This window comes from Micromonospora sp. NPDC049359 (genome assembly GCF_044466585.1).
Classification (GTDB): Bacteria; Actinomycetota; Actinomycetes; order Mycobacteriales; family Micromonosporaceae; genus Micromonospora.
The window spans coordinates 1-57,671 of sequence record NZ_JBITMW010000010.1 but is presented as its reverse complement, the minus strand read 5'-3'; the positions used below and the strand labels follow the sequence as shown (position 1 = coordinate 57,671).

Below are 57,671 nucleotides of genomic sequence, written 5' to 3'. Positions count from 1 at the left end.
ATTCCGTGTCGAGGTGGGACCGCCCGCCGGTCAGCCACGGCGAGCGGTCAGCCGGCGGCGCGGCTCACCGGCTCGTGGCGGCGTCCAACGGTTTGGAGCAGAGCACGTCCGGCTGGGGCAGGTAGCCCAGCGCCTGCCAGAACCGCAGCGCCGCCGTGTCCTGCGGAAGGACCAGCAGGTTCACCCGTGGACACCCCAACGCCGCGAACCGCTCCTCCAGCTCCACGACCAGCGTGGTGGCGATACCCCGGCGGCGACACGCCGGGTCCACGGCCAGTCGCAGGATCATGCCCCGTCGGCCGTCGTACGTGCCGAGCACGACTCCGGCGACGGCGCGGTCCACCTCGGCGACCAGGAACAGCTCCGGGTCCCGGGCCAGTTTGGCGGTCAGTTCGGCACGCGGCAGCACGTCCCGGCCCGCCGCTCTCCAGAGCGCCGCGACGCGGTCCTAGTCGGGCCAGTCGAACTCGCGGATGCGCACCACGCGACAGTAGTGAGCGCCGCCACCGTGCCGGGCGGCAGGCAACGGTCGTAGCGTGGGGTCATGCGAACCACCACGCTGGGCAGTGCGGGGCCCGAGGTCGGCGTCATCGGTCTCGGGTGCATGGGCATGAGCCACGGATACGACATCACCGGCCCTCGCGACGACGACACCTCGATCTCCGTGATCCGGCAGGCGCTGGATCTGGGCGCCACGCTGATCGACACGTCCGATGTGTACGGGCCGTACACCAACGAGGAGCTGGTCGGGCGGGCACTGGCCGACGGCCACCGGGAGCGGGCAGTCCTGGCGACGAAGGTCGGACTGGTCGCGACGCCGCCGGCCGACGGCTCCAGCAAACTACCCACGATCGGTAGGAACGGCCGGCCGGAGCACATCCGCGCGGCGATCGACGACAGCCTGCGTCGCCTCGGCACCGACCACGTCGACCTCTACCAACTGCACCGCGTCGACCCCGAGGTGCCCATCGAGGAGTCCTGGGGCGCGATGGCGGAGGTCGTCGCGGCGGGCAAGGCGCGACAGATCGGCCTGTCGGAGGTGACGGCGACCGAGATCGCGCGGGCCCAGGCGGTGCATCCGGTGGCGTCGGTGCAGTCCGAGCTGTCGTTGTGGACCCGGGATCCGCTGGCCGAGGTGCTGCCGTACTGCGTCGAGCAGGGCATCGCCTTCCTGCCGTTCTCTCCGCTGGGCAGGGGTTTCCTCGCCGGACGATTCGCCTCGTTCGACGACCTGCCGGCGGACGACTTCCGACGAGGCCTGCCGCGCTTCCAGCAGGAGGCGCTGCGCGCCAACCTCGCCATCGTCGCCCGGGTCCGGGAGGTCGCCGAACGGGCCGGCGTCAGCCCCGCGCAGGTCGCGCTCGCGTGGGTCGTCGCCCAGGGCGACCGGGTCATCCCGATCCCCGGCACCAAGACCCCGACCTACCTGGTGGACAACTGCGCGGCCGGCGACGTGCGGCTCGGCGCGGAGGAACTCGCCGACCTGGACGCCCTGCCCGCCCCCGAGGGCGGGCGGTACTGACCAACCGGCGGCCCGGTGTCACTCAGCCGGGCCGCCGGAGCCCGACGGGCGGCCCGAATCGCACGCCGACGCCGGGCGAGTAGAGCACGCTGACCGGCGGCCCGACCGGCGCCGGCAGGCCCGCCGCGGCGACCAGCTCGTCATCCAGGCGCAGCAGCTCCGCCCGGTACAACGGCCAGCGGGGATGCCAGTTCGGCAGGTGCCGCGTGCGACCGTACGCCCGGGTGTGCAGCCCCCAGCGGGCGGTGAGGAAGTGTTCGACTCCGGTCGGATCGGCGATGCGCTCCCCCACCCGGACCTCCATCCGGCTCGCCGTGCCCGCCGGACCGGGCCAGCGTCGCCGGCACCGGGAGGTGAGTCGGTCGCCGTCGCGGTCCAGCCGCATCGAGGACCAGAGGTACGGCAGACGCAGCGTCGCCCGCGCGACGAGCACCGGCACCAGGCGGGACGCGTCGAGCGACCGGAACACGACGGCACGCCGGCCGGTGTCGTCCACCGAGTAGAGCCGGACGTTCGTCTCGGCGAAGGTGCCGAGGTACGGCACGCCCGGCCCACGACCGAAGCCCAGCCCGACCATCCGGAAGCCGATCAGCCCGACGTAGCTGACCCCGCCGATGGTGTCCGGCGCGGTGCCCGCGGGCAGCAGGGGCGCGACGACCTCCGGCGCGACGGCCCAGTGCAGGAAGGTGAGGTCCTCCCAGCGCTGACGCAGGAGCGCCCAGCGGAACGCCTGCCGGGGCGCGCCGTCGACCGGTTCGATGTCCACGCTCCCATCCTGGCCCAGGCGTGCGCACCGCCACACGGCGTGCCGGCCGCAGATCGGCGACCCCGGAACACCCGTGGCCGCCGGCCGCCGACAACGGCCGCACCGTCCTCGCGCCGGTCCGCCGTACGCTTGAAGAGCAGACGTGTTCAGAACAGGTGTTTCGGGGAGGAACCGGGCATGACGCTGGGTGACGCCGAACTGGTGACGCTCGCGCAGGCGGGCGACGCGGGCGCGCTCGGCGTGCTGCTGACCCGCCACGAGGCGGGCATGCGGGCGGTCGCGATGAGCCTGCTCGGCTACGGACCGGATGCCGAGGACGCCGTGCAGGACGCGATGGTGACGGCGCTGCGGCGCGTCGGCGAGATCCGTGACTCGGCAGCCGTCGGGCCGTGGCTGCGCACGGTCGTCCGCAACAACGCCCGGATGACACTGCGCGCGCCGCGTCCGACGCCGGTCGCCGATCCGGAGTGGTTCGCCCACCCCGCCACCGATCCCACCCCGGAGGAGTCCCTGGACTCCGGCGCGCTGCGCGACTGGGTGTGGCACGCCATCGGCGAGTTGTCCGAGCCCGACCGCCTGGTCACCATGCTGCGCTACTTCAGCGACGCCTCCTCGTACGACCAGATCGCGGCCGTGTGCGGTGTGCCGGTCGGCACCGTCCGCAGCCGCCTCAGCCACGCCCGGCGGGCCCTCGCCGGCGGCCTGCGCGCGGCGGCGACCTCGGCCCACGCCGACGTCCGCGCGGCCGGCGACGCGCGGTGGCGCGAGGGCGTCGACATGATCGCCACGGCGATGCGGGGCGACTTCGACCAGGTGGTCCACGACACCTGGTGGCCGGAGGCTCAGATGATCGTTCCCGGTGGGCCACGCGGCGGGCCCGAGCTGGCGCTGCGTGGCATGACCAGCGACCTGAACGCCGGGGTACGACAACGGCTGCGCAGCGTCGTGGCCAGCGGCGACGTGCTCATCTGGGAGACCGACCTGATCAGCCCGACGGACAACCCGGACCACTGCCCGCCGGCGGCGCTGTGGTTGCAGGTGCTGCGCGAGGGGCGGGTACGTCAGCTCACGCTGTTCCACCCCGTTCCGGCGCGGCTCTGAGAAAACGTTTCCCGCCGAGCGAACTTTCCCGACGACCCGCGCATCTGGTCGGTGTCCAGCCACCAGTTGCCGTCGCGGCACACGCCGCACGGGTCACGAATCGGGAGACAGTTCATGGGTTCCACCCACCACGACACCGGCGCGCTCGCGCCCGGCGCCCACTCGTTCACCGTCGACGGGGTGCGGCAGGTCTACCACGTCGCCGGCACCGGCCCGGTCTGTGTGGCGCACTCGGGCGGCCCCGGCATCGAGTGGTCCTACCTGCGGACGCCGAGCCTCGAAGAGCACTACACGATGGTGTACGTCGAGCCGGTCGGCACCGGCGCGTCGGGACGACTCGACAGTGCCGACGACTACCGGATGGACACCTATGTCCGTTTCCTGGACGCGGTCGTCGCGCACCTCGGGGAGCCCCGGGTGTACCTGCTCGGGCACTCGTACGGCGGTTTCGTCATCCAGCGCTACGCCCTGGAGCACCCGGACCGGGTGGCCGGGCTCATCCTGTACGACACCTCACCGCTCACCGGCGCCGACTTCTGGGCCGAGGCGATGACCAACCTCGCCGCCTACCCGCAGCGGCACCCGGACCGGCCGGAGGCGGCGGAGATCCCGGCCGCTCTCCAACGGGCCCTCAGCGCCACCGACGACGAGACGCTGAGCGCCGGTCTGGGCGCCGCGCTACCGGTCTACTTCGCGGACTTCTGGGCTCGGCAGGCCGAGTTCGCCCCGTTGCAGGCGGGTCTGCGGGCCTGGGCGGCGCCGGCCGGCGCGCAGGACCCGGTTCCCTTCGACGTACGCGACCGGCTCGGTGAGATCACCGCTCCGGCCGTGGTGGTCGTCGGGGCGCACGACTTCATCTGCGGCCCGCGCTACGCCGAGGAACTGCACGCCGGCCTGAAGGACTCGCGGCTGATCGTCCTGGAGCAAAGTGGGCATTTCGGTCACATCGAGCAGCCGGAGGAGTTCACCGCGGCCGTGGTGGAGCTGCTGAAGCGGTGATTGCCGCCGCCTCCCGAGGCCGGTTCGTCACAGCGGGCAGGCCTCGGGGGCCGGCCGTGTTGCACGGTCATAGGCTTGGCACTTCGCTGCGCCGTGACGAAGGAGAGATGCCGTGAGCCAGACGGATTCCGTCGACGAGTGGAACGTGGCCGAGGACGACGGGGTGCTGGACGCCTCCGACACCCTCGACGACGACCGGGTCGGCGACCCCCTCGACACCGGCATCGTCGCCGCGGACCACTGGACGGCGGCGAACCGGTTCGGCACCACCCCCGCCGAGGAGCGGGCGGGCGAGTCGTTGGATCAGTACCTCGCCCAGGAGGAGCCGGACGTCGACCCGTACGCCGAGGGTGGCGACGACGAGGACGAGCTGACCCGCCGGGGGTACGAGACCGAGGCGCGCGCGGGCCGTCTCGTCGAGTACGACGAGGGCGTCCGCGAGGACGACGAGGCCGACTCGGTGGCGTGGGACGCCGGGATCGACGCGGGTGGCGCGAGCGCCGAGGAGGCTGCGGTGCACGTGGTCGACGACCCGAACGGGCCGGGCGACGGTCCGCTGCGCTGACACCCCGCACACACCGCCGCGCTCGACACCGCAACGGGCGTCGAGCGCGGCGGGCGCGTCGGTCAGTGGATGACGACCGGCGTCTTCGGCAGGTCGGTCTGCTCGTCACCGAGCGGCTGCGCGGGCGTACGTCGGCGCGGCAGCAGGGCGGCCGGGATGAAGGTGGCCAGCACGAGCGCGAACCCCACCCAGAACGTGTGGGCGAACGACTTCGCGGCGAAGTCGAGACCGCGCTCGATGATCGAGGCGAGGGTCGAGGGGTCCACCGGCACCTGCGCGAGCACCTCCGGTCGTTGCTGGGAGGCGATGGCCAGCCCGGCCTCGGTGACCGGCTTGCCGCTGCTCTCGTCGACCAGGCCGGGGATCGGCCGGGAGCCGTTCAGCTCGTTGGTGAGGATCACCGACATCACGGCGGCGCCGACCGAGCCGCCGATCTGCTGCAGGATGTTGACGAGCGTCGAGCCGCGCGCGACCTCCTGCGCCTGCAACGTGCGCAGCGCCGACGTCATGATGGGCATCATCGTGCCGCCCATGCCCAGGCCCATCACGAACAGCGACCCACCGAGCAGCCAGTACGACGTCTGCGGGTCGACCTGGGTGAAGCCGAAGAACCCGACGACGATCAGGGCGAGCGCGAACGGGACGGTACGGCCGATGGGTACCCGGTCGGCGAGCGTTCCGGCGATCGGCATGGTGATCATCGCGCCGATGCCCTGCGGGGCCATCAGCAGGCCGGCGGCCAGCGTGGACTCACCGCGCACCTGCAGGAAGTAGCTCGGGAAGAGCAGGCCGGCGCCCATGAACGCGATGATGAACACGAACAGCGTGCCCGCCGCGATGGTGAGGTTGCGGTTGCGGAACAGCCGCAGGTCGAGCAGCGGGTGCCGGGGCTTGAAGGAGTAGAGCACGAAGGCCACCACCAGCGCGCCGCCGACCAGCATCGGGGCCCACACCTTGGTCGCGCTGAACGTGCCCGCCTCCGGCAGCGACGAGACGCCGTACAGGAAGAGCGCGAGACCCGGGGAGAGCATCAGCATGCCGAGGAAGTCGAAGGACTCCGACGGCTCGGGGGCGTCCTTCGGGAGCGCCATCTGCGCGTAGATCAGGGCGATGACACCGATCGGCAGGTTGATCAGGAAGATCCAGTGCCAGCTCGCCGTGTCGATCAGCCAGCCACCGAGGATCGGGCCACCGATCGGGCCGAGGAGCATCGGGATGCCGAGGACGGCCATCAACCGGCCGATCCGGTGCGGCCCGGCCGCCCGCGTCATGATCGTCATGCCGAGCGGCATGAGCATGCCGCCGCCGAGGCCCTGCAGGACGCGGAAGCCGATCAACTGGCCGATCGAGTCGGCGGTGGCGCAGAGCCCCGACCCGATCGTGAACAGGGCGAGCGCCACCATGTAGAGCCGCTTCGTACCGAACCGGTCGGCCGCCCACCCGCTGAGCGGGATCACCGTGGCCAGGGCCAGCGTGTAGCCCGTCATCGTCCAGGCCACCCGGGCGTAGGAGGCGTCGAACTCGGTCTGGAACGTGGGCAGCGCGACGCTGACCACCGTCACGTCGAGGATCGACATGATCGCGCCAAGGACGACGACACCCGCCACCTTGAGCACCGCGGCGTCGAGCTTGTCCGATGTCGCGACGGATTGCTGTGTCACTAACTCTCCTGAGGTCGGTTGATCCGGACCGATGGTGGGCGGTGGCGGCGATCGCCGCGCCGACCAGGCGCGGGACGCGACGTGCCGGGGCGACGACGCGCGGAGGCAGACTAACCGGGGACTGTGACGCTCTGCCGCCGGATTTCGTGACGGTCGTGTGGCGTAAACCGATCAGCCGTCCGATTGCAGCCAATCGGCGGAGTGGCCCGCAGCGTCGAGCAGCAAGCGCACGGCGCGGAACATCCCGCGCCGGCCCGTCTGTTGCACCCACCGTGCCGGTCCACCAGCCGGCGCCCACCCCGATCGGAGTCACCGTGAACCGCGCCCACCTCGCCAGCTTCCTGCGCAGCCGACGCGAGGCGCTGCGCCCCGAGGACGTGGGGTTGCCGCGCGGCCCGCGCCGACGCACCGGTGGGCTGCGGCGCGAGGAAGTCGCCGCGTTGAGCGGTATGTCCACTGACTACTACACGCGGTTGGAGCAGCAGCGCGGGCCGCACCCCTCCGAGCAGATGCTCGCCGCCCTGGCCCGCGGCCTACGCCTGTCCCTGGCCGAACGGGACCACCTGTTCCAGCTCGCCGGGCACGCCGTGCCCCACCGCGCGGTACGCGCCGACCACGTCAACCCCGGGATGACACGCATCCTCGATCGGCTGCACGACACCCCGGCCCTGGTGGTGAACCACCTCGGCGAGACCCTGGCGCAGACCGCGCCGGCCGTCGCCCTACTCGGCGACGAGACCCGGCACACCGGTCTGGCGCGTAGCGCGCACCACCGCTGGTTCACCGACCCAACGGCGCGGGAGCGGCATCCGGCGCAGGATCACCCGGTGCTGAGCCGACTGTTCGTGGCGCACCTGCACGCGGCGTACACCCGTGATGGCGGTGGCTCTCGAGCCGCGGCGATCGTCGACGATCTGCTGGCCACGAGCGGGGAATTCGCGCAGCTGTGGCGGGAGCATCCGGTGCCGGGCGGTCCCTGCCCACCGAAGCGCCTCCTGCACCCGGAGGTCGGCGCGTTGGAGTTGCACTGCCAGACGCTGGTGGATCCGGACCAGTCCCAGACCCTGCTGGTCCTCACGGCCGCGCCCGGCTCGGAGAGCGACGACAGGTTGCGCCTCCTCTCCGTCGTCGGCGGTCCGCTCGGCTGAGGGTCGACGCCGGTGGCGGCGGGCAATTGTGGTGAAGGCATTGATATCGATGCCTGCGACTGTAATGATTAACACACTTTACAGTTGTTTCCGCCGCCCCGGAAGGACCCCGCCATGGCGCGACGAACGGTTGGGCACCCGCCCCGCCGCACCAGGTTGGCCGCCGCGTTCGCCGCGGCCCTGCTCGCCGTACCGACCGGCCTGATCGTCGGCGTCTCCCCGGCGGCCGCCGCCGCCACGGGCGCCATCACCGGGTACGGCGGCAAATGCGTCGACGTGGCGGCCGCCAACCCGGCCAACTCCACCCCGGTGCAGCTCTACGCCTGTAACGGCTCGACGGCGCAGCAGTGGACCGTGGCCGACGACGGCACGATCAGAGCCCTGGGCAAGTGCCTCGACATCGCGGCCGCCAGCACCGCCAACGGTGCTCGCGTGCAGATCTACGACTGCAACGGCACCGGGGCGCAGCAGTGGTCGTCCAGCGCGGGGCAGCTGGTCAACCCGGCCTCGGGCAAGTGCCTCGACGCCACCGGCACCAGCTCCGCCGACGGCACGCCGCTACAGATCTGGAGCTGCACCGGCACCGCCAACCAACTCTGGACGCTGCCCACCGGCGGCACCACCCCACCGCCGTCGAGCGGCTTCACCCACCCCGGAGTGCTGGTCAGCAGGGGTCAGCTCGACTTCGTACGGGGGCGGGTGCAGGCGGGCGCACAGCCCTGGGCGGCGGCCTACAACCAGATGATGTCCAGCCGGTACGCCTCGCTGTCCCGCACCCCGGCGCCCCGCGCGGTCGTCGAGTGCGGCTCCTACTCCAACCCCAACAACGGCTGCACCGAAGAGCGCGAGGACGCGATCGCCGCGTACACCGACGCACTCGCCTGGTACCTCACCGGCGACTCCCGGTACGCCCAGAAGGCGATCCAGATCATGGACGCCTGGTCGGCGACGATCACCTCCCACACCGGCAGCAACGCGCCCCTGCAGACCGGTTGGGCGGCCTCGACCTGGCCCCGGGCCGCCGAGATCATCAAGTACACGTACAGCAGCTGGCCCAACGCCAACCGGTTCGCCACCATGCTGCGCACCGTCTACCTGCCGGTGGTCCGCAACGGCTCGAACAGCAACGGCAACTGGGAACTGACCATGATGGAGGCCGCCATCGGGATCGCCGTGCACCTGGACGACCGGACGGCCTACGACGCGGCGGTGACCCGCTTCCTCAACCGTGCCCGCGCGTTCATCTACCTGCCCAGTGACGGCGCGCTCCCGTACACCGTGCCCGGCAGCGGCCTGGACACCAGCGGCGAGATCATCGGCTACTGGCAGGGCCAGTCCACCTTCGTCGCCGGCCTCGCGCAGGAGACCTGCCGGGACTTCGTCCACACCGGATACGGCATCTCCGCCATCTCGCACGTCGCGGAGACCTCCCGCATCCAGCAGCGTGACCTGTATCCGCAGGTCGGTGAGCGGCTGCGGCAGGCCCTCGGCTTCCACTCGCGCTACCAACTCGGCGAGGCGGCGCCCTCCTGGCTGTGCGGCGGCACCCTCACCCGGGGCCTCGGCCCGATCACCGAGGTCGGTTTCAACGCGATGAGCAACCGGCTGGGCAACGTCATGACCAACACGCAGACCCTCACGCTGCAACAGCGTCCCGCCGGCAGCAACAACCTCTTCGTCGCCTGGGAGACGCTGACCCACGCCAGCAACCCCAATTGACCGCGCGGCGGGCCGGCGCCCACCGTAGGGCGTGTGTCAAAGCCCCTGGCCAAGGACTTTGACACACGCCCTGACGCCGGCCCGCCCCCGCACCTATCCCTCGACGCCCAGCGCCGCCACCGGGCTCACCCGCGAGGCCCGCCGCGCCGGCAGCACCCCGGCCAACGCGGTCAGCGCGACGAGCGCCACGAAGAGCCCGACCAGGGGCAACACCGGCAACGTCAGCGGCGCGTTGAGCCCCAGCGCCCGCACCGCCAACCAGGCGTACGGGACGCCGAGCAGCAGACCGAAGGTCGCCCCGATCACCCCGTAGAGGCCGGACTCGACGGTCAGCATCGTGCGCAACCCGGCCCGGGACAGGCCGACGGCGCGCAGCAGCCCGGACTCGCGTACCCGCTCCACGACCGACAGGGCGGTCGTCGACCCCACCCCGACCACGGCGATCAGCACGGTGAGACTCACCAGGCCGGCGGTGATCCAGACCAGGGCGCTCAGCACCGCGTCGTTGCGGTCCCGATCGTCGGCGAGCACGCCGATGTGCAGCCCGGGGGCGTCCCCGACCGCCTGCCGCAGCGCCCGCACCCCGGCGGTACGGCCGTCCTCGCCCGCGCGGGCGGCGTCGGCCAGCAGACCGCTGTACGCCGTCGGCCCGCCGATCCGGTCCAGGTCGGCACGGTCGGCGAGGATGCCCGCGTACAGGGGGCCACGGTCGGGCAGGACCGCCGCCACGCGCACGTCGACCGTCGACGCGGCGCGGCCGAGGGTGACCGTGTCGCCGGCCCGCAGCCCGGTGACGCTGGCGACCGCCTGGCCGAGCACGATCCGGCCGGGTCCCCGGTCGGCGAGGCTGCCCTGCGCCACGGGCAGGTCGGCGAGGGTCGGCAACGCCGACAGGTCCAGGTCGGTCGTTGAGTACCCGGCCTCGACGTCACCGATGCGCGCACCGCCCCGCAGGAGCGCGACGTCGTGGAGCATCCGGTACGGCACGACCCGGGTCAGCGCCGCGCTGGCCGCCCGCGCCCGCGCCAGGACGGCGACCGGCAGGGCCGTACCCTCGGCGGACGCCACTTCGAAGTCGGCCGGCGCGGAGAGGGCCATGTCGAGATCGGCGACCACCCGCATGGACGCGCCACCGATGACCACGCCGGAGATCAGCGTCACGCCGAGCGCCACCACCACGGAGACGGCCGCGGCGCGGCGCGGCGTTCCACCGATCCCGCCGACCGCCAACCGTCCGAGGGCGCCGAGCTGGCGCAGCGGCCAGCCCACGACCGCCAGCACCGGACGCACCAGCAGCGGCCCGAGGGCCACCAGGGCGAAGAACGCCAACGCGCCCGAGGCGACCAGCAGGAACAGACCGAGCGTCGGGTCGTACGACTCCGCGCCCGGCGTCGGCATGCGGCGCACCGCCGCGACGCCGGCCAGCAACGCGCCGAGGGCCAGCAGCGCCCCGGACACCAGGCGACCCGCTCCGATGCCCCGCCGGCCGGCGGTGACGCTGGCCGCGCGCAACGCCTCCAGCGGCGAGACCCGAGCGGCGGAGAACGCCGGGGCGAGGACCGCCAGCACGGTGATCACGACCGCCCCGACCACCACCGCGACCGCCGGTGTCAGCGGCAGCCCCGGCGACGACACCACCGTGCCGAAGGCGCGCAGGACCGGCGGAAGCGCCTGCCCGACGGCCAGCGCGGCGGCCACCCCGACGACACCGGCGACCAACCCGGTCAGGGCACCCTCGGCGGTGAGCGCGCCCACCAACGCTCCCCGGCCCGCGCCGACCGCCCGCAGCAGCGCGAGGTGCTGCATCCGCTGGGCGAAGACGATGCGGAACGTGGAGGTGACCACCAGCGCCGCGGCGGCCACCGCGATCCCGACGAACATCCCGACCAGCGCGAACAGCCTGCCGACCTGCTCGGCCGCCGCGTCGGCCTCGGCGTCGCGTACCTCGGCGCCCGAGCGGACCGGCTGCTCGGCGGAGACCGCCGCGGCCAGGCGCTGGTGGACCGCCTGCGTCGCGCCCGGGGCCGCCCGCAGGTCGATCCGCTCCACGAAGGTCAGGTGACCCCACGCGGCCACGACGTCGTCCGGCGCGTAGGCGTTGGCGCCGTCGTCGACGGGGGTGTCGACCACTCCCGTGACGGTGAGCGGCGACTCGGCCGTGCGGTCGCCGCCCGTCCCGGTGGTCACCGTGCCGACCGTCAGCCCCAGCCGCTCGACGGTACGCGGACTCACCGCGATCTCGCCGGGCTGGTCGGGATAGCTGCCCTGGACCAGGCGCACCGTGGCCAGCGGGCCCCGGCCCGGATCCGCCTGGAGGTTGACGTATCCCCCGCCGACCGAGACACCGATGGTCACCCGGCCCACCGCCTCGACGACGCCGGGCACGGCGCGGACGTCCCGCAACGCCGTCAGGGCGGGCGGCCGCTCGGGGTCACCGACCACCAGGTCGGTGGCCGCCGGGGTGCCGCTGAGGGTGTCCCGGGCGGTCCGTTCGGTGATGTCCCGCGCCAACACGGTGCCGAAGACCACGAACGACGCGACGAGGATCGCGAGGCCGGTGAGAATCAGCCGGCCCGGCCGGCGGGCCGCGGCGATCACCTGGGTACGCAGCACGGTCGCCCTCATGCGGCCACCGCCAGGGCGCGCAGCGCGTCGGTGATCGAGCCCTGGTCCGGCTCGTGGATCTCGCCGGCGATCCGACCGTCGGCGAGCAGCACCACCCGGTCGGCGTACGCGGCGGCGATCGGGTCGTGGGTGACCATGACCACCGTCTGGCCCAGGTCGCGTACCGAGTCGCGCAGGATGGCGAGCACCTCCGCCCCGGTGCGGGAGTCGAGGTTGCCCGTCGGCTCGTCGGCGAAGACGACCTCGGGCCGCGACACCAGCGCCCGGGCCAGCGCCACCCGCTGCTGCTGGCCGCCCGAGAGCTCGCTGGGCCGGTGCCCGAGCCGCTGGCCGAGACCCAGCACGTCGACGAGGTGCGCGAACAGGTCACGGTCGGCGTCCCGGCCGGCGAGGTCCAGCGGCAGGGTGATGTTCTGCGCGGCGGTGAGCTGCGGCAGCAGGTTGAACGACTGGAACACGAAGCCGATCCGGTCGCGGCGGGCCCGGGTCAGCGTACGGTCCGACCGACCGGTCAGCTCCGTGCCGCCCAGCAGGACCCGCCCGGACGTGGGGGTGTCCAGCCCGGCCAGGCAGTGCATCAGCGTCGACTTGCCGGACCCGGACGAGCCCATGATCGCGGTGAACCCGGCCCGGCCGAAGGCGACCGAGACGTTGTCCAGGGCGCGGACGGCGGTTTCGCCGCTGCCGTACACCTTGACGAGGTCGACGGCCGCGACGGCCGCCTGCCCGGTCTGCGGTGGGGCGTGGGTTGTCATGGGTTCCTCCAGTGGTTGCGATGTGACCGCCGGAAGCCTCGCCCGCGCCGGGCGGCGGCCGCATCGGTCCCCGGTCGGGGAACGCGGCCGGGGGGTCTGTCTTTCGGCCGATCTGGGCCGGCCCTCCGCGTGGCTACGCTGGGTCACGATGAACGCGCCGATCTCCTCCACCTGGTGGGTACGCCTGGGTCAGCTCGCCGGTCTGACGGCGCTGGCCCTGCTCTGTGCCTTCGACCTGCGGTACGGCCTCGCCAGCGGGATGGGGGTGGTCGAAGCGCTGCGGGCCCTGCTCCAGGTGGGGTTGGCGGCGGCGACGGCGGTGGTCTGGCTGCCCGTGCACCGAACGGAATCCCGGGCGCTGCCGATCGCGGCGCTCGCGCTCGGTGTCGTCTCACTCACCGTCACCGCGGGCCTTCTGCTGCTCGGCAGGAGCGGGGCCTATCTGCTGGGTGGCACCTGGGGGCTGGCCGAGTCCGCCGGGATGATCGCGGTGGTGTTCGTGGTGACCCGCTTTGGCGCGGCCCGGTTCGCCCCCTGGGCGGCGGTGGTCGCCGCGCTCGCCGCCGCCGCGCTTCCGCTGCGCGCCGGCGCCGACCTGGTCTACGTGATCTTCGGGCTGCTCCAGGCGCTCGGCGCGGTCGGCGCCGCCGCCGCCGGGATCTACCTGCGCGTCGTCGCCAGCGGCCGGGAGCGGGCCATCGCGCTGGTACGCGCCGAGCAGCGCGCCGAGTTCGCCCGCGACCTGCACGACTTCATCGCCCATCACGTGACCGGCATCGTGGTGCAGGCGCAGGGCGCCCGGTTCGTCGCGGAACAGGACCCGCAACGGGTGATCGTCGCCCTGGAGCAGATCGAGCGGGCCGGCGCCGAGACGATGGCCTCGATGCGGCGGATGGTCGGCGTGCTGCGCAATCCGCACGCCCCGCCGGACGCGCCGCTGGCCCCGCTGGCCGGTGTGGCCGATCTCGCGCCGCTGCTGGAGGGCCACAACGGCACGACCAACGCGCCGGCCCGACTGTACGTCGACGGTCCGCTCGACGGGCTGCCGGTGGAGGTCTCCACCTCGGCGTACCGGGTGGTGATGGAGGGGCTGACCAACGCCCGCCAACACGCGTCGGACGCCCGGTCGGTGGCGGTGTCCGTGCGCCGTACGCCGGACTGGCTGCTGGTCCGGGTCGCCAACGACGGCGCGGGCCCACGCACGACGCCGGCCCGGGGGCACGGCTTCGGCCTGGTCGGTCTCACCGAGCGGGTACGCGCCCTGGACGGCACGGTCACCGCCGGACCGGGCGTCTCCGGCGGCTGGGTGCTCGACGCCGCGTTTCCCCTGCGCGCGGCGGTGACCCGATGATCCGGGTGCTGATCGCCGACGACCAGGCGATGGTCCGCACCGGTTTCGGCATGATCATCGGGGCGCAGCCGGACATGGCGGTGGTCGGTGAGGCCGCCGACGGGATCGCGGCCGTCGAGATGACCCGTCGGCTCCGTCCGGACGTGGTGCTGCTGGACATCCGGATGCCCCGCCTCGACGGCCTGGAGGCGCTCCGGCTGCTCGCCGGGCCGGGCGTCAAGGACCCGGTGCGGGTGGTCGTGGTGACGACCTTCGACCTCGACGAGTACGTGCACACCGCGCTGTCCCACGGCGCGTGCGGCTTCCTGCTCAAGGACTCCGGGCCAACGCTGCTCGTCGAGGCGGTCCGCGCCGCCGTCTCCGGTGACGCGCTGATCAGCCCGTCCATCACCGTACGACTGCTGCAGCACCTCAGCTCGCCCACCGCGCCGCGCGACGACGGGGGCCTGTCCCCACGGGAACTCGACGTCGTGAAGCTCGTCGCCCGGGGCCTGACCAACGCCGAGATCGCCGGCCAACTCTTCATCGCCGTCGGGACGGTCAAGACACACCTGGCCAGCGTTCAGGCGAAGCTGCCGGCCCGCAACCGCGTCGAGATCGCCGCCTGGGCCTGGGAACGCCGCCTGGTCAGCTAGACGGGGCATCCTCGCGCCGCCCACTGCCCTAAAATCGACGGCAGTGAATCGCCGGCCCGCTGCGGACAACCGGAGGCGAGGGATTCATCGTGCACCCAATCCGAACACGGCCCCGATCACGGGCCACCACCCTGGCCGTCGCCGCGCTGGCGGCCGCAGCGGTCGCGCTGGGCCCGAGTCCGGCGTACGCCGCCGACGACACCGAGCGCCCTACCGCCCCCGGCCCGATCACGGTCACCGCCATCGACACCACCTCGGTGGAGCTGACCTGGACCGCGTCGACCGACAACGTGGGCGTGGTCGGCTACGCGGTCTCGGCGCTGTTCGAGGACACCGGCCGGGCGTACTCGACCGACACCACCACCATCCGCATCACCGACCTGCGCCCGTCCCGGACGTACACCCTCAGCGTCGCGGGGCTGGACGCGGCGGGCAACCGGTCGGTGTCCAACCCGACGCTGCGGTTGACCATGCCACCGGGTGACACCGAGCCGCCGAGCACGCCGGGCCAGCCGGTCGCGTACGACGTCGCGGCGACCCTGGTGTGGCTGCGGTGGACCCCGTCGACCGACAACGTCGTGCTCGACCGGTACGAGGTGTACCGGGTCGACGCCAGCGGTCAACTGACCCTGGTCAGGGAGTTGTACCAGTTCCCGCCGAGTCCCACCATGACCCAGGTCAGCGGGTTGACGCCGAACACGACGTACACCTTCGTGGTGCGCGCCCGCGACGAGGCGGGCAACTGGTCGGCGCTGTCGTCGCCGGTCACCGTGACCACCCTGCCGCCCCCGCCGAGCTGCGCGGTCCGCACGGTCGCCCGGCAGGGGCCGGACGGCTTCGTGGCGTACCTCGCCGTCGAGAACACCGGTACGACGGCGGTGAACGGCTGGACGATGACCTGGCGGTTCTGGGCCAGCCAGCAGGTACGGGCCCTCTGGGGCGCGCAGGTCGTCGACCGGCCGAACAACAGCTACCTGCGGGTCCGCAACACCAGCCACAACGCGGTGATCAGGCCGGGCGGCACGGTGTCGCTGGGCATCGTCGCCACCGGCACTCAACTGCCGGAGGAGGTCACGCTCAACGGTGGCGTCTGCGTGGTGGCAGACGAGTAACGCTCGCGTCCGGGGTCTGGTGTCGACGGCGACATCTTGCGACGCTAACGCTCGTGTATGACTACGACCTGTTGGTGCTGGGCTCCGGACCCAGCGGTCAGAAGGCCGCGATCGCCGCCGCCAAACTCGGCCGGCGGGTTGCCATCGTGGACCGCCGCGACATGCTCGGTGGGGTGTGCATCAACACCGGCACCGTCCCGTCCAAGACGCTGCGCGAGGCGGTGCTCTACCTGACCGGCCTGAGCCAGCGCGACCTGTACGGCAGCAGCTACCGGGTCAAGGAGGAGATCACGGTCAGCGACCTGGCCGCCCGCACCCAGCACGTCATCACCCGGCAGACCGACGTCATCCGCAACCAACTCGCCCGCAACCGGGTCGCGATGATCACCGGTACCGGCCGCTTCGCGGATGCCCACTCCATCTGGGTCGACGCGGGCTCCGGGCGCGAGTCGAAGGTGACCTTCGACAAGGCCGTCATCGCGGCCGGCACCCGCCCGGCCCGCCCGGACAGCGTCGACTTCGACGAACGGACCATCGTGGACTCCGATGGCGTCATCAACCTCCAGGCCGTACCGCGCAGCATGGTCGTGGTCGGCGCCGGCGTGATCGGCATGGAGTACGCGTCGATGTTCGCCGCCCTCGGCACCAAGGTGACAGTCGTCGAACGCCGCGAGCAGATGCTCGACTTCTGCGACGAGGAGATCGTCGAGTCGCTCAAGTACCACCTGCGGGACCTGTCGGTGGCGTTCCGCTTCGGCGAGGAGGTCGCCGCGGTGGAGAAGCACCAGACGGCGGCGCTGTGCATCCTCAAGAGCGGCAAGAAGATCGTCGCGGACACCGTCATGTACTCGGCGGGTCGGCAGGGCCAGACCGACGACCTGGCGTTGGAGGCGGCCGGGCTGACGGCCGACCGACGCGGCCGGATCGCCGTCGACGCCAACTACCGCACGTCGGTCGAGCACATCTACGCGGTGGGTGACGTGATCGGCTTCCCGGCGCTGGCCTCCACCTCGATGGAGCAGGGTCGGCTGGCCGCCCAGCACGCCTGCGGCGAACCGATCCGGGAGATGCACGGCCTGCAACCCATCGGCATCTACACCATCCCGGAGATCAGTTTCGTCGGCCAGACCGAGGCCGAGCTGACCGACGCGTCGACGCCGTTCGAGGTGGGCGTCGCCCGCTACCGGGAGCTGGCCCGGGGTCAGATCGTCGGCGACTCGTACGGGATGTTGAAGCTGCTCGTCTCCCCCGAGGATGGCCGCCTGCTCGGAGTGCACGTGTTCGGCACCGCCGCCACCGAGATCGTCCACATCGGTCAGGCGGTGATGGGCTGCGGCGGCACGATCGACTATCTGATCGACGCGGTGTTCAACTACCCGACCCTGGCCGAGGCGTACAAGGTGGCCGCGTTGGACGCGTCCAACAAAATCCGCAACATAACCCGAATAGACGGCTAACCCCACCCCACCCCACCCACCCAGGCCCCCACCCCACGACCCCGGTGATCAAGAGGTTTGCGTCACGACACGCCGGGGCGGGTGACGCAAACCTCTTGATCACGAGGGTAGAGCGGGGGGTGGGACCGGGGGGTGGGGTTTAGGCGGGGGCGCAGGTTGGGGTTGGGGTGCCGGCGGTGCCGGTGCCCTGGAAGCCGAACTCGGTGGACTGCCCCGCGCCGACCTGACCGTTGTAGGAGACGTTCCTCCAGGTCGTCGTACCGGTGCTACCGCTGTTGGTGGCGCTCCAGGCATTGGTGACGGTCGCGCCGGACGGCAGGTCGATCGTCACGGTCCACCCGTTGAGAGCCGACGAGCCGGCCGTCACCCGTACGTTCGCCACGAAGCCACCGTTCCACTGGTTCACCGTCAGCGAGGCGGAGCAAACGCCCTCTCCCGGCGGCGGTGTCGTCGGCGGAGGCGTCGTGGGTGGCGGAGTCGTGGGTGGTGGAGTCGTGGGTGGTGGAGTCGTGGGTGGTGGCGTCGTCGGTGGTGGAGTCGTCGGGGTGGTGCCGTTGTTGAGCGCGGTGAGCACGGCGTCGTACGCGGGCTTCTTCTGGCCGCTGTTGTTGAACAGCAGCGGCGACTGGTAGGACCGCCACGAGTCGCTGTCCCGGATGCCCCACACGGTGATGCCGTTGCAGCGGGCCACCGCAAGACAGTCCTCGACCACGCTGCGGTACGTGTTGGCCGGGGCGCCCTCGATGTCCAGCTCGGTGATCTGCACGTCCACGCCCAGCGCCGCGAAGCTCGACAGTGTGGTGCGGTAGTTGCTGACGTACGGGGAGTCGCTGTTGAAGTGCGACTGGAAGCCGACGCAGTCGATCGGCACGCCACGGGACTTGAAGTCGCGGACCATGTTGTAGACGCCCTGGGTCTTGGCCCACGTCCAGTTGTCGATGTTGTAGTCGTTGTAGCAGAGCTTCGCGCCCGGGTCCGCGGCCCGCGCGGCGCGGAACGCCGCCTCGATCCAGTCGTTGCCGGTGCGCTGGAGGTTCGAGTCGCGCCGACCGCCAGAGTTGCCGTCGGCGAACGCCTCGTTCACCACGTCCCAGGAGTAGAGCTGCCCCCGGAAGTGCGTGGCGACCTGCGTCACGTGGTTCAGGATCGCCTGCCGCAGGGCGCTTCCGCTCATGCCCTGCATCCAACTCGGCTGCTGGGCATGCCACGCCAGCGTGTGACCGCGTACCTGCATGCCGCGACTGCGGGCGTGGTTGACGATCTGCTCGGCCGAGCCGTAGCTGAACCGGTTCTGCTGCGGCTCGGTGGCGTCGATCTTCATCTCGTTCTCGGCCGTCACCATGTTGAACTCACGGTTCAGGATCGTGGTGTACGTGCTGTCCGAGAGCTTGAAACCGGCCACCGCCGTACCGAAGTAGCGGCCCTTCTCGGCGGCGGACGCGCCGAGCGTGGTCCCGGCGGCGGCGGGCGCCGTCAGGACCAGCGTCATGCCGGCGGCGAGCGCGCCCGCCCCGGCCAACGCGACGGCGGCTCTCGACGCCGCCCTCCATCTCGCGTTTCGCATTCGTGCAGCTCCTTCTACTGAAAGGGAGTCAGGCGATCGAGCAGGTGGCCCCGTTGAGGGCGAAGGCCGTGGGCTTGCCGGCGTCGCCGGTGTGGGTGGCCTGGAAGCCGATCTCGACCGACGTGTTCGGGGCGATGGTGCCGTTGTAGGAGACGTTGCGAGCGGTCACCGCGCCGCTCGTCGGGGAGTAGGCGGCGTTCCAGCCGCCGGTGATGGTCTGGCCGCCGGGCAGCGTGAAGGTCAGCGCCCACCCGTTCACGGCCGTCGCGCCGGTGTTGGTGATCCGTACGCTCGCGGTGAGCCCGTTGTTCCAGGCGTTGACCGTGTAGGTGACCCCGCAGGCGCCCGCGCTGGGCGGCGGCGTGGTCGGCGGAGGCGTCGTCGGGGGCGGCGTGGTCGGCGGCGGGGTCGTCGGGGGCGGGGTCGTCGGCGGAGGCGTCGTCGGCGGCGGCGTCGTCGGGGGCGGCGTCGTCGGCGGAGGCGTCGTCGGCGGGGCGGTGCCGTCCAGGCCGAAGAAGCGGATCACCTGCGCGGCGTCGACGGGGATGTTGTGCGTGACGCCCTGCATGCTGATCGCCTCGACCGGGGCCATCGGGCCGCTGCTGCCGTACCGGGTGCGGGTGTAGCCCGACTGCGGGGAGTCGGTGTACGTCGGGGTCTGGCTCAGACCGTGCACGTTGGTCCACTGCTTGACCTGCTCACCGAAGTTCGGGTAGCGCAGGGTGTCGTCGCTCGTGCCGTGCCAGATCTGCATCCGCGGCCGCCGGCCGCTGTAGCCGGGGTACGCCCCGCGGACCAGGTCCCCCCACTGCTGGGCGGTCTTGATGGACTGCCCGTTCGCGCACTGGCTGTTCCACTCCGAGCTGCCCCCGGTGGCGAAACAGGCGAACGGCACCCCGGCGAAGGACGCGCCGGCCGCGAACACGTCCGGGTAGTCACCGAGCATGACGTTGGTCATCATCGCGCCCGACGAGGTGCCGGTGGCGAAGACGCGGTCCGGGTCGGCGGAGTACCGCTGCTTGACGTAGTCGATCATCGAGACGAGTCCGACCGGGTCGCTGCCCCCGCCTCGGCGCAACGCCTGCGGCGAGGCCACGTCCCAGCACTTGCTGCTGCGGGTCGCCGACGGGTAGATGACGATGAAGCCGTACCGGTCGGCGAGGGAGGCGTACTGCGTGCCGGAGTAGAAGGCGGGGCCGGTGCCGGTGCAGTAGTGCAGGGCGAGCAGGATCCCCGGGCGGGATGCCACCCGGTCCGGGACGTACAGGTGCATCTGGAGGTTTGTGGGGTTGTTGCCGAAGCCGGTCACCTGCGTGAGCGTCGCGGCCGACGCGGGCGTGGCGAACGCCAGCGCGGCGGCGGCGACCGTCGCGACCGCGGTGAGGACGCCGAGCAGCCTTGTCTTCAGTGTCATGGTTCGCGATTCCTCGGGAGAATGGCGCATGGAAGGGGGTTAGTCGAGGACTGCCCTTCGCCCGACCGTGACCGCGGCTCGCGTGACCGATGTCAGCTTCGATCGAGGTCGCTCGATTGTCAAGGATTCCGGAAACCTTTCGGCGCAAGGGATTGCGCGGTCACCTGCGCACGTGCCAGGGGTCGCGGGGCCGTTCGTCACCTGCCCACGGCGGGCTATTATCGGCAGGTTCCCGATAACCAGACCGTCCTCGCGTGCACCCCCTGCGAGCGTCCTCACCCGACTCCCGCGGGCACGAAGGAGATCGAGTGAAGATCGTCGACGCCCGGGTCATCGTGACCTGTCCGGGCCGCAACTTCGTCACCCTCAAGATCGTCACCGACGAGGGCGTCACCGGCGTCGGTGACGCCACCCTCAACGGTCGGGAGCTGGCCGTCGCGTCGTACCTGCGCGACCACGTGGCGCCGCTGCTGATCGGCCGGGACCCGGCCCGGATCGAGGACACCTGGCAGTACCTGTACCAGGGCGCGTACTGGCGGCGCGGCCCGGTCACCATGAGCGCGATCGCCGCGGTGGACACCGCCCTGTGGGACATCAAGGGCAAGGTGGCGGGCCTGCCGGTCTACCAGCTGCTCGGCGGCCGGTCCCGCGAGGGCGTCACCGTGTACGGCCACGCCAACGGCGAGACCGTCGAGGAGGTGCTGGTCGAGGTCGCCCGCTACGTCGACCTCGGCTACCGGGCGGTCCGGGTGCAGTGCGGTGTGCCGGGCCTGCCCAAGACGTACGGGGTCAGCGCCGACAAGCTCTTCTACGAACCGGCCGACGCCGCCCTGCCCAGCGAGGCGACCTGGTCGACGCAGCGCTACCTGTCACACGTGCCGGGCGTGTTCGCGCGGGTCCGTGACGAGTTCGGCCCCGACCTGCGGCTGCTGCACGACGTGCACCACCGGCTCACGCCGATCGAGGCGGCCCGGCTCGGCCGCAGCCTGGAGCCGTACGCGCTGACCTGGATGGAGGATCCGGTCCCCGCCGACCTGCAGGAGGGCTTCCGACTGATCCGGCAGCACACCACCACGCCGATCGCCGTGGGCGAGGTGTTCAACAGCGTCATCGACGCCGCTCAGCTCATCCGCGAGCAGCTCATCGACTACATCCGGGCCACGGTGGTGCACGCCGGAGGCATCACCCACCTGCGGCGCATCTTCGACCTCGCGGCGCTGCACCACGTCCGCAGCGGCTCGCACGGCGCCACCGACCTGTCGCCCGTCTGCATGGCCGCCGCGCTGCAGCTCGACATCTCGATCCCCAACTTCGGCCTGCAGGAGTACATGCGGCACACCGCGCAGACCGACGAGGTGTTCCCGCACGGGTACCACTTCGCCGACGGCTACCTGCACCCCGCCGAGACGCCCGGGTTGGGCGTCGACATCGACGAGGAGGCGGCGGCCCGCTACCCGTACGCGCCCGCGTACCTGCCGGTGAACCGGCTGGAGGACGGGACCGTACATCCCTGGTGAGCACGCCGGCGCCGGTGCTCCGGCCGGCCCGATCGGGCCGGCCGGATCAGAAGATGCGCCGCCCCCGCGCGTCGGGCACCCCGGACTTGCGGAAGAAGTACGTGTTGATCTGATCCCGCCACTCGGTGGCGCTGCGCACCTGCTCGTCGAGGCGCTCGGCCACCCGCTCGTACACGGCCGGGTCGATCATCCCGTTCAGGGTCTGCCACCGGCGTCGCATCACCGCCACCTCCTCGACGCCCGCGAAGTGGGTGTCGTAGATGTGCTGGATGACCGTCGACCCGCTGTGCAGGACGTGGTCGTACGGGACGTGGTGGAAGAAGAGCAGCAGCTCGTCCGGGCAGGTCACCGGCGACTCGTACACGTCGGCCCAGTACGGCGGGTACTGGCCGGCGAAGCCGGTGCCCGTGGCGCGACTGCGGTCCACGCCCACGCCGTCGCGGTCGGCGAAGTGGTAGGTGCCCCACCGCGAGTACTCGTACCCGTCGACGTCGGGGCCGTAGTGGTCGCCGGGGTGGACCATGAAGCCGACCCCCAGCGGGGCGGTGTACCGCTCGTAGGTACGCCACGAGTCGTCCATGATCTCGTGCAGCGTCCGCCGGACCAGCTCCGGGTCGGCGGTCGCCGACGGCGGGAACGTCAGCGTCATCCACTCGTCGAGGACCGCCGTCGGGTCGAGCCGCGGGTCCCAGGCGAGCCGGCCGACCGTGTAGAGGTTGGCCTGGGCCAGCGGATGCCCGGTCCAGAAGGCGTCGTCGCCGGTGTTGGCGACGGCGACCAGGCCGCCGCCCTTGCCGGCCTCGCCGGTGACCACGTCGGCGATGGTGCGCCCGCCGGGGCCCCACGGCGCGAAGCTCAGCACCTCGCCCCAGCACGGGCCGAGGTGGCAGACGTGTCGCTGCTGGCCCGTGTACTCCTGGGTGACCTGCACCTCCACCGCGACCCGGGTGGCCGGCATGGCGGCGAGCACCGGCGAGACCGGCTCGCGCGTCTGGAAGTCCACCGGACCGAACTTCACCTGCAGGACCACGTTGGTACGGAATCGTCCGTCGAGTGGGGCGAAGTGGTCGTACGCGGCGCGGGCGCGGTCGGTGGACCGGTCCCGCCAGTCCTGGTGGTGGTTGTAGACGAACGCCCGCCAGTGCACCACTCCCCCGTACGGGGCGAGGGCCTCGGCGAGCAGGTTCGCACCGTCGGCGTGGTCCCGCCCGTAGCTGAACGGGCCGGGTTGCCCCTCGGAGTCGGCCTTTACCAGGTAGCCGCCGAAGTCGTCGATGCGCTCGTAGACGCGCCGGGTGGCGGCCGCCCACCAGGCGCGTACCTCCTCGTCGAACGGGTCGGCGGTGGGCAGTCCGCCGAGGACCAGGGGCGCGGCGAAGGTGACCGACAGGTGCACCCGGATGCCGTACGGGCGCAGCGCGTCCGCGATCTGGGCCACGTCACCGAGCCGGTCGGTGAGCAGCAGCGCCTCGGCCCGACCCACGTTGACGTTGTTCACCGAGATGGCGTTGATCCCGCTGGCCGCCAGCAGCCGCCCGTACTCCCGGATCCGGGCCAGGTCCCCGCGCGGACGGCCACCGGCCCAGAAGATCGAGCCGCCCGCGTACCCCCGTTCGACCTGGCCCATCACCGGGTGCACGGCCACGTTGTCCCAGTGGTTGAGCATGCGGCGGCGCAGCGCGGGCCGGTGCAGCTCGGGTGGGCGGGCCGGGTCGAAGGCCGCCGCACAGAGCCGTACGACGTGGAACAGCCCGTAGAGGAGGCCGGCGGGCGCGTCGGCCAGCACGACCGTCGTCTCACCGCTGCGGGCCAGCAGGAAACCCTCGTCGCCGAGCGTCTCACCGAGGTCGGCGAGCGCCGCCTCCCCCGCCGCGCGGGCCGCCCGCACCGCCGTGCTGGGCAGCTCGGGTGCCCCGCGCAGGGCGAGCACCACGTCGACGTCGACGTCCCAGGACGGGGAGTGCCAGACCCGTCCGCCGTAGCGCGTGCAGGCGCGCGTCACCTCGTCGAGAACGGTGTCGACGAGCAGCCCGTCGCCGTGCACGAGGACGCGCCGCGCGCCGAGGGCCCGGAACGCCTCCGGTGGCAGCCAGGCGGGGTGTACGCGGGGATCCTCGACGTCGTGCGGCTCCGCCACGAACACCGGATCCTCCAGGTCGGCGTTCACGCGACCCCCCGCGTGACGATCACCTCGGCGGTCGTGGAGCGGCTCATGCGGTGAACTCCTTCCGGATCAGGTGGACCATCGGGTCGGCGACACGGAGAATTCCGAGGGCCAGGACCGAGGCGAGCAGCGCCGGCACCGCCTCGGAGAAGACCGCGGTGATCCCGGCCGCCGCCGCGAGCAGCAGGGCGTTGCCGGCGGTGACACCGGGGGTACGGACGAGGAAGTGCACGGCCAGGCGCAGGACGTCACGGGTGCGGAACTCGAACAGCGAGGTGATCACCAGCGCGTTGAGCGCGCAGAGGGTCACCCCGACCGCGACCGCGATCAGCGGGGCCACCCACCAGCTCGGTAGGCCGATCGCGTCACGGTAGGCGAGGTTCAGCGCGAGCACCGTCAACCACAGCAGCGTCGGCGTCCAGACCCGCAGCGCGCCCCCGGCGTTGCCGCGGTAGCCCCGCCAGAACAGCGCGGCGGGACGCAGGTCGGTCAGGTCGGGTCGCTGGTGGCGCAGCGCGTACAGGGCGGCGGAGGCCGCCGGTCCGACCGGCGTCAGCAGCAGCGCGACCAGCGGCAGGTTGCTGGGGTCACGGTCGAGCAGCAGCAGCGGGAGCAGGGCGGGCACCGTGGTGAGAAGGAGCAGCGCCTCGACCACGAGCAGGATGTAGACGCGGGACGCGAACCGGGACAGGGGTCCGTCGCCGATCTGCCGCCCGGCCTGCGCGGCGTCGTTCACTGTCCATCTCCTCCCAGGTCCGGCGGTCGGTCGCACGCGGGGGCGCCGAGGTCGGCCGGTCCGGTGCGCGTCACCGGACCGGCCGACGCCTCAGCGATGGTCCTTCTGGTAGCGGTCGTACGCCTTGTTGACCATGTCCAGGTAGGCGTCCATGTTCTTGCCCTTCAGCTCGGCCAGGTAGGCGTCCCACTGGGCGAGGTCCCGCTGGCCCAGCGCGAACTGCAGGGTCGCCTGGTAGACGGCGTCCTTCAGCGGCGTCTCCCACAGGGACGCCTGTTCCCGCTCCTCGTCGTTCAACGGGTGCGGCGGGGGCACGACGACCGGCGTCCGGGCGTTCATGACCTTCTGGAACTCCTGCTCCTCCGGGGCGAAGAAGCCCTGCACCAGTTCCGGCTTGCCGCCGTACGCGAAGACGCCGTTGTAGAAGCCGAAGTCCTTCTGGAGGTGCTTCGGGGCCGTGGGGTTGAGCCCGATGACGTTGACGTCGGGCGCGAGCTTGGGCATGCCGGCGCCGTCCCGGACGAAGGTCTTGCCCTCGACACCCCACTTGGCGAACTCCTGGCCGGCGTCGGAGTACCAGAGCCAGTCGATGAACTGCATCATCGCCACGAAGTTCTTGCTCTCGCGGGCCTTCGAGGAGATCATCACGCCGTTCTCCAGCCGGTTGGCCGGGTTGACCTCACCGGCCGGCCCGATCGGCAGCGGAATCTTGGCGATCCTGGCCTTCGGGTTGGTCTTGGCCAGGTCCGGCCGGTAGTCGTTCACCACGGCCTGGGCGTTGGCGCTGATCACGAAGGACTTGCCGTTGGCGAGCTTCTGCCGGGCCTGGTCGTCGGTCTGGGTGAAGCTCTCCGGGTCGAGCAGCTTCTCCTTCACCAGCTTGTTGAGGTACTGGAGCATCTGCTTGTACTTGTCGCTCGCGCCGGTGTAGACGAACTTCTTGCTGTCGGCGTCCCAGCTCGTGTGCTGGAAGTTCCAGCCCGCGCCCTGGAGTCCGTACGACACGGCCAGGATGTTGAGCAGGTTGCCGGCCGGGTTGGGCTTGCTCCACCGATCCGAGAACGGGTAGACGTCCGGGTACTTCGCCTTCATCGCCTTGAGCACCGTGTACAGCTCGTCCCAGGTCTTCGGGGGGCTGAGCTTCAGCTCGTCGAGGATGTCGGTGCGGATCGCCACCGAGTAGTCCTGCCAGGGCTTCTCGTGCAGGCCGGGCAGCAGGTAGAACTTGCCGTCCTCCTGACGCCGGGTGTCGATCTCGGGCTTCAGGTTCCACTTCGAGATCTTGTCCTGGAGGTTCGGCATCAGGTCCAGGTAGTCGCTGACCGGCAGGACCGCGCCCGAGGACACGTAGGCGTCCTCCTGCCCCGGGTACGTCTTCGGGATGATCATCGGGGCGTCACCGGCGCCGATCAGCAGGCTGCGCTTCTGCTCGTAGTCGCTCAGCGGAACGGCGACCGGGGTGAGGGTGACGTTGGCCCGGGACTTCAGCTCCGACCAGAAGAGCCAGTCCTCGCGCAGCGGGTAGTTCGGGTGGTTGTTGTACAGGATGGAGAAGGAGACCGGCTCGCTCGCCTTGAACTGCTTGCCGATGCCGTAGTCGGACATCGCACCGGCTTTGTTCTCCGACAGGTCCTTGGCGTCGGACGGGTCATCACTGCAGGCGGCGATGCTGGTCGCCGTGAGCAGCACGGCTACCGCTGTCGCGACGCGGCGCCACGATCGGTGGAGCATGGCGGTCCTTTCGGGTTCGGTGGAGGAAAGGGTGGACGTGCTGGCTAGCCCTTCACGGCGCCGAGCATCACGCCGCGGACGAAGTACCGCTGGACGAAGGGGTAGACCAGGAGGATGGGCAGGGTCGTGAGCACGATCGTCACGGACTTGAGCGTCGCCTCGGCCTGCACCTCGTCGGCCTCGGCGATCGCGCCGACGTTCTCCGCGCCGGTGGCCCCGGCGATCAGGTTGCGCAGGTAGACGGTCACCGGCCACAACTCCTGCTGGTCCATGTAGAGGAAGGCGGCGAACCAGGAGTTCCAGAAGGCCACGGCGTAGAACAGCACCATCGTGGCGACGATCGCCTTCGACAGGGGCAGCACGATGCGCAGCAGGATGCCGTACGTGTTGAGCCCGTCGACGGCGGCGGCCTCCTCCAGGTCAGTGGGTAGCGACTCGAAGAACGCCTTCATCACCAGCAGGTTGAACACGTTGATCGCGTTGGGCACCGCGATGGCCCACACGGTGTTCTTCATGCCCAGGCTGGTGACGAGCACGTAGTTGGGGATCAGGCCGCCGGTGAAGAACATGGTGAAGACCGCGATGCCGATCAGCGCCGTACGTCCCCGGAGGTGTTTCTTGGACAGCACGTAGGCGTAGCAGGTGGTCAGCACGATCGAGATGGTCGTGGCGACGACGGTGTAGAAGACGGTGTTGCGGTAGTTGGTCCAGAACAGCGAGTCGTTCAGCACGAGCCGGTAGGTGTCCAGGTTGAACCCGCGCGGCACGAGGTTGACCTGCCCGGCGATGATGTACCCCTCGTCGCTGAGCGAGCGGGCCAGGACGTTGATGAACGGAAACAGGGTCACCACCACCACGATGGTGAGCACGACCGCGTTGCACGCCTGGAACACGCGGTAGCCCCGGGTGGGCCGGATACCGCGGGGTCCGACGCGGGCGGGCAGGTCGCTCACCTGGGCCGGGTCGGTGGCGTCGACGGTCACCACAGGCTCGTCCCCACCGTACGCCGGGCGATCAGGTTCGCCGTCAGGACCAGCGTGAGCCCGATGACCGCCTCGAACAGCCCGATGGCGGCGGCGTAGCTGAAGTTGCTGGACCCGAAGCCCATCCGGAACAGGTACGTGGAGAGCACGTCGGCGGTCGGGTAGGTCAGCGGGTTGTACAGCAGCAGGATCTTCTCGAAACCGACCGCCATGAAGGTGCCGATGTTGAGGATCAGCAACGTGACCATGGTGGGTCGGATGCCCGGGAGCGTCACGTGCCAGGTCTGCCGCCAACGGTTGGCCCCGTCGATCCGGGCGGCCTCGTACAGGTCGTCGTCGACGGTGGTGAGCGCGGCGAGGTAGAGGATGGTGCCCCAGCCGACCGTCTGCCAGACCTCGGACGACACGTAGATCGTCCGGAACCATTCGGCGCGTTGCAGGAACGGCACCGCGTCGCCGCCGGTGGCCTGCACGATCTGGTTGACGGTCCCGTCGACGGAGGTCAGCTGCATGACCATCGCCGCGACGATCACGATCGACAGGAAGTGCGGCAGGTAGGACACGGACTGCACGAACCGCCGCAGCCGTCGGGCGCGTACCTCGTTGAGCAGCAGCGCGAGGATGATCGGCAGTGGGAAGCAGAACAGCAGCGTCAGCGTCCCGAGCACCAGCGTGTTGGTGAAGACGTCCCAGAACGTCGGGTCGGCCAGGAACATCCGGAAGTAGCGCAGCCCGACCCAGTACTCACCGAAGATGCTCCCGCCCGGCTTGAACCGGCGGAACGCGATGATGTTCCCGATCATCGGGAGGTAGCGGAAAACCAGGAAGAACAGCAGCGGCAGGACGGCCAGCGAGTAGAGCTGCCAGTCCCGGCGCAGCGCCTGTCGCCAGGTGCGACGCCGACGGGGTGCGCGCGGGGCGGGGACGGTGGCCTCCACCGCGTCGCCGGGTGGCGCCGGCGGCGGAGGTCGTAACGTCTCGGATGTCATCCTCGCCTCCTATGCGGAGTGCGGAACGGCCACGAGCGGCTCGATCCGCACCGACGTGAGTAGGTCCCGCTCGTGCCCGACCTCGCGCTCGGCACCGGTGAGCCGCAGCGGCAGGGCGTCCTCGATCTCCGCGCTGGAGCGCCCGAACCGCAGCTCGACCGCGCCGGGCTCGACCACCCGCCGGCCGGACCGACCGGTGAACGACGTGACGTCGGCGGGTACGCCGAAGGTGACGTGCGCCCGCGCTCCGGGCTCCAGCGGCACCCGGGCGAAGCCGACCAGCCGGTGCACCGGCCGGGTGGTCTGCGCCACCGGGTCGTGCAGGTAGAGCTGCACCACCTCGGTGCCGGCCCGGTCACCGGTGTTCCCGACGGTGACGCGCACCTGGACCTCGCCGTCCACCGCCCAGGGGGTTGGTTCGTCCCGCGTCGCACCCACGACGGTCGCGTCGGACCACTCGAAGGTGGTGTAGCTCAGGCCGTGACCGAACGGGTACGCCGGGGTCGGGTCGATCGAGGACACCTTGTTGCGACGCCCGAGCGGCGGCGACAGGTAGGTGCCCGGCAGCCCACCCGCGTCACGGGGCACGCTGACCGGCAGCCGCCCGGACGGGTTCACCGCGCCGGTGAGCACCTCCGCGAGCGCCTGCCCGCCGAGTTGGCCGGGGAAGAACGCCTGCACCACGGCCGCCGCCGGGTCGAACTCCGGGCCGAGCGCGTACGGGCGACCGGTCAGCAGCACCAGCACCACCGGGGTACCGGTGGCGAGAACGGCCCGGACCAGGTCCGCCTGCACGCCGGGCAGCCGCAGGTCGGCGGCGTCGCAGCCCTCGCCGGAGGTGCCCCGGCCGAACATCCCCGCCCGGTCCCCGACGGCGAGCACGCACACGTCCGCGTTGGTCGCCGCGGTGACCGCCGCCGGGATGCCGGACGCGTCCTCGCCGGTGACGGCGCAGCCCGGCTCGTGGACCAGCAGCGGGACGCGGCGGGCCAGCTCGTCGCGCAACGTGCGGATCTCCACCCCGAGGCCGTGGTCGGGGTGGTTGACGCCGACGTGGTTGGGGAAGGTGTAGCAGCCGAGCATCGCCATCGGGTCGTCGGCGAGCGGACCCACCAGGGCGACCCGGGTCGCGACGGGCAGCGGCAGCACGCCGGTGTTGCGCAGCAGCACGACGGACTCGCGGGCCAGGCGTACGGCGACGTCCCGGCCGGCCTCGTCGTCGAGGCGCAGGGCCGCGACGTCGTCGGGCAGGGCCCGCCAGTCCTCGTCGAGCAGGCCGATGTCGATCTTCTGGATGAGCACCCGGCGCACCGCCCGGTCGATCAGCGCCGCGTCGACCTCGCCGGCGTGCACCGCCTGGACCAGCGCGTCACCGAAAGCGTCCACGGTGGGCAGTTCCACGTCGATGCCGGCGCGCAGGGCGAGGCGGGCGGCGTCGACGGCGTTCCCGGCGACACCGTGCAGGGTCTCGAGGAACCGTACGGCGAAGTAGTCGGCGACCACGATGCCGGTGAAGCCCCACTCGTCGCGCAGCAGCCCGGTCAGCAGGTGTTCGTCGGCGGCGGCGGGCATGCCGTCGATCTCGGCGTAGGAGTTCATCACCGAGCGGGCGCCACCGAGTCGTAGCGCCATCTCGAACGGCGGCAGGATGTGGTCGGCCAGTTCGCGGCGGCCCATCGACACCGGGGCGAGGTTGCGTCCGCCCCGGGAGGCCGAGTAGCCGGCGAAGTGCTTCAGGGTGGCGACGAGGCCGGCGTTCTCCAGGCCCCGCACGTACGCCGCGCCGGTCGTTCCGACCAGGTACGGGTCCTCCCCGATCGTCTCCTCGGTGCGGCCCCAGCGGTAGTCGCGGGTGACGTCGAGGACGGGCGCGAGCCCCTGGTGTACGCCGGCGGCGCGCATCGACGCGCCGATCCGACCGGCCATCTCCTCGACCAGCTCGGGGTGGAACGAGGCGCCCCAGCCCAGTGGGGTCGGGTAGACGGTGGCCTTGAAGGCCGCGAACCCGGTCAGGCACTCCTCGTGCACCTGGGCCGGGATGCCGAACCGGCTGGCGGCCACGATCTGTTCCTGGGAGGCGGCGAGCGAACGGGCGCCGAGCACCGGGTCGACCGGCGCGGTGCCGAACGGGCGGGTGAGCTGACCCAGGCCGTACCGGATGATCGTGTCCCACGACGGGGTGTTGGCGACCATGTCGGACTGGTGCGGCGCGACGCCCTGGCCGGACGCGTCGGCGCCGACCCAGACCCCGAAGAGCTGGGCGACCTTCTCCTCGACGGACATCACCGCGAGCAGCGCCTCGGCCCGGTCGGCCGGCGACAGCCGGGTGTCGCGCCACGGTGCGGCGTCGCGCGACGCCGATTCGCTGTCGACGGGCTGCTGACTTCTCATGCCGAGACCCCTTAGCTCCGGCCACGAACCGCGCCGTCGTGGGACCGGTTGGTGGCGCGCGGTTCCACAATCCGAAACTTTCCGGAAACCAGAGCAACCTTTTCGGCAACCTAAGTCCGCCGCCTGGACCTGTCAAGAGTTTCGATGTGTCGTGGGATGCCTACCAGCGCGCTCAGCTGCATCGACGGGAATCGTCGGCTGATCGTGTTAGTGTCCTCCGAAACTTTCGGATGCGGTATGAGGCTGCGATGACAGAGCACCACCCGCTCGGCCCACCCGGCTCCACCACCACCATCGCGACGATCGCCCACGACGTCGGAGTGTCGGTCGCGACGGTCTCCAAGGTCCTCAATGGCCGCGAGGACGTCTCCCCCGGCACCAGAGCCCGGGTCGAGGCGAGTCTCGACCGCCACCAGTACCAGCGCCGCAGCCGGCGTTCATCCTCCGCCACCCGTCGGATCGACCTCGTCTTCCACGAGTTCGACACCGGTTGGGCGATGGAGGTGATGCGCGGGGTCGAGGCGGTGACGAGCGTCGCCGGGATCAGTCTCGCCGTATCCCAGCTCGGTGGCGCGCACCGCCCGGCGTCGCGATGGCTCGACACCCTGCTGGGTCAGCGTCCGCTGGGCGTGCTGTTCGTCCTCTGTCACCTCAGCGACGCGCAACAGCAGCTCCTGCGGCGTCAGGGCGTACCGTTCGTCGTGATCGACACCGACAGCGCGACCTCGGCGTCCGTGCCCACGGTCGGCTCGAACAACTTCAACGGCGGCCTGCTCGCCGCCCGGCACCTGATCGAGCTGGGACACCAGCGGATCGCGGTCATCTCCGGGCCGCCCGACATGCTCTGCAGCCGGGCCCGGGCGGCCGGCTTCCAGTCCGCGCACGACGAGGCCGGGTTGACCCTCGACCGCGAGCTGGTCCGCTTCGGCAGCTTCTCCGCCGGCACCGGGCACACCCACAGCCTCCAACTGCTGCAACGACCGGACCGACCCACCGCGATCTTCGCCGGTTCGGACATCCAGGCGATGGGGGTGCTCCGGGCCGCACGCCGGTGCGGCCTGCGCGTCCCCGAGGACCTTTCGGTGATCGGGTACGACAACCTGCCGCTCGCCACCTGGACGGACCCGCCCCTCACGACGATCAACCAGCCGCTGCGCGACATGGCCGGCATCGCCACCCAGATGCTGCTCGACCTGTCCGCCGGCACCGAGCCGGCGACCAGCCGGATCGACCTGGTGACCGAACTGGTCGTCCGGGAGAGCACCGCGCCCCCCGCCCCACCCCGCTGACCCTGCGAGGACCCGTGCCCGACGCCGCTGTGCGCCTCGACGAGCTCGAGCGATACTCCCCCACCGTCACCGAGCCGGAGGACTTCGACCGGTTCTGGGGTGACACCCTCGCCGCTGCCGCCGCCCGGCCGGTACTCGTCGACGTCCGTCCCGAGCCCACCGACCTGCGCGTGCTCGACACCTGGGACGTCACGTTCGCCGGCTTCGACGGCGACGAGGTACGGGCCTGGTTCACCCGCCCGGCGGGCGTACCCGGACCGCTGCCCGCCGTGGTGGAGTACGCCGGCTACGGGCGCGGCCGTGGTCTGCCACACGAGCGGCTGGTCTGGCCGGCGGCCGGGTACGCGCACCTGTTGATGGACAACCGAGGCCAGTCCGGGCTGTACGCCGCCGGGGACACCGCCGACCGGCACGGCGCGCCCGGCGGGCCCTGGCCGGCGACCTGGGGAATCCTCGACCCGTACGACTACCACTACCGCCGTCTGATCACGGACGCCGTCCGGGCCGTCGAGGCGGTGCGCGCCCTGCCCGGAGTGGACGCGGGCCAGGTCGCCCTGCTCGGCAACAGCCAGGGCGGGGGCGTGGCGCTGGCCGTCGCCGGCCTGGTCGACGATCTCGCGGCGGCGCTGATCACCGCGCCGTTCCTCTGCGACGTCCAGCACGCCATCGAGCTCAGCGACGCCTCGCCGTACGGTGAGATCGCCCGGTACCTGGCGGTGCACCGGGAGGCCGAGGCCGCGGTCCGGCGCACGCTGTCCTACGTCGACGGGGTGACCTTCGCCCGGCGGGCCACCGCGCCGGCGCACTTCGGCATCGGTTTGCGCGACACCGTGTGCCCGCCGAGCACCGGCTTCGCGGCCTACAACCAGTACGGCGCCGCGACCGGCCGACCCGACGCGCCACGGCGGGAGATGCACGTGTACCCGTTCAACGGTCACGAGAGTGGCGAGGCCCTGCACGTCCGGCGGCAACTGCGCTGGCTCGCCGCGACGCTCGCGAGTTGACCGTACCCATGGTCGGCGGTCGATGCGTTGCCGGTGTTAGCGATAACAAGCTATGGTGCGTCCGGGCGGGGTGAAGGGCACATCCCGACGTCCGGGTTCCTGGTCGTCGTCCCATCACCCGAGGAAGCCCCATGAGCCCTGTGACCCTTGGTAAACCCGTACCCCCGACACCCGACAGGCCCGCGACGACCCCGAGGCCCCGCCGGGCCCGGTTGTGGTGGGCGGCGCTGGCCGCCGTCGCGGCCATGACCGCCGCCGTACCGGTGGCGACCGCGCCCGCGAGCGCCGAATCCAACGGCGGGGTACGCGTCATGCCCCTCGGCGACTCGATCACCGACGGCTTCAACGTCGCGGGTGGCTACCGGATCGAACTCTGGCAACGGTTCGCGTCCGGCGGCTACCGGATCGACTTCGTCGGCTCGATGTTCAACGGCCCGTCCAGCCTCGGTGACCACGACCACGAGGGCCACTCCGGTTGGACCATCGCGCAGATCGACGCCAACATCGTCAACTGGCTGCGCGCCACCAACCCGCGCACCGTGCTGCTGCACATCGGCACCAACGACATGTACGGCGACACCTCCGGAGCGCCCGGCCGGCTGGCCACCCTGGTCGACCGCATCACCAACACCGCGCCGAACGCGGACGTGTTCGTGGCGACGATCATCCCGAAGTCCGGCGCGGACAACGTGGTCCGGGGCTACAACGCGGCGATCCCGGGGATCGTGCAGACCCGGGCCGCGGCCGGTAAGCGCGTCCACCTGGTCGACATGTACCGCGCGTTGACGCTCAGCGACCTGGCCGACGGCGTGCACCCGAACGCCACGGGCTACCGCAAGATGGCCGTCGCCTGGTACGACGCCCTGCGCGCGGTTCCCGGCAGCATCGGCGGGGACACGCCGACCACCCCGCCGCCCACGACTCCCCCACCGACCACGCCGCCGCCGACCACGCCCCCGCCGACGACCCCGCCGCCGACCACTCCCCCGCCCACCACGCCGCCGCCGGCGGCGGGCTGCCGGGTCACGTACACGGTCAACGCCTGGAACAACGGGCTCACCGCGGCCGTCTCGGTGACCAACACGAGCAGCAGCGCGATAACCGGCTGGGCCCTAGGGTTCACGCTGCCGAGTGGACAGACCATCACCGGGGGCTGGAACGCGGACTACTCCCCGACCAGCGGCGCGGTGACCGCCCGCAACGTCTCCTACAACGGCACGATCGCCGCGAACACATCGGTCGACATCGGCTTCCAGGCCACCCACACCGGCAACGCCGGCAAGCCGACCGCCTTCACGCTCAACGGCACCGCCTGCACGGTCGCCTGACACACGCCCCGGACAAGGAACGCGGGGGCGGCGAGAAGAGCTTCTCGCCGCCCTCGCAAGCACGGGTGGCTCAGGGGCGCGGCTGGAGTCGGGTGGTCGGACCATTGGACGCCACCCCAGCATGCATACGGAGGCATGTGGTCGACGCGCCAGCGTCCGGATCTGCCGATGAGCGTGCACGGTCCCGCCCGTATCTCGGATCTCCGGTGACGGCCGAAGGTGCGGTGTGTGCCTGTCAGCTGGGTTGTGTGTCCCACCAGCGCGGCAGGTCGACGTCCGGCGCTTCCGGGTTGGTGAAGTGGAACGGCACGCCGGCATGTCGCGCGACAGCCTGGCCCTGCTCGATCGCCTGTTGTGCCTCCGGCCACGGCGGTACCTGCCCGGTGAACAGGCGGATGTCTCCGCCGTGTCGTAGCACCGTCAACGGCACCTCATCGAAGCGGTCGTGGTGTCGGCCCGGTCGGCTCACGATCGCCACCAGGACGACGAACCAGCCCTGTGTGTCGCCGTCCCAAAAGGCTTCGACGGCGAGGATTGGTGCGGCGATGGCGTCCGCCTTCTCGATCAGCTGCGCGGTCGTCGGTGGCGGTGGCTCGGGCTCGAGGAGACCCTGCCGGTCCAGTTCGGCGCGTCGCTCGATCAGAAGATCCTGCGCCTCGTACAGGCCGGGCGGCGGTTGCAGTCCGCCTTCCTGGCGCAGGAGGACGACCGCCTGGATCAGTCGACGCGTGCACAGCAAGTCGTCTAACTGCTTCAGTAACTGCGGGTCGATCGCGTTCCACCAGGCGTTGGTCGCAAGCATCTCGCCATTATCGTCGGGCGGCGTCAACGCCGACGGACAAGCCCTGATCCGGCATCCGGATCTGCCGCCGACCGTGCGCGCTGGTGCGGAGCGTCCGTCACCCCTGGTAGCTGTCGGAGGTCGTGCCTATTTGCAGCATGTGGCGGCGGCATCGGGTGGCCGGGGCCGTGGCGGCCGACGATCTGTCCGAGGTCGCGGCAGCTCTTGCCGCGGTGGGTGAGCTGGGCGAGTGCCCGCAGGGACAGGCCAGCCTGCTCACTAAGTTGCCGGAGGGTGGCGCCGAAGCGTGGGTCGACGTGGGCCGTCATGGCGGTGCTCCCAATAGCGGACGGCAATGGCGGCACCGCCGGCTTCTACACCGCCGGGCCACCATGTCGAGGCTAGCGCCCTTGTGCCTGGCTTGGCATGCTCCGACGCGCACTAGGGGCGCCCCGGGCGCTGATCGTCCGCTGTGGCTGACCGCCGTGTCGATGTGCTGTTGAGCGTGATGCCACAGGGGCATCAAGATGACTCTGTGGCATCACGCTCAAGGAGGCATCCGCCCCTACCGAGGTGACCGGGGGTCACCGCCGGCCGCCGGCTGCCTGTTCGATACGACCGACGGCCGACCGCTCAGCGGGTCGCCGCACGGTAGAGGCGGCTCACCGTCTCGGCGACGCAGACGGGCTTGTCGCCACCATCGCTGTTGACCGTCACCGCCGTGACCAGCTGCACCCCACCGCTGACCGGCGACACCTCGGCGATGACCGCGCTGGCGCGTACGGCCGCGCCGACCCGCAGCGGCGCGGGAAAGCGCACCCGGTTCAGCCCGTAGTTGACGCCCATCGCGACGCCCTCGACGCGGTAGAGCTGGCCGGCCAGGGCCGGCACCAACGACAGCGTGAGAAAGCCGTGCGCGATCGGGGCGCCGAAGGGACCGGCCGCCGCGCGTTCCGGGTCGATGTGGATCCACTGGTGGTCGTCGGTCGCGTCGGCGAACAGGTTCACGCGGTCCTGCTCGATCCGCTGCCAGGGGCCGGGGCCGAGGGTCTCGCCGACCGCGGCGGTCAGCTCGTCGACGGAGGTGAAGACGCGCATGCGGGTGTCCTTAGTGCTGGAGGGTGCCTGACGCACAAACTAGCGGTGATAGTTAACGCCGTCCAGACCCGATGATGCCGTGGCGGCGCTCAGCGTTCGGAGGCGAGACCGGCGTGCTGTTCGGTGGCGAACGCGCGGGCCAGCTCGGTGCGGGAGCGGATCCCGAGCCGGTGGAAGACGTTGCGCAGGTGGTGGTCGACCGTCCGGGTGGACAGGAACATCCGGGCGGCGATCTCGCGGTTGGTGGCGCCCTCGGCGACGAGTCGGGCGATCCGGAGCTGTTGACCGGTCAGCAGCCGTGCCGCCGGCAGATCCGGCGGCCCGACCGACTCCCCGGCGGCGCGCAGCTCGGCCGTGGCCAGCTCGGCCCAGCGACCGACCCCGAGCAGGGTGAACGCCTCCCGGGCGCGGTGCAGGTGCTCCCGGGCGTCCCGTGGTCGCCGGCTGCGCCGCAGGTCCTGGCCGAAGAGCAGCTCGGTCCGGGCCCGTTCGAACACGCCGGCCTCCGTCGGGTGCAACCGCAGCGCCGTCCGGAACTCGCGCTCGGACTCGACGCCGCCCCGGGTCGCCAACAGCGCGTGGCACCGGGCCGACAGCGCCCGGCGCAGCGGGCTCGCGGTGCTGCTCGCCCACCTGTCGAAGGCCGCCAGCGCGGCGGTCGCTGCCGGCCGGTGCGGCAGGTGCGCGGCGGCCTCCACCAGGTACGGGGTGGCCATCACCTGGACGAGCACCTGGCCCCGACCGGTACCGAGCCGGGCCAGGGACGCGAGGCGGGTCGCCGCCTCGGCGTGCCGACCGTCGACGAGGTCCAGCACGGCCAGCGCCCAGCCGGCGAGCGCGTGCGGTCGGCTGCCCGGTGTCGACGTCGTACCAATCTCCCGGATCCGCCGCAGGCTGCTCTCGCGGTCGGCGCGTACGGCGGCCAGCACGGCGAGCATCCCCAGGTGGACGTCGGCGCAGTTGAACTGCCCGGTGGCCCGCGCCACCCGCAGCCCTTCGCGGGAGGTCTCGGCGGCCGTCTCGTGCCGGCCCAGCCAGTACTCGGCGACCGCCCGCAGCTCCAACGCGCGGGACAGCATGGACAGCTCGCCGTGCTCGCGCGCCAACCCGACGGCGCGTTCGGCGAGGCGGTGCGCGGCGCCGTCCACGGCCACCACCAGTCCGGCCGCCGCCGCGCAGGCGAGCGCGGTCGGGGTCAGCTCCGGCCCGGCGAGGCGGCCACCCAGCACGACGGCCCGCCGCAGCGCGGGCCCGGCTCGCTCGTGATCGCCGCGTAGCGTGGCCGCCACCCCGGTGACGAGGCATCCGGTCAACTCCACGGCCGGCGGGTCGTCACGCTGACGGAGCGCGTCGGCACGCCGGCCGACCTCCGCGTACCGGTACTGGTCGCCGGCGAAGCAGACGGCCTCACCGGCGCGCGCGAGCCCCTGCATGGCTCGGGCGCGGTCGGCGGCGGCCACCGTCCGCGCGGCGGACAGCAGGGTGGCCGCCGCGCCGGGCGCGTCGTCGCAGCGCAGGTCGATCTCGCCGCGCAACAGCCCGGCCTCGCCCTCGACGAGCGGGTCCGCGCAGGTCGCGCGGAGACGGTCGAGCAGCAGGCGGGCCTGGCCGGGTTGTCCGCCGGCCCAGGCGTAGCGGGCAGCCGCGAGCAGGCGGGCGGCGGCGTCGTCGGGGCGGTCGCTGAGCGCGGCGGCCCGGCACAGCGCCGCCGACGCAACGGCCCAGCCGTTGCGCCCACCGGCCGCCGCCCGCTCCAACTCGGCGGCGAGGGCCGGATCGGCGCCCGCGGTCGCGTCGGCGAGGTGCATCGCCCGGCGTAACCGCTGGCCGAGCGGATCGAGTACGCCCGCGAGCAGCCGGTGTGCGGCCCGGCGCTGCGCGAGCGGGGCGGCGGCCGCCACCATCGCGCGGGCCAGGGGCTGGGCGAAGGTGACGCCTGCCGAATCGACGCGGACCAGCCCGGCGGCCTCGGCCGGGGCGAGCGCCTCGATGACCATGCCGGCGGCGTCGGCCGCGCGGACCAGGGTCGCCGCGTCGTCCGACTCGTCGAGCGCGGCGAGCAGCAGCATCCGACGCGTGTCCGGCGGCAGCCGGTCGAGACGGGCCCGGTAGGAGCGCCCCAGCGCGCCGTCGGCCGGCGGCGCGACCGGAAGCGGTTCCTCCCCGCGCCACTGCGCCGGGGTGAGTACGTCGGCGAGGTCCACGAGCGCCTGCGGGTTGCCGCCGCCGACCTCGGCGAGCATGGCGGCGACCGGAGCGGCGGGCCGCTCGGACAGTCGGTCGGTGAGGACGGCGATGCAGTCCCGCTCGTTCAGCGGGGCCAGTCGGTGGGTCACGAGTCCGTCGACGGTGGCGGTGGCGTCCGCGGTGAGCAGGACGACGACCGGCAGCTGCCGCAGCCGGCGGGCAACGACCGCGAGCACCTGCGTGGTCTGCGGGTCGCCCCGGTCCACGTCGTCCATCGTGGCGAGCAGCGGACGCTCCCGGGCGGTCGCGGCGAGCAGCCCGAGGACGGCCACCGACAGGGCCAGCCGGCGCTCGGGTGGGCAGCCCTCCCCGTCCATGACCCGGTACAGCAGGCGGCGGCGCTCCTCGGGCAGGGCGGTCGCGCGGTCGCGCACCGGGTCGAGCAGGCGTTGCAGGCCGGCGTACGGCAGCATCGCCTCCTCGGGCAGCCCGGTCGCGGCCAGGACCGCGCAGTCCTTCGCGTACCGGTGCGCGTAGGAGATCAGCGCGGTCCGACCCGACCCCGGCTCGCCGTGCAGCAGCAGAGCGCCGCCACCGTCGGTGACGCCATCCAGCAGGCTCCGGACGGCCGCGCACTGGTCGTCCCGGCCGCGCAGCACAGTTATTTGCACTCGTGATGCAGCAACCATGCGTCTCAGTGTCACTCATCCGGAAGCGGATGGAAAGAGGACAGGCCGGGATCAGTCGGCCGCGACCTCGGCCAACAGCGCGCCCACCGTCCGGGTCATCACCGCGCGGGCCGCGTCCACCCCCAGACCGAGGCCGTAGCGCAACATCGACCAGGCCGGCCACATGCTCGCCGCCACCACCGCGTTGAGCAGTTGGCCGCGCTCGCGCCCGGCGCGCGCCAACTCGGCGGCGAAGAGCTGCTCGACCTCGTCGCGGACCCGGTCGACGTGCTTGACGCGGTTGCGGCGCAACTGCTCGGAGACCGGCTCGCGCATCTGCGCGGCCCGTGCCGACGGCGCGATGAGCTGGAGCAGTCGCGCCCGCTGCCGGCAGTACGCGTCGACCCGCTTGGCCAGCGGCAATGTCGTCGAGATCGGCCGGTAGGCGGCGTCCTGCTGCCGCAGCACCTCCGCGCCACTGGCCTCGAAGAGCGTCTCCATGTCCTTGAAGTTGGTCCAGAGCGTCCGCAGCGAGATGCCGGCCCGTTCGGCGATCCGCTCGCCGGTGGGCCGCAGGTCACCCTCGGTGATGAGCGCCAGGTGCGCCTCGACGATGGCCGCCCGGGTGCGTTCGGCACGGGCCGTCCGTCCGTCGACCCGCGCCGGCGTCTCGACCCTGTTCATCCGCCCCCGCCCTCTCACCGCCACGGTGTCGTCCGGCTCTGCGACGAGTCTAGACAGGCGATGATCGGGACACTGCGCGTACGCGTGGGCGGCGTCATCCGGGCCGGCCGGATTGCATTCACGGTGCAAATAGTATGAGAGCTGTTCGGTATCGGTCAACGCCCGCCAGCGGTGACCGCCGCGCACCCCCGCGCAGGGTCGTACGGCCCGGACGTGGTCACCCCCGGGCCGTACGACCAGATGCCGCGGGTCAGGAGGCGGTCGGCACCCCGTTCGCGGGCGGCGCGACCGGCGCGGCCGTGTACTCCTTGACCGGCCCGTCGCGCTCGTCGGTCTCGTAGGTGGGCCCGAAGTAGCTCTGGACTCCCCCGCTCACCCGGCTCAACCGCTGCCCGCCGTAGCCGGAGTGGTCGTCGGCGGCGAAGCGCAACGGCGCGAGACCGGGCCCCTGGAAGCCACCCTTCTCGACCGCGTCGACGACCTTCTCACGGGTGACGTCCTTGCCGGCGGCGAGCAGCACCTGCACGAACAGGTAGCCGACGGACATGCCGTAGACGGTGTTGCCGTCGAACGGCGCGTCCCCGTTGTGCGACTTGTTGATCTTCGTGAAGAGCTGGATCCACGGGTTCGCGGTGTCGTTCTGCATCGGCAGGTAGTTGGTGCCGACCATGCCCTCCAACAGCGGCGCGGCCGCGCCGAGCTGCTTGGCCAGGGTCGGCTGGTCGGCGCCGACGTTGGACACCAGCCACTGTGGCTTGAAGCCCAACCGCGCGGCGGTGCCGATGGACAGCGCGGTGAAGCCGGGCACGGTCGCCAGCACGACGACCTGACAGCCGGCCGCCTTGAACGCGCCGATCTGCGGGGCGACGTTGGTGTTGCTGGTGACGTACGTCTGCTTGACCGCTACCGCCTGAGCGCCGAGGACCTTCTCCACGCCGGCCAGGCTGTCGCGGCCGAAGTCGTCGTCCTGACCGAGGAAGCAGACCTTCTGGCCGGCCAGGTTCGACTTCGCGTAGTTGGCGAGGATCTTGCCCTCGACGGTGTAGTCCGGGTTGAAGCCGAACGTGCCGGGATAGGTGTCGGGCTGGTCCCAGCTCCGGCTGCCGGAGGCGACGAAGAGGTCCGGCACCCGGTTGCTCTTGAGGAAGTCGAGCACGCCGCTGTGGGTCGGCGTGCCGAGGCCGTTGAGGATGGCGAAGACCTTGTCCTGCAACACGAGCTGGCGTACCACCTGCTGGGTGTTCGCGGGGTTGTAGCCGTCGTCCATGACCTTGTAGGTGATCTTCCGGCCGTGCACGCCGCCGTTGGCGTTGACGTAGTCGAAGTACGCCTTCGTCGCCGGCGCGATCTTGGAGTAGCCGGCCGAGGCCGGCCCGGTGAGCGGCATGTGGGTGCCGACGACGATCTCGGTGTCGGTGACCCCCGGCACCAACCTCCCGCCGGAGGCGGGACCGTCGTCGCCGCCACAGCCAGCGGCGGCGATGAGCAGAACGATGGAGCTGGCGATCGCGAGACCGCGTCGCGCCGTAGGGTGCATGGGAGACACCGACCTTTCTCGGTCCGGTTGGGTGGGAGCGGTGTGGTGGGTGGAGCGCCCGGCGGAGGCCGGGCCGGGGACAGCTCAGGAACGTCGCGCCGGCCAGCGGGCCAGCAGCGCCCGACCGAGGCGGGCCAGCAGACCCTGCACGCCGCCGGGCGCGGCGATCATCACGACGATCAACGTGATGCCGAAGATCGCCAGCGGAAGGTTGCCCTCCAGTCGCTGCGCCACCGCTGGCGAGAGGGTGAGCAGCTCGGTCACGGAATGGGTGAGATCGGGCAGGGCGACCAGCAGCACGGCCCCCCAGAGCGCGCCGGCGAGGCGACCGAGACCGCCGATGACCACGGCCATCAGCAGGAACAGCGACAGCGTCAGCGAGAACGCCCCGGGTGACACGCTCTGCGCCAGCACCGCGAGCAGGCCACCGCCGAGCCCCGCGGTCGCGGCGCTGACCACGAACGCGAGAACCTGGGTACGGGACACGTGGATGCCCGCCAGTCGGGCCGCCACCTCGTCGTCGCGAACGGCCCGGAAGGTCCGCCCGTACCGGCTGCGGACCAGGTTCGCCAGCAGCAGCAGCGCCAGCAGCGTGGCGGCGCCGGAGACCCAGAGCTGCCACCGCTCGTACGGGAAGTAGGGGCCGAGCGCCAGCGGCGGCGGCTCCACCGGCACCGACAGCCCCTGCTCACCGCCCAGGACGCCGTCGAAGGTGACGGCCAACGCCGGCACGACGACGGCCACGGCGAGCGTCACCCCGGCCAGGTAGGGACCGCGCAGCCGGGCCGCCGCCACACCGACCACCGCGCCGACCACGACCGTGCCCAGCACCGCCGCGAGCAGCGACAGCGCCAACAACCAGCCGCCGGTCCACCCCCGGTCCAGGAACGCGTTCTGGCACAGCGCCACCGTGTACGCCCCGGTCGCCATCAACGCCCCGTGCCCCAACGACAGCTGCCCGTTGAGCCCGGTGAGGACGGTCAACCCGGCGGTGGCGCAGAGGTACGCCGCGATCGTGGCGAGCTGGAAGTTGCGGAACGGCTCGGCGGCGTAGCTGACCGCCACCAGCAGCGCCCCCACGGCGAGCGCAACGGCCAGGTGCCGCAGCAGGGTGGAGCCCCGTCGCGGCTCGGGCGGACGGTCACCTGCGTCGGCCGGCCGGCGCTTCGGCGGCAGGACCGCCCGGGTCGCGCTCACACCCGCCTCGCCGCGACCGGGGCGAACAGCCCGCCGGGCCGCACCAGCAGCACCGCCAGCAGCAGGACGAGCACCGCCAGCGGGGTGAGGTCGCTGCCGGCGTACCCGCTCACGTAGGAGAGCAGCAGCCCCACCGCGAGGCCGCCGACGACCGCCCCCGGTGGACTGTCCAGCCCACCCACCACCGCCGCGGTGAACGCCGAGACGAACACCAGGTCCATGGCGTGCGGGTGCAGGCCCAGCTCGGTGGGGATGACCAGCATCGCGGCGAGCGCGCCCACGCCCGAGGCCAACGCCCAGCCGAGCGTCAACATGCCGCCGACGTTCACCCCGAGCAGTCGGGAGACCTCCGGCGCGAACGCCGCCGCGCGCATCCGCAACCCGATCGAGGTACGGGCGAACATCCAGCCCAGCCCGCTGACCACCACGGCGATCGTGGCGAAGACGAACAGGTCGTACGGCGACAGCACGGCGATCCCGCCGACGGTGAGGGCGGACCGGCTGAACGGGACCTCGGCGGGGCGGAACTCGTTGCCGTACACCATGCCCAGCACCGCCTGGATCAGCAGCACCAGACCGAGCGCGACGATGACCGGGTTGAGCGGTGACGCGTGGTCCACGTGCCGCATCACGACCCGGTCCACCAGCGCGCCGAGCAGCAGGCCGGCGACGATCGCGACGACGAAGCCGAGCCAGTAGACGCCCGTCGCGGCGGACACCGAGTACGCGACGTACGCGGCGGCGACGGCCATCGCGCCCTGGGCGAAGTTCACGACCCGCGCGGCCCGCCAGATGAGCACCAGCGCGAGCGCGAACGCGGCGTACACCGCGCCCCGGGACAGACCGTCGACGGTGAGGAAGACGAAGCGGTCCAACTGTTCTCCCTCCAGGGACATCCGGTGTTGGTCAGAAACCGAGGTACGCGTGGCGCAGGTCGACGTCGTCGCGCAGCGTCGCCGCCGGGGCGGCGATCACCACCTGGCCGAGGGACATCACGACGCCCTGGTCGGCGACGGCGAGCGCGCTGCGCACGTTCTGCTCGACCAGCAGCACGGTCAGGCCGGTCCGGTCGCGCAACTGGCGCAGCAGGGCCATGATCCGGGCGACCACCCGGGGCGCCAGGCCCAGCGACGGCTCGTCCAGCAGCAGCAGGCGCGGCCGCCCGACCAGCGCCCGGCCGAGCGCGAGCATCTGCCGTTCGCCTCCGGAGAGCTGGTGGCCGAGGTGACGACGACGCCGCGCGAGGGGCTCGAACAGCTCGTAGACCTCGTCGAGGGCGCGGCCGGCGTCCGCCCGGTCGCGTCGCCACAGCCCACCGAGCCGCAGGTTCTCATCGACCGTCAGCTCGCCGATCACGCCCCGACCCTCCGGGACGTGCGCCATCCCGCGCCGTACGAGCTGTTCCACCGGCGTACCCCGCAGGTCCTCCCCGGCGAGGACGACCTGGCCGGCGGCCGGCCGGATCATCCCAGAGAGCGCCCGCAGCAGCGTCGTCTTGCCGGCGCCGTTGGCGCCGACGACGGCGGCGATGGTGCCGGCCGGCACGGTGAGGTCGACGGCCCGCAGCACCGGCGCGGCCCCGTAACCGGCCACCAGCCCCCGGACCACGAGCAGATCCGGCGCGCTCATGGTGTGGGCTCCTCGACGAGGGCCCCGAGGTAGGCGTCGGTGACCGCCGTGTCGTCGCGGATCTCGTCCGGCGGCCCGGTGGCGATCACCCGGCCGAAGTCGAGGACCACGATCTCGTCGCAGACGTTCATCACCAGGTCCATGTGGTGCTCGACGAGCAGCACCGCGCACGGGTCGACGTCCCGCCGGGGCAGCCGCCGGATCAGGTCCGCCAGCTCGGCGATGTCGTCCGCGCCGAGGCCGCCGGCGGGTTCGTCGAGCAGCAGCAGCCGCGGTCGCGCGGCGAGCGCGCGGGCCAGGGCGACCCGCTGGCGTACGGCGAAAGGAAGCGTGCCCGGCGCGGCCTCGGCGTGCTCGGCGATGCCCAGCTCGTCGAGGACGTCCAGGGCGTGTCGGCGCAGCCGGCGCTCGTCGCGGTCGCTGCGGGGCAACCCGAACAGCGCCGCCGCGAAACCCGCACGGGCGGTGTGGGATGCGCCGGCCATCACGTTCTCCACCACACTGAGCCCCGCGAAGAGCCCGGTCCCCTGGAGGGTTCGGGCGATGCCGAGGCGGGTCAGCCGGTGGGGTTGGGGGCGCAGCGGTCGACCGTCGAGGGTGAGCGAACCCGTCTGCGGTGTGACGAAGCCGCAGACCACGTTGAACAGGGTGGTCTTGCCGGCGCCGTTGGGCCCGATCACGCCGACCACCCGGGAGGGTGGCACCCGGAGCGAGACGTGGTCGAGGGCGGTGAGGCCGCCGAAACGGACGCCGATGTCGTGCAGTTCGAGGCCGCGCTCCATGCACCCATCCCTCTGCCGTGGCGGGTGTTATTTACACTCGCAGTGTACGTTTCTCGGTGATCGCGTCAAGACCCCTCGATACGCCCGAACGGCCGGGACGGCCGCCGTGGGGCGACCGTCCCGGAGGTGCGCGCTCAGGCGCTCGGGCAGGTGTTGCGGTACTCCTCGATCTGCGACCCGCTGGGGCCCGGGCAGAGGAACTGCTCGTAGCGGGTGTCGTCGTCGACGAACCGCTTGAGCCAGGCCACCATCTGCCGCGCCGTCGGCGTGTTGACCGTCTGCGGGAAGAAGTGGCTCGCCCCGTTCAACTCCAGGTAGGCCTTCTCGGCCGACGACGGGATGCTGTTGTAGAACGGCACCGAGTGCGTGGCGACCGGCGCGACGGTGTCGCTCTCGCCGCCGATGATCAGCGTCGGCACGCGCAGCTCGGACCAGCTCTTGTCCGTGTTCCAGGGCGCGAGGGGGACCGCGGCCTGCAATGACGGCCGGGACGAGGCCGCCTCCAGGCTGCCCCCGCCGCCCATCGAGTGGCCGGCCACGGCGAGCCGACTGCTGTCGATCCGGCTCCGCACCGAGCTGCGCTGGGTGAGGTAGTCCAGCGCCGCGAGCAACTGCCGGCCCCGGCTGTCCGGCTGGTCGAGCCGGGTGTTGGTCTCGATGCCGATCACCACGAAGCCGTGCGAGGCGATCCGTGGGCCGAGCCAGCTGATGCTGGACCAGGCGGCGGTGTAGCCGGGCGAGATGGCGACGGCGCCGAAGGTGCCCTCGCTGGTGCTGGTCGGGTAGTAGATGACCCCGCCGCCGAAGCCGGTGACGCTCAGCGACGACACGCTCTGCGAGGCGGTGGCGAAGGGGCCGCGGCTGGCCTCCAGGATCGCGGTGGTCGGGTCGGGACCCCGGTCGTACGGGCCGGCCGCCTGGGCGGCACCCGTCGGTCCGACGAGGACACCGGCGACGAGCAGGGTGGCGGCCAGCGCGAGCCGGGCGGCTCGGGCGGGCAGGGAACGGGGACGGGTGGTGGTTGGTGACGACACGTCGGGCACTCCCTAGAGTCGAGCAATATCGACGTTCGTCAGTGTCATTTGCCCGGGTCGGCCGGCGCATCGGTGAAATCACCAGTCCCGGATTTATCGTGCGTTTCGACCCTCAAGGCAGGGGTAGGGGTGCAGGGGCCTGCCCAAACGCTCCAGCGAGAGGTTCGCCCAGTGGATTCCAGCAAGCCCGCCGAGGCGGTCAGGAACGTCGTGAAGACCGCCTCCGAGAAGATCGCCGACGCCCTCACGCCGGACGTACCGGGCGCACCCGGCAGCGCACCGCCCACCGTCGAGGAGCCGACCGCGCCGCACGACCCGCTGCCGCCCAGGCCCGAACAGGGCGCGCCGCAGACGCGTACGCCCACCGGCGCCGAGACCGGCGCGCCGACGAGCGCGAACGGCCAGCAGGGCGCGTACCTGACGACGGCGAACGGGGCCCGGCTGCGCGACACCGACCACTCGCTCAAGGCCGGCCCCCGGGGACCGGTCCTGCTCCAGGACCATCACCTACGCGAGAAGATCACGCACTTCGACCACGAGCGCATCCCGGAGCGCGTGGTGCACGCGCGGGGCGCGGGCGCGCACGGGGTCTTCACCGCGTACGGCACCGCCGAGGCGGTCACGAGGGCCGGCTTCCTGAAGAAGGGTCGGGAGACGGAGGTCTTCGTCCGGTTCTCCACCGTCCTCGGGTCGCGCGGCTCGGCCGACACCGTCCGGGACACCCGGGGCTTCGCCACCAAGTTCTACACCGACGAGGGCACCTTCGACCTGGTCGGCAACAACATGCCGGTCTTCTTCATCCAGGACGCCATCAAGTTCCCGGACATCATCCACGCGGCGAAGCCGCACCCGGACCGGGAGATCCCCCAGGCACAGAGCGCGCACGACACGTTCTGGGACTTCGTGTCGCTGCACACCGAGGCGCAGCACCACACCATCTGGAACATGTCCGACCGGGGCATCCCGCGCTCGTACCGGACCATGGAGGGCTTCGGCGTCCACACCTTCCGCCTCGTGAACGAGGCCGGCGAGACGGTGCTGGTCAAGTTCCACTGGAAGCCGAAGCTCGGCGTGCACTCCCTGACCTGGGAGGAGGCGCAGATGCTCGGCGGCATGGACCCCGACTTCCACCGCCGGGACCTCTACGACGCGATCGAGGCAGGCGCGTTCCCCGAGTGGGAACTCGGCATCCAGGTCTTCCCGGACACGCCCGAGGAGACCTTCGCCGGCATCGACCTGCTCGACGCCACGAAGATCGTCCCGGAGGAGTTGGCGGAGGTGCAGCCGGTCGGCCGGCTGGTCCTCAACCGGACGCCGACGAACTTCTTCGCCGAGACCGAGCAGGTCGCCTTCCACCTCGGCCACCTGCCGCCGGGTATCGACGTCACGAACGATCCGCTGCTACAGGGACGACTCTTCTCGTACGTCGACACGCAGCTCACCCGCCTCGGCGGGCCGAACTTCACGCAGATCCCGATCAACCGTCCGCACGCGGCCGTCAACGACATGCTGCGCGACGGCTTCCACCAGCACGCCGTGCACGCCGGCGTCGCGCCGTACCGGCCGAACTCCCTCGACGGCGGTAACCCCTTCGAAGCCGGCGACGCCGAGCACGCCTTCGTCGACGTGCCGGTGACGGTGGCGCAGGCGCCCAAGGTCCGCGCGAACCCCGCGTCCTTCGACGACCACTACAGCCAGGTACGACTGTTCTGGCTGAGCATGTCGCCGGTCGAGCGGGAGCACATCATCCGGGCGTACACCTTCGAGCTGGGCAAGTGCTACCACCAGGCGATCAAGGAACGCCAGCTGCGGTGCCTCGCCAACATCGACGCGGTGCTGTGCGAGCAGGTGGCCACCGGCCTGGGGCTGCCCGCGCCGCAGCCCACGGTGACGCCCGTCGACGTCACGCCGAGCCCGGCCCTGTCGCAGGTCGGCGGGGAGTGGCCGGCCGACGGCCGCACTGTCGGGATCGTCGTCGACCCCGACGGTGACCTGGACGACGTCGACGAGGTCCGCCGGGCCGTCTTCGACGCCGGCATGGTGCCGCTGCTGATCGCCCCCCACGGTGGCCTGGTGGGCGACCTGCCGGTCCAGCGGACCTTCGCCACCGGCCGGTCGGTCGAGTTCGACGCGCTCCTGCTGGCCGGGGCGCCGGTGCCCGCGCCCGACGCGCTGCCCGCCCGCGACGCCAAGGCCGGCCGGCCGGACGCGGCGACCGTCGACCCGCGCGTGCTGCTTCTGGTCGAGGAGTGCTGGCGGCACGCCAAGGCGATCGGCGCGTGGGGCGCCGGTGCCAGCGTGCTGGAGCAGGCCGGAGTGGCCGGCACCCCCGGCATCGTGGCCGCCGGCTCCGGCGCCGAGGCGCTGACCGGGGTGCGGCGGCTGATGGCCGCGCACCGGGTCTGGGACAGGTTCCCCGCCTCGGTCGGTTGATCCGACGTCGACGAGGGCCGTCCCTCCGCTTCGGCGGGCGGGCGGCCCTCGTCGTCGTGGACGGGGCTTGATCGACGCGACATCGCCCATCTGGCGGTAACCGGGCCGGCAGATGCCCCTACTTCGCTGAACTGGTGTCGATCACGACCGCGCCCGACTCAGCCGATGTCGGCCAGCCGCGGCAGCACCTCGTCGCCGAGCCGCCGGGCGAACTCCACGGGGTGCCGGTCCGGCGTGACCTGCACCTCGGTGACGCCGAGCGCGGCGTAATCGGACACCTCGGCGAGGAACGCGTCGAGATCCTCCAGCGGCGGCTTGCTGGCCAGCACGGTTTTCTCGATGCTGTCGTAGTCGCGGCCCTCGGCGGCGCAGTGCCCGCGCAGCACGTCCAGCTTGTGCGCGATCCCCTCGGCGCCCGTGCCGAACAGGTTGCAGGCGTCGGCGTACCTGGCGACCAGCAGCAGTGTCTTCTTCTCGCCGCTGCCGCCGATCATGATGGGCGGATGCGGACGGCGCAGCGGCTGCGGCGAGTTGATCGTCTCCGTGAGCTGGTAGTGCCGCCCGTCGAACGGCCCGTCGTCGTCACTCCACATCTGCTTGCAGATCCGCAGCGTCTCCTCCAGTCGCTCGAACCGCTCGGCGACCGGCACCACGGGCACGCCGAGTCCCCGCTGCTCCCGCTCGTACCAGGACGCCCCGATGCCGAGCCGGGCCCGGCCGCCGGAGAGCACGTCGAGGGTCGTCACGGTCTTGGCCAGCAGCCCCGGATAGCGGTACATCACACCCGTGACCAGTACACCCAGCGTCATCCGCCGGGTCTGCGCCGCGACGTAACCCAACGTGGTGTACGCCTCCAGCATCGGCTCCTCGGCCGGCGCCAGCGCCTCCATCTGGAAGAAGTGGTCCATGACCGTGAACGAGGCCACTCCGGCCTGTTCGGCGATGGTCGCCGCCTCGCTGAGGGTCGGCGCGATGGCCGCCGGATCGGCCGGAGTCGAAAAGTTCCAGTAGTGCAGACCGAGCTTCATGTTCGGCACCTCCGCGATCGAGCCTAGTAGCGCTCCCCGGGTTCCCAACGCGTCGTCGGCACGATGGTGGTGGTCCCGCTCCGACGATCTGGCGGAGTCCATTACCGGATCATGACAATTCGAGGACCAGGCGCGGATATCCCGCTGGCACCTTCTGCTGAGTGATCCAAGAGCTGTCTCGCACCGAGCCGCGACCGGACGGGTACGACCCCGACGCGCGCGTCCGATTCCGCCACCGCCGGCAGGCCGACACCGGCGGACCGCAGCGTGTGCGGTGGGCCGACGCCGCGAAGGGCGTGTGCATCGTCCTCGTCGTCGGATGGCACGTCGTCGTCAAGGACTACCTGCGGATCGACTGGCACGTGGGCGTACCCGTGCCGGGCCTGTGGGGCACGCTGGGTGAGCAGTTGCTGCCGCTGCGCATGCCGCTCTTCTTCACCATCAGCGGCCTCTTCGCGGCCAACGCCGTGCAGCGGCCCTGGCGCGCCGTCGCCCGGGGCCGCATCGCGGGCTTCTTCTACCTGTACGCCCTCTGGCTGCTCATCCACACGGCGGTCCTGGCCGCGGCACCGGATTTCCCGACCGACCGGGCCACGTCCGCCCTCGGTCTGCTGGCACAGCTCACCGTCACGCCCTCCAACCTCTGGTACCTCTACGCCCTGGCGCTCTACTTCACGCTCGCCAAGGCGACCCGCCGGCTGCCCCGGTCGCTGGTCGTCGTACCCGCCGCCGTGTTGTCCGCCGTCACCGCCGCCGGCCTGCTGGCCACGCCGGGCAACCGGGGCGGCCTCTATGCGAACCTGGTCTTCTTCCTGGCCGGCCTCTACCTGCGGCCGCACATCCAACGGTGGGCCGCCACCGCCACCCGGCGTCGACTGGCGCTGACCGGCGGGGCGTACGCCCTCGCGCTCGCCGCGATGGCGGCGGCCGGCGCGCAGCGGTGGTTCGGCGTCTGGCCGGCGGTCTCCGTCGTCGCGGTGGCCTTCGGCGTCACCGCCGCCGCCCGGCTGGTCCGGTGGCCCGCTCTCGGCGACCGACTGGCCGCGCTCGGGCGTATCACGTTGCCCATCTACGTCATCCACATGCCGCTGCTGGCCCTGCTGCACCGCCTGCTGGCCGGCCCGGTCTCCGAGCTGGACGCGGGCGCTCAGGGCCTGATCGTGCTGGGCTACCCGATCCTGCTGACCGCGCTCGTCGCCGGGCTGAGCCTGGCCGTGCACCGTGCGCTGCTGGCGGTGCACGCCCGGTGGCTGTTCGCGCTCCCCGGGACGCGTCGCGAGGCGGTCGCCGGATGAGCGCGTTGGCCGAGGCGGTGGTCGACCTCGGGGCGATCGCCGACAACGTACGGAGGATCGCCGCCGTCACCGGCACGGAGCTGATGGCGGTGGTGAAGGCCGACGGGTTCGGGCACGGCGCGGCGCCGGTCGCCCGGGCCGCGCTGCGCGCCGGCGCCACCTGGCTGGGCGTGACCTCGGCGGCCGAGGCGCTGGCCCTGCGCGCCGCGGGCATCACCGCCCCCACGTTGAGCTGGCTGCACCGCCCGGACGACGACTTCACCGGGTTGATCCTCGCGGGCGTCGACGTGGGCGTCTCGACGATCACCCACCTGCACGCGCTCGCCGACGCGGCCCTGCGGGTCGGCGTGCCCGCGACGGCGCAGCTCAAGGCCGACACGGGCCTCACCCGCAACGGCGCCGGCCGCGACGACTGGCCCGACCTGGTGGCCTGGGCCCGCAAGTACGAGGTCGAGGGAACGGTCCGGGTACGAGGTGTGTGGTCCCACCTCGCCGACGCGGACGTACCGGGCGCGCCCGCGCTGGACGGTCAGGTGCGGACGTTCGCCGAGGCGCTGCGCGTCGCCCGGACCGCCGGCCTGGACCCCGACCTCGTCCACCTGGCCAACTCGGCGGCGGCGCTGTCCGCGCCCCGGACCCGCTTCGACCTCTGCCGCATCGGGTTGGCCCTCTACGGCGTCGACCCGTTCGGCGCGGTCGGTCCCGGGGCGTTCGGGCTGCACGCCGCCCTGACGCTGCGCACGACCGTGGTGAACGTGAAGCGGGTGCCGGCCGGCACCGGCGTCTCGTACGGGCCGGAGCACGTCACCGCCGCCCCGACGACGCTGGCGCTGTTGCCGCTCGGCTACGCCGACGGGCTGCCCCGCGCCACCGAGGGCCGGGCCGAGGTCTGGCTCGGCGGCCGGCGCTGCCCGGTGGTCGGGCGGATCGCCATGGACCAGTGCGTGGTCGATGTGGGTGACCTGGCGGTGCGGATCGGCGACCCGGTCGTCGTGATCGGCACGGGACGCGACGACGACGCGCCGACCGTCACCGAGTGGGCGCGCTGGGCCGGCACCAACCCACACGAGATCTTGACCGGAATCGGGGCGCGGGTGGGCCGCGTCCATCTCCACGAAAGGGCGGACGTCGCATGTTGACGAGACTGGCAGTGCTGTACGGCGGGCGGAGCGGCGAACACGAGGTGTCGCGGCGCTCGGGGGCCGCCATCCTCGCCGGTCTGGACCGGGAGCGGTACCAGGTGACCGAGGTGCTCATCGACACCGACGGCGGCTGGCACGTCGACGGTCGCCCGATGGGCCTGCCGCAGGCGTTGCGGGTGCTGCGCGCCCAGGACGTGGTGTTCCCGGCCCTGCACGGCCCGTACGGCGAGGACGGCACGGTCGCGTCGCTGCTGGAATGGCTCGGCGTGCCGTACGTCGGCAACGGGGTGTTCGCCAGCGCGGCGGGCATGGACAAGGGCGTCACCAAGCGGCTGCTCGCCGCGGAGGGCCTGCGGGTCAGCCCGGGTGTGACCCTGCGCCCCGGGGAGACCCTGTCGCCGGCCGACCAGCAGCGGCTGGGTCTGCCGGTCTTCGTGAAGCCGGCGCGGGCGGGGTCCAGCCTGGGCGTCGTCCGGGTGACGGAGTGGTCGGCGCTGCCCGCCGCGCTCGCGCAGGCCCGGGAGGTCGACCCGAAGGTGCTCGTCGAACAGGGCGCGCAGGGCCGGGAGATCGACATCGCCGTCCTGCAGCACCCCGACGGACGGGTGCAGGCCGGTCCGCCGCTGGAGATCCGGGTCAGTGGCGCGGGCTTCTTCGACTACGACGCGAAGTACGACGGCGGGGCGGTCTTCCAGATCCCGGCCCAGCTCGACCCGGCCACCACCGAGGTGCTCCAGGACCGGGCCGTCCGCGCCTTCGAGGCCCTCGACTGCCGGGGGCTGCTGCGGGTCGACTTCTTCCTCCCCCACGAGGGCGCCGAGCCCATCGTCAACGAGGTCAACACGTTCCCCGGCTTCACCGCCGAGTCGCAGTTCCCGCAGATCTGGCAGCGGGCGGGCATCGAGTTCCCCGCCCTGCTCGACATCCTGATCGCCGGCACGCTCACCGACCGGAGTCGGGTCCTCTCTCCGGGGCTGCTCCGACCGGAACGGGCGGTCGACCTGGTGTGAGCGGCGTCGCCCCGGTCACTCGATGGGGCAGGACCAGGGCGGCCGGGTGCCGTCCGAGCCGACGAGGGTGACCGGGGCGGAAGTGGGCTGCTGGCCGGCGAGCGCCACGGTGCAGATGATCTGATTGGCCGCGAGGGTGGACAGCGGCAGCACGGCGCCCTTGAACCGCACCGTGATGCCGGGCTCGTCGGTGCTCGGTGTCATGCTCACCGGCGCGGCGTCGGCCGGCACCTCGCTGGTGAGCCCCGCGCTCCGCTCGGCCTCGGTGGGACCGGACACGAGCAGCACGAGTGTCTCCAGCGGTGGCCCGGGCACGTTCTTCACCGGCCGGACGACAAGCGCCAGCTCGCCGTCCGCGATCAGGTAGAGGCCCCTACCGGTGAACGGGCCGCTCACCGCGGAGCGGCCCGTGATGACGTCGCTGGGCCGGACTCCACAGCCCGCCGTGAGCAGCGCGACCAGGAGCGCGACCGCGAGCAGCGCCCGGGTTCCGCGACGGCGGCTCACCGTACGCCTCCGGCGTCCGCGGCTGTCCGTACGCCTCCGGCGTGCACGGTCTCGGCGGCCACCCGGGGCAGACGGAGCGTGAACACCGCCCCGCCCGGCGGGTGGTTGCCCGCCACCAGGCTCCCCGACTGCCCGGCGTGCCGGTGCAGGCGCGCGTTCTCCCACGCGATGGCGAGTCCGAGGCCGCTGCCCTCGGAGCGGGTCCGGGCGGTGTCCGCCTTGTAGAAGCGGTCGAACACGTGCGGCAGCACCTCCGGGTCCAACCCCGGTCCCTGGTCGGTGACCTCGATCGTGAACCAGTCGGGTTCGGCGGCAAGACGGACGGACACCGGCTCCGTGCCGTGCCGGAAGGCGTTGCCGACCAGGTTGGCGACGATGACGTCGAGCCGCCGGGGGTCGAGTCGGGCGACGACACCGGACGGCAGGTCCGCCCGTACCCGGTCGGCCCACCCCCGCAGCCGCAGCGTCGCGGTGACCGCCGCGGCGACGTCGACGTCGTCGAGGGCGAGCCGGGCGGTGCCGGAGTCGAACCGGCTGACCTCGATGAGGTCGTTGACGAGCTGGGTGAGGCTCTGCGTCTCCTGACTGACCAGCCGCGCGGCGCGGCCGGCGTCTCCCGGCAGCCGGTCCGCCTCCTCGTCGAGCACGTCGGTGACCGCCGTCATGGCCGCCAGCGGCGTACGGAGTTCGTGGGACACGTCGGCCACGAAGCGCCGCGCGTCGGCCTCCATCCGCCGCAGCTCACCGACCTGACGCTCGATGGTCGCGGCGGTGTCGTTGAAGGTGCGCGTGACGTCGGCCAGCTCGTCGACGCCCCGGACGGTCAGCCGGGTGGACAGGTCTCCCTCACCGAGCCGGCGGGCCGCGCGACCCAGCTCGCGTACCGGCCGCAGCACCCCCTGGGCGGCCAGCAGGGCCAGCAGGACCGCGAGGATCAGCGAGAGCCCGCCGGTCACCCACGCGAGGGTGGCGAGCCGGTCGATGCTCTCCTGCTCGGAGGCGAGGCTGCGCACCGAGTAGACCTCCACTCCGGACGCCACGCTCGTGCCGTCGGACCGGTCGAGCCGGAGCTGTGTGCCGATGAGCAGCACCGGATGTCCGCCACGGTCGACGCGTTGCCAGGCGATCTGACCGCGCGCCACCTCCTGTCGCAGCTGCGGGGTGAGCTGGTCGACACCCTCGACGCTCGACGACCAGCGCTCCCGGTAGTGCACGACGGCGTAGCTGTCCCGGTCGGAGAGCCTCCCCGCCAACAGGTCCATCTCCTCCTGGCCGGGTGGCAGGCTCAGCACCGGGTACACCTTCGAGAGCTGGTCGGTCAGCGAGGCCACCGCCGCGTCCTGCGCCTGCTGGAGGATGACCGTCCGCGCCTGGAAGTAGCTGCCGCTGGCCACCACCGCCGTGGTGGTCACACCCAGCAGGGCGAACGCCAGGAGCAGCCGGGTGCGCAGGCCCAACGCCATGGCGCGGGCCCGGTGCCAGGGGGTCACAGCGGCCCGAACCGATATCCGAAGCCGCGTACCGTCTGGATGTAGACCGGCGTCGAGGGCTCGTCCTCGATCTTGGCGCGGAGCCGCTGGACGCAGGCGTCCACCAACCGCGAGTCGCCGAGGTAGCCGTGCTCCCAGACGGCCTCCAGCAGTTGTTGGCGGCTGAGCACCTGGCCCGGCGTGTGCGAGAGTTCGAGCAGCAGACGCAGTTCGGTCGGGGCCAGGCCGACCGGCACGCCGTGCTTGGTGACCACCAGCGCGGCACGGTCGATGGTCAGGGCGCCGTGCCGGTGCAGCCCGGGCCGATCCGCGCCGGGCCGTCGTGAGTCGCCGCCGGTGCGTCGCAGCACCGCGCGGATGCGCGCCTCGAGCACCCGGGCCTGTACCGGCTTGACCACGTAGTCGTCGGCGCCCGCCTCCAGGCCCGCCACCACGTCCATGTCGTCGTTGCGGGCGGTGAGCATGATGATGGGCAGGTCACCGTCCTGACGAATGCGACGGCACACCTCGAACCCGTCCATACCGGGCAGCATGATGTCGAGGACCACCACGTCGGAGGCGGTCGTCCGCAGTCGCTCCAGCCCCTGTTCACCGGTCGCCACGGCGACCACGGTGTGGCCCTGCCGGGTGAGCGCCAACTGCAGTCCGTCGCGGACCGTCTGGTGATCTTCGATCAGCAGGACCTGGGGCATGCCGTCAAGTATCCCATCACGCAGATTGTTCATATTTGTCGATGCCTTGCGCCGATCCGACGAACTCCACCGACCGGATCAGGAACGCCGCCACGCCCACCGCGAGCATCGTCGACGCGGTCGCCAGCAGGACGGCCAGGACCGGTCCCCAGCGCAGTTCGGCGGCCAGACCGGGAACCAGCACCCGAACCGCCCAGACCAGCACGACCAGCCCCAGCGCGCCCTCGACGAGAGCACGCCGGACCCGCCCGGAGGGCGGCCCGCCGGGCGGACGGAGCGCGTCGCTGCCGGACCGGGCCGCCAACGCGGCCGCCGCCAGGCAGAACAGCGCCATGCTCAGCAGGACGCCCCCGAGCACGTCGCTGAACCGGTGCCATCCCGCGATCATGGTGGCCGCGCCGATCACCGAGACACCGGCCGCGCCGGGCACCACCAGCCACCGTCGGGCCGCGCCCGGCGCCGCCAGCAGGAACGCCAGCGCCAGGGCCGTCGCCACCGCGACGTGACCACTGGGGAAGCTGTTGTGGGTGGTCGAATTTGGCACCGCGAGGTCCGGGCGGGGCAGCGCCGACTTCGCCACGCCGGCCGCCAGCACGGCGGTGAGCACCATGCCGACGCCCACGACGCTGGGCAGCAGCCGACGGCCGAGCAGGCCCACCACCAGCACGGCGCTGAGCAGGACGGCCAGCGGCGCCGGCTGACCGAAGTGCCGCAGGACGACCGTGGCCGGACCGAACAGGCCGCCAGGCTGCTCGTAACCCCCGCCCCGCTCGGCGCGCGGCAGGAGCAGCCCGTCGACCCACTGACCGGGCTGGGTCCACACGAAGACCACGCCGACCAGACACAGCGCGAGCAGGCAACAGACGCCCGCCGCGAGCAGCCGGAGAGCCGGTGGCGCGGCGGGCCGGCCGGCGGCCAGCGCGCGCGCCGGGCCGGGCGACGGCGCCGGTGGCGGCGGCACCGACGAGCGACCGATGGAGTACGACGATGCGTGGGACATGCGACCATGCTCGGCCCGCCAGATCCGGGGGCTGTCCGTGGATTGTCTTGGTTCTGTCACAACCGACGCTCGTACCGGAAAAACCCGGGCGATCCTCCCCCGCGAACGTCCCGCCGCCCGCGCCGTCCAGACGTGAGCCTTCATTCACATGCTTACATGCAACTATGTTTTACCTGGCCGAGACGAGCCGTCACTAAGATCAAGACGCCGATCGATGATTCTCGGCGGTGCGAAAACCATCCGGAGTGTTCGTGGGGAACCGGAAGGGGTTGGGCAATGCACGGCGTTTCGGTCGCTCCACTCGTCATCGGCATCGCGTCGTCACCGGCCGAGCGCCGACAGTTGGCACGGCTGCTCGGCGGCAGCGACGCCTTCCTGATCGTCTCCAGTGTCGAGCAGGCACGGGAGTTCCTCGGGGTGGGCGACCTGCCCCCCGTCGTACCTCCCCCGGCCCCGCCCGCACGGGCGGAGGTGGCGCGGCGCCCGCAGCCGCCGCCCGACCTGAGCGTCGACTCCGACCGCCGGGTGCTGCGCTGGCGCGACCAGGAGATCGACCTGACCCGGCTGGAACACGACGTGCTGATCTGCCTCGTCGACGCTCCCGGGCAGGTCTGGACGTACGAGCGGCTGCACCTCGAGGTCTGGGGCAACCGGCACCTGGGCCGCGGGTCCGACATGCACTCGGTCGTGCGTCGGGTACGCCGCAAGCTCGCCCGGCTCGACGCCGCCGCGACCATCCACGCGGTCCGTGGGGTCGGCTTCCGGCTCGCACCGATCTAGGTCCTGTTTCATAAGAACTGGTCGGCCTGCGGCGGGTCCGCCTCGGCTCGACCGCCCTTATGAAACAGGACCTAGGTGTGCTGTCCAGGGAGGTTGGTCGAGGTTGTGTGACGACACGATCTGATGTCGTAGGTAGGTGAAGGCCTCCGGTTGTGGAGTGGAGCTGTCTAG

At 72.0% G+C, this 57,671-nt stretch carries 47 protein-coding genes; 19 read left to right on the top strand and 28 right to left on the bottom strand.

Annotation, left to right across the window (positions count from 1 at the left end):
- Nucleotides 1–64 precede the first annotated feature (64 nt).
- Nucleotides 65–409: a GNAT family N-acetyltransferase gene (locus tag ACIBTX_RS22420; protein WP_396832941.1), complete on the bottom strand. Its 345-nt coding sequence runs from the start codon at nucleotides 407–409 to the stop codon at nucleotides 65–67.
- A gap of 135 nt (nucleotides 410–544) precedes the next feature.
- On the opposite strand from ACIBTX_RS22420, the gene ACIBTX_RS22415 reads away from it, so the two are divergent.
- The gene (locus tag ACIBTX_RS22415; RefSeq protein ID WP_357117544.1) at nucleotides 545–1,522 is read left to right on the top strand and encodes an aldo/keto reductase; all 978 of its coding nucleotides are present in this window, start codon (nucleotides 545–547) and stop codon (nucleotides 1,520–1,522) included.
- A 22-nt stretch (nucleotides 1,523–1,544) separates the two neighbouring features.
- Here ACIBTX_RS22415 and ACIBTX_RS22410 read toward each other — a convergent pair whose 3' ends face one another.
- Nucleotides 1,545–2,288: a YqjF family protein gene (locus ACIBTX_RS22410; RefSeq protein ID WP_396832939.1), complete on the bottom strand. Its 744-nt coding sequence runs from the start codon at nucleotides 2,286–2,288 to the stop codon at nucleotides 1,545–1,547.
- Between the two features lie 177 nt (nucleotides 2,289–2,465).
- On the opposite strand from ACIBTX_RS22410, the gene ACIBTX_RS22405 reads away from it, so the two are divergent.
- The 3 genes from ACIBTX_RS22405 to ACIBTX_RS22395 all read left to right on the top strand — a co-directional run bounded on the left by ACIBTX_RS22405 (nucleotide 2,466) and on the right by ACIBTX_RS22395 (nucleotide 4,953).
- Entirely contained in the window at nucleotides 2,466–3,389 is a 924-nt protein-coding gene (locus ACIBTX_RS22405; protein WP_357394774.1) for a sigma-70 family RNA polymerase sigma factor, read from the top strand.
- A gap of 114 nt (nucleotides 3,390–3,503) precedes the next feature.
- Entirely contained in the window at nucleotides 3,504–4,388 is an 885-nt protein-coding gene (locus ACIBTX_RS22400; RefSeq protein WP_357117535.1) for an alpha/beta hydrolase, read from the top strand.
- Nucleotides 4,389–4,500: 112 nt separating this feature from the next.
- A complete protein-coding gene (locus tag ACIBTX_RS22395; RefSeq protein WP_355049857.1) occupies nucleotides 4,501–4,953 on the top strand; it encodes a DUF5709 domain-containing protein in 453 nt (150 codons plus the stop codon).
- Nucleotides 4,954–5,015: 62 nt separating this feature from the next.
- On the opposite strand, the gene ACIBTX_RS22390 is transcribed toward ACIBTX_RS22395, so the two are convergent.
- Nucleotides 5,016–6,614 carry a DHA2 family efflux MFS transporter permease subunit gene (locus ACIBTX_RS22390; protein WP_357117531.1) on the bottom strand — a complete coding sequence of 533 codons (1,599 nt, stop codon included), beginning with the start codon at nucleotides 6,612–6,614 and terminating at the stop codon, nucleotides 5,016–5,018.
- A gap of 314 nt (nucleotides 6,615–6,928) precedes the next feature.
- Between ACIBTX_RS22390 and ACIBTX_RS22385 the strand changes: the two genes are divergently transcribed.
- On the top strand, nucleotides 6,929–7,762 hold the full coding sequence (locus tag ACIBTX_RS22385; protein WP_357169464.1) for a helix-turn-helix transcriptional regulator: 834 nt from the start codon (nucleotides 6,929–6,931) through the stop codon (nucleotides 7,760–7,762).
- 114 nt (nucleotides 7,763–7,876) lie between these two features.
- Entirely contained in the window at nucleotides 7,877–9,481 is a 1,605-nt protein-coding gene (locus tag ACIBTX_RS22380; RefSeq protein WP_357169461.1) for a ricin-type beta-trefoil lectin domain protein, read from the top strand.
- Nucleotides 9,482–9,574: 93 nt separating this feature from the next.
- Here ACIBTX_RS22380 and ACIBTX_RS22375 read toward each other — a convergent pair whose 3' ends face one another.
- Together ACIBTX_RS22375 and ACIBTX_RS22370 are read right to left on the bottom strand one after the other, a co-directional pair.
- The gene (locus tag ACIBTX_RS22375; protein ID WP_396832938.1) at nucleotides 9,575–12,106 is read right to left on the bottom strand and encodes an FtsX-like permease family protein; all 2,532 of its coding nucleotides are present in this window, start codon (nucleotides 12,104–12,106) and stop codon (nucleotides 9,575–9,577) included.
- Complete coding sequence (locus ACIBTX_RS22370; protein ID WP_357169455.1) at nucleotides 12,103–12,861, bottom strand: ABC transporter ATP-binding protein; 759 nt, start codon at nucleotides 12,859–12,861, stop codon at nucleotides 12,103–12,105. Before ACIBTX_RS22370 ends, ACIBTX_RS22375 begins: the two co-directional genes overlap by 4 nt.
- Nucleotides 12,862–13,009: 148 nt before the next feature.
- Between ACIBTX_RS22370 and ACIBTX_RS22365 the strand changes: the two genes are divergently transcribed.
- The 4 genes from ACIBTX_RS22365 (at nucleotide 13,010) to sthA (ending at nucleotide 17,416) form a co-directional block, all read left to right on the top strand.
- On the top strand, nucleotides 13,010–14,212 hold the full coding sequence (locus ACIBTX_RS22365) for a histidine kinase (RefSeq protein WP_357117515.1): 1,203 nt from the start codon (nucleotides 13,010–13,012) through the stop codon (nucleotides 14,210–14,212).
- Complete coding sequence (locus tag ACIBTX_RS22360; protein WP_357169451.1) at nucleotides 14,209–14,847, top strand: response regulator transcription factor; 639 nt, start codon at nucleotides 14,209–14,211, stop codon at nucleotides 14,845–14,847. Before ACIBTX_RS22365 ends, ACIBTX_RS22360 begins: the two co-directional genes overlap by 4 nt.
- Before the next feature lie 89 nt (nucleotides 14,848–14,936).
- The gene (locus ACIBTX_RS22355) at nucleotides 14,937–15,959 is read left to right on the top strand and encodes a fibronectin type III domain-containing protein (RefSeq protein WP_357117508.1); all 1,023 of its coding nucleotides are present in this window, start codon (nucleotides 14,937–14,939) and stop codon (nucleotides 15,957–15,959) included.
- A 53-nt stretch (nucleotides 15,960–16,012) separates the two neighbouring features.
- The gene (gene sthA, locus ACIBTX_RS22350) at nucleotides 16,013–17,416 is read left to right on the top strand and encodes a Si-specific NAD(P)(+) transhydrogenase (RefSeq protein WP_357117505.1); all 1,404 of its coding nucleotides are present in this window, start codon (nucleotides 16,013–16,015) and stop codon (nucleotides 17,414–17,416) included.
- Between the two features lie 139 nt (nucleotides 17,417–17,555).
- Here the strand turns inward: sthA and ACIBTX_RS22345 are convergent, their stop codons facing one another.
- Both ACIBTX_RS22345 and ACIBTX_RS22340 read right to left on the bottom strand, forming a co-directional pair.
- Nucleotides 17,556–18,980, bottom strand: a complete 1,425-nt coding sequence (locus tag ACIBTX_RS22345) for an endo-1,4-beta-xylanase (RefSeq protein ID WP_396832937.1) — start codon at nucleotides 18,978–18,980, stop codon at nucleotides 17,556–17,558.
- A 28-nt stretch (nucleotides 18,981–19,008) separates the two neighbouring features.
- Nucleotides 19,009–20,394 (bottom strand): PHB depolymerase family esterase, encoded by a 1,386-nt coding sequence (locus ACIBTX_RS22340; RefSeq protein ID WP_357134639.1) that lies wholly within the window; start codon nucleotides 20,392–20,394, stop codon nucleotides 19,009–19,011.
- A 308-nt stretch (nucleotides 20,395–20,702) separates the two neighbouring features.
- Between ACIBTX_RS22340 and manD the strand changes: the two genes are divergently transcribed.
- On the top strand, nucleotides 20,703–21,911 hold the full coding sequence (manD, locus tag ACIBTX_RS22335) for a D-mannonate dehydratase ManD (protein WP_357134640.1): 1,209 nt from the start codon (nucleotides 20,703–20,705) through the stop codon (nucleotides 21,909–21,911).
- Between the two features lie 46 nt (nucleotides 21,912–21,957).
- Here the strand turns inward: manD and ACIBTX_RS22330 are convergent, their stop codons facing one another.
- The 6 genes from ACIBTX_RS22330 to ACIBTX_RS22305 form a co-directional block, all read right to left on the bottom strand.
- Nucleotides 21,958–24,078, bottom strand: a complete 2,121-nt coding sequence (locus ACIBTX_RS22330; protein ID WP_357398873.1) for an alpha-glucuronidase — start codon at nucleotides 24,076–24,078, stop codon at nucleotides 21,958–21,960.
- Nucleotides 24,079–24,121: 43 nt separating this feature from the next.
- Nucleotides 24,122–24,811 (bottom strand): hypothetical protein, encoded by a 690-nt coding sequence (locus ACIBTX_RS22325; RefSeq protein WP_357134644.1) that lies wholly within the window; start codon nucleotides 24,809–24,811, stop codon nucleotides 24,122–24,124.
- A 90-nt stretch (nucleotides 24,812–24,901) separates the two neighbouring features.
- Nucleotides 24,902–26,542 carry an extracellular solute-binding protein gene (locus tag ACIBTX_RS22320; protein ID WP_357398877.1) on the bottom strand — a complete coding sequence of 547 codons (1,641 nt, stop codon included), beginning with the start codon at nucleotides 26,540–26,542 and terminating at the stop codon, nucleotides 24,902–24,904.
- Nucleotides 26,543–26,586: 44 nt separating this feature from the next.
- On the bottom strand, nucleotides 26,587–27,525 hold the full coding sequence (locus ACIBTX_RS22315; protein ID WP_357134647.1) for a carbohydrate ABC transporter permease: 939 nt from the start codon (nucleotides 27,523–27,525) through the stop codon (nucleotides 26,587–26,589).
- Nucleotides 27,522–28,514: an ABC transporter permease subunit gene (locus ACIBTX_RS22310; protein ID WP_357134649.1), complete on the bottom strand. Its 993-nt coding sequence runs from the start codon at nucleotides 28,512–28,514 to the stop codon at nucleotides 27,522–27,524. Before ACIBTX_RS22310 ends, ACIBTX_RS22315 begins: the two co-directional genes overlap by 4 nt.
- Before the next feature lie 9 nt (nucleotides 28,515–28,523).
- Nucleotides 28,524–30,905: a glycoside hydrolase family 3 N-terminal domain-containing protein gene (locus tag ACIBTX_RS22305; RefSeq protein ID WP_357169440.1), complete on the bottom strand. Its 2,382-nt coding sequence runs from the start codon at nucleotides 30,903–30,905 to the stop codon at nucleotides 28,524–28,526.
- 248 nt (nucleotides 30,906–31,153) lie between these two features.
- On the opposite strand from ACIBTX_RS22305, the gene ACIBTX_RS22300 reads away from it, so the two are divergent.
- From ACIBTX_RS22300 to ACIBTX_RS22290, 3 genes are all read left to right on the top strand, one after another.
- Complete coding sequence (locus ACIBTX_RS22300) at nucleotides 31,154–32,194, top strand: LacI family DNA-binding transcriptional regulator (RefSeq protein ID WP_357169436.1); 1,041 nt, start codon at nucleotides 31,154–31,156, stop codon at nucleotides 32,192–32,194.
- Nucleotides 32,195–32,208: 14 nt separating this feature from the next.
- Nucleotides 32,209–33,198, top strand: a complete 990-nt coding sequence (locus ACIBTX_RS22295) for an acetylxylan esterase (RefSeq protein ID WP_357134654.1) — start codon at nucleotides 32,209–32,211, stop codon at nucleotides 33,196–33,198.
- A gap of 131 nt (nucleotides 33,199–33,329) precedes the next feature.
- Nucleotides 33,330–34,526 (top strand): cellulose binding domain-containing protein, encoded by a 1,197-nt coding sequence (locus ACIBTX_RS22290; RefSeq protein WP_396832936.1) that lies wholly within the window; start codon nucleotides 33,330–33,332, stop codon nucleotides 34,524–34,526.
- 235 nt (nucleotides 34,527–34,761) lie between these two features.
- Here ACIBTX_RS22290 and ACIBTX_RS22285 read toward each other — a convergent pair whose 3' ends face one another.
- The 10 genes from ACIBTX_RS22285 to ACIBTX_RS22240 form a co-directional block, all read right to left on the bottom strand.
- Nucleotides 34,762–35,355, bottom strand: a complete 594-nt coding sequence (locus ACIBTX_RS22285; protein WP_396832935.1) for a hypothetical protein — start codon at nucleotides 35,353–35,355, stop codon at nucleotides 34,762–34,764.
- A gap of 585 nt (nucleotides 35,356–35,940) precedes the next feature.
- Nucleotides 35,941–36,405, bottom strand: a complete 465-nt coding sequence (locus tag ACIBTX_RS22280; protein ID WP_357134656.1) for a MaoC family dehydratase — start codon at nucleotides 36,403–36,405, stop codon at nucleotides 35,941–35,943.
- Nucleotides 36,406–36,494: 89 nt separating this feature from the next.
- The gene (locus ACIBTX_RS22275; protein WP_396832934.1) at nucleotides 36,495–39,281 is read right to left on the bottom strand and encodes an AAA family ATPase; all 2,787 of its coding nucleotides are present in this window, start codon (nucleotides 39,279–39,281) and stop codon (nucleotides 36,495–36,497) included.
- Nucleotides 39,282–39,332: 51 nt separating this feature from the next.
- Complete coding sequence (locus ACIBTX_RS22270; RefSeq protein WP_357134659.1) at nucleotides 39,333–39,944, bottom strand: TetR/AcrR family transcriptional regulator; 612 nt, start codon at nucleotides 39,942–39,944, stop codon at nucleotides 39,333–39,335.
- 250 nt (nucleotides 39,945–40,194) lie between these two features.
- A complete protein-coding gene (locus ACIBTX_RS22265) occupies nucleotides 40,195–41,481 on the bottom strand; it encodes an ABC transporter substrate-binding protein (RefSeq protein ID WP_396832933.1) in 1,287 nt (428 codons plus the stop codon).
- 84 nt (nucleotides 41,482–41,565) lie between these two features.
- Entirely contained in the window at nucleotides 41,566–42,678 is a 1,113-nt protein-coding gene (locus ACIBTX_RS22260; RefSeq protein ID WP_396832932.1) for a branched-chain amino acid ABC transporter permease, read from the bottom strand.
- Complete coding sequence (locus tag ACIBTX_RS22255) at nucleotides 42,675–43,553, bottom strand: branched-chain amino acid ABC transporter permease (RefSeq protein ID WP_357392894.1); 879 nt, start codon at nucleotides 43,551–43,553, stop codon at nucleotides 42,675–42,677. Before ACIBTX_RS22255 ends, ACIBTX_RS22260 begins: the two co-directional genes overlap by 4 nt.
- 31 nt (nucleotides 43,554–43,584) lie before the next feature.
- Complete coding sequence (locus tag ACIBTX_RS22250) at nucleotides 43,585–44,307, bottom strand: ABC transporter ATP-binding protein (RefSeq protein WP_357134663.1); 723 nt, start codon at nucleotides 44,305–44,307, stop codon at nucleotides 43,585–43,587.
- On the bottom strand, nucleotides 44,304–45,089 hold the full coding sequence (locus ACIBTX_RS22245) for an ATP-binding cassette domain-containing protein (protein WP_357134665.1): 786 nt from the start codon (nucleotides 45,087–45,089) through the stop codon (nucleotides 44,304–44,306). Before ACIBTX_RS22245 ends, ACIBTX_RS22250 begins: the two co-directional genes overlap by 4 nt.
- Nucleotides 45,090–45,223: 134 nt before the next feature.
- Nucleotides 45,224–46,123, bottom strand: a complete 900-nt coding sequence (locus tag ACIBTX_RS22240; RefSeq protein ID WP_396832931.1) for an alpha/beta hydrolase family protein — start codon at nucleotides 46,121–46,123, stop codon at nucleotides 45,224–45,226.
- A 171-nt stretch (nucleotides 46,124–46,294) separates the two neighbouring features.
- Between ACIBTX_RS22240 and ACIBTX_RS22235 the strand changes: the two genes are divergently transcribed.
- Entirely contained in the window at nucleotides 46,295–48,556 is a 2,262-nt protein-coding gene (locus tag ACIBTX_RS22235; RefSeq protein ID WP_396832930.1) for a catalase, read from the top strand.
- Nucleotides 48,557–48,714: 158 nt separating this feature from the next.
- On the opposite strand, the gene ACIBTX_RS22230 is transcribed toward ACIBTX_RS22235, so the two are convergent.
- The gene (locus tag ACIBTX_RS22230; protein WP_357392885.1) at nucleotides 48,715–49,686 is read right to left on the bottom strand and encodes an LLM class F420-dependent oxidoreductase; all 972 of its coding nucleotides are present in this window, start codon (nucleotides 49,684–49,686) and stop codon (nucleotides 48,715–48,717) included.
- 59 nt (nucleotides 49,687–49,745) lie between these two features.
- Here ACIBTX_RS22230 and ACIBTX_RS22225 point away from each other — a divergent pair, with 59 nt between their 5' ends.
- Genes ACIBTX_RS22225 through ACIBTX_RS22215 form a run of 3 tightly spaced genes read left to right on the top strand, consistent with a single transcriptional unit; the run spans nucleotide 49,746 to nucleotide 53,031 of the window.
- Complete coding sequence (locus ACIBTX_RS22225) at nucleotides 49,746–50,879, top strand: acyltransferase family protein (RefSeq protein WP_396832929.1); 1,134 nt, start codon at nucleotides 49,746–49,748, stop codon at nucleotides 50,877–50,879.
- On the top strand, nucleotides 50,876–52,018 hold the full coding sequence (alr, locus tag ACIBTX_RS22220) for an alanine racemase (RefSeq protein ID WP_396832928.1): 1,143 nt from the start codon (nucleotides 50,876–50,878) through the stop codon (nucleotides 52,016–52,018). The genes ACIBTX_RS22225 and alr overlap by 4 nt, the downstream gene beginning before the upstream one ends.
- Nucleotides 52,012–53,031, top strand: a complete 1,020-nt coding sequence (locus tag ACIBTX_RS22215) for a D-alanine--D-alanine ligase family protein (protein ID WP_396832926.1) — start codon at nucleotides 52,012–52,014, stop codon at nucleotides 53,029–53,031. Before alr ends, ACIBTX_RS22215 begins: the two co-directional genes overlap by 7 nt.
- Nucleotides 53,032–53,046: 15 nt before the next feature.
- On the opposite strand, the gene ACIBTX_RS22210 is transcribed toward ACIBTX_RS22215, so the two are convergent.
- The 4 genes from ACIBTX_RS22210 to ACIBTX_RS22195 are packed head-to-tail and all read right to left on the bottom strand — an operon-like array spanning nucleotide 53,047 to nucleotide 56,720.
- Nucleotides 53,047–53,538 (bottom strand): hypothetical protein, encoded by a 492-nt coding sequence (locus ACIBTX_RS22210; protein ID WP_396832925.1) that lies wholly within the window; start codon nucleotides 53,536–53,538, stop codon nucleotides 53,047–53,049.
- Nucleotides 53,535–55,028, bottom strand: coding sequence for a HAMP domain-containing sensor histidine kinase (locus ACIBTX_RS22205; RefSeq protein ID WP_357169412.1), 1,494 nt, complete (start codon nucleotides 55,026–55,028; stop codon nucleotides 53,535–53,537). Before ACIBTX_RS22205 ends, ACIBTX_RS22210 begins: the two co-directional genes overlap by 4 nt.
- Complete coding sequence (locus ACIBTX_RS22200; protein WP_357134681.1) at nucleotides 55,025–55,720, bottom strand: response regulator transcription factor; 696 nt, start codon at nucleotides 55,718–55,720, stop codon at nucleotides 55,025–55,027. The genes ACIBTX_RS22205 and ACIBTX_RS22200 overlap by 4 nt, the downstream gene beginning before the upstream one ends.
- Nucleotides 55,721–55,736: 16 nt before the next feature.
- Complete coding sequence (locus ACIBTX_RS22195; RefSeq protein WP_357134682.1) at nucleotides 55,737–56,720, bottom strand: phosphatase PAP2 family protein; 984 nt, start codon at nucleotides 56,718–56,720, stop codon at nucleotides 55,737–55,739.
- A gap of 276 nt (nucleotides 56,721–56,996) precedes the next feature.
- Between ACIBTX_RS22195 and ACIBTX_RS22190 the strand changes: the two genes are divergently transcribed.
- Nucleotides 56,997–57,500, top strand: a complete 504-nt coding sequence (locus tag ACIBTX_RS22190) for a winged helix-turn-helix domain-containing protein (protein WP_357134683.1) — start codon at nucleotides 56,997–56,999, stop codon at nucleotides 57,498–57,500.
- Nucleotides 57,501–57,671 lie beyond the last annotated feature (171 nt).

What these genes read in the sequence shown, in the direction of transcription:
- ACIBTX_RS22415 (WP_357117544.1), top strand. Translation starts at nt 545, where the DNA reads ATGCGAACCACCACGCTGGGCAGTGCGGGGCCCGAGGTCGGCGTCATC.
- ACIBTX_RS22405 (WP_357394774.1), top strand. Translation starts at nt 2,466, where the DNA reads ATGACGCTGGGTGACGCCGAACTGGTGACGCTCGCGCAGGCGGGCGAC.
- ACIBTX_RS22400 (WP_357117535.1), top strand. Translation starts at nt 3,504, where the DNA reads ATGGGTTCCACCCACCACGACACCGGCGCGCTCGCGCCCGGCGCCCAC.
- ACIBTX_RS22380 (WP_357169461.1), top strand. Translation starts at nt 7,877, where the DNA reads ATGGCGCGACGAACGGTTGGGCACCCGCCCCGCCGCACCAGGTTGGCC.
- ACIBTX_RS22375 (WP_396832938.1), bottom strand. Translation starts at nt 12,106, where the DNA reads ATGAGGGCGACCGTGCTGCGTACCCAGGTGATCGCCGCGGCCCGCCGG.
- ACIBTX_RS22370 (WP_357169455.1), bottom strand. Translation starts at nt 12,861, where the DNA reads ATGACAACCCACGCCCCACCGCAGACCGGGCAGGCGGCCGTCGCGGCC.
- ACIBTX_RS22365 (WP_357117515.1), top strand. Translation starts at nt 13,010, where the DNA reads ATGAACGCGCCGATCTCCTCCACCTGGTGGGTACGCCTGGGTCAGCTC.
- ACIBTX_RS22360 (WP_357169451.1), top strand. Translation starts at nt 14,209, where the DNA reads ATGATCCGGGTGCTGATCGCCGACGACCAGGCGATGGTCCGCACCGGT.
- ACIBTX_RS22345 (WP_396832937.1), bottom strand. Translation starts at nt 18,980, where the DNA reads ATGCGAAACGCGAGATGGAGGGCGGCGTCGAGAGCCGCCGTCGCGTTG.
- ACIBTX_RS22340 (WP_357134639.1), bottom strand. Translation starts at nt 20,394, where the DNA reads ATGACACTGAAGACAAGGCTGCTCGGCGTCCTCACCGCGGTCGCGACG.
- ACIBTX_RS22320 (WP_357398877.1), bottom strand. Translation starts at nt 26,542, where the DNA reads ATGCTCCACCGATCGTGGCGCCGCGTCGCGACAGCGGTAGCCGTGCTG.
- ACIBTX_RS22310 (WP_357134649.1), bottom strand. Translation starts at nt 28,514, where the DNA reads ATGACATCCGAGACGTTACGACCTCCGCCGCCGGCGCCACCCGGCGAC.
- ACIBTX_RS22305 (WP_357169440.1), bottom strand. Translation starts at nt 30,905, where the DNA reads ATGAGAAGTCAGCAGCCCGTCGACAGCGAATCGGCGTCGCGCGACGCC.
- ACIBTX_RS22300 (WP_357169436.1), top strand. Translation starts at nt 31,154, where the DNA reads ATGACAGAGCACCACCCGCTCGGCCCACCCGGCTCCACCACCACCATC.
- ACIBTX_RS22290 (WP_396832936.1), top strand. Translation starts at nt 33,330, where the DNA reads ATGAGCCCTGTGACCCTTGGTAAACCCGTACCCCCGACACCCGACAGG.
- ACIBTX_RS22280 (WP_357134656.1), bottom strand. Translation starts at nt 36,405, where the DNA reads ATGCGCGTCTTCACCTCCGTCGACGAGCTGACCGCCGCGGTCGGCGAG.
- ACIBTX_RS22275 (WP_396832934.1), bottom strand. Translation starts at nt 39,281, where the DNA reads ATGGTTGCTGCATCACGAGTGCAAATAACTGTGCTGCGCGGCCGGGAC.
- ACIBTX_RS22270 (WP_357134659.1), bottom strand. Translation starts at nt 39,944, where the DNA reads ATGAACAGGGTCGAGACGCCGGCGCGGGTCGACGGACGGACGGCCCGT.
- ACIBTX_RS22265 (WP_396832933.1), bottom strand. Translation starts at nt 41,481, where the DNA reads ATGCACCCTACGGCGCGACGCGGTCTCGCGATCGCCAGCTCCATCGTT.
- ACIBTX_RS22250 (WP_357134663.1), bottom strand. Translation starts at nt 44,307, where the DNA reads ATGAGCGCGCCGGATCTGCTCGTGGTCCGGGGGCTGGTGGCCGGTTAC.
- ACIBTX_RS22245 (WP_357134665.1), bottom strand. Translation starts at nt 45,089, where the DNA reads ATGGAGCGCGGCCTCGAACTGCACGACATCGGCGTCCGTTTCGGCGGC.
- ACIBTX_RS22230 (WP_357392885.1), bottom strand. Translation starts at nt 49,686, where the DNA reads ATGGACTCCGCCAGATCGTCGGAGCGGGACCACCACCATCGTGCCGAC.
- alr (WP_396832928.1), top strand. Translation starts at nt 50,876, where the DNA reads ATGAGCGCGTTGGCCGAGGCGGTGGTCGACCTCGGGGCGATCGCCGAC.
- ACIBTX_RS22215 (WP_396832926.1), top strand. Translation starts at nt 52,012, where the DNA reads ATGTTGACGAGACTGGCAGTGCTGTACGGCGGGCGGAGCGGCGAACAC.
- ACIBTX_RS22200 (WP_357134681.1), bottom strand. Translation starts at nt 55,720, where the DNA reads ATGCCCCAGGTCCTGCTGATCGAAGATCACCAGACGGTCCGCGACGGA.
- ACIBTX_RS22195 (WP_357134682.1), bottom strand. Translation starts at nt 56,720, where the DNA reads ATGTCCCACGCATCGTCGTACTCCATCGGTCGCTCGTCGGTGCCGCCG.
- ACIBTX_RS22190 (WP_357134683.1), top strand. Translation starts at nt 56,997, where the DNA reads ATGCACGGCGTTTCGGTCGCTCCACTCGTCATCGGCATCGCGTCGTCA.